The 57,517-nt window shown below is 67.3% G+C and carries 54 protein-coding genes (1 of these 54 cut by a window edge); 22 read left to right on the forward strand and 32 right to left on the reverse strand.

Annotated elements, in window-relative coordinates:
* A partial coding sequence (locus tag ASE50_RS19385; protein WP_056396484.1) for a hypothetical protein occupies window positions 1–220 on the forward strand: 220 nt, incomplete at its 5' end.
* Between the two features lie 57 nt (window positions 221–277).
* Here the strand turns inward: ASE50_RS19385 and ASE50_RS04950 are convergent.
* From ASE50_RS04950 to ASE50_RS04960, 3 genes are read right to left on the reverse strand one after another with little or no spacing between them, the layout of a single operon-like run.
* Entirely contained in the window at window positions 278–1,048 is a 771-nt protein-coding gene (locus ASE50_RS04950) for an SDR family NAD(P)-dependent oxidoreductase (RefSeq protein WP_200909485.1), read from the reverse strand.
* Entirely contained in the window at window positions 1,048–2,250 is a 1,203-nt protein-coding gene (locus ASE50_RS04955; RefSeq protein WP_056396490.1) for a zinc-dependent alcohol dehydrogenase, read from the reverse strand. Before ASE50_RS04955 ends, ASE50_RS04950 begins: the two co-directional genes overlap by 1 nt.
* Window positions 2,251–2,265: 15 nt before the next feature.
* Window positions 2,266–2,838 (reverse strand): SRPBCC family protein, encoded by a 573-nt coding sequence (locus ASE50_RS04960; RefSeq protein WP_235512193.1) that lies wholly within the window; start codon window positions 2,836–2,838, stop codon window positions 2,266–2,268.
* A 190-nt stretch (window positions 2,839–3,028) separates the two neighbouring features.
* Here ASE50_RS04960 and cysS point away from each other — a divergent pair, with 190 nt between their 5' ends.
* From cysS to ASE50_RS04990, 6 genes are all read left to right on the forward strand, one after another.
* Entirely contained in the window at window positions 3,029–4,468 is a 1,440-nt protein-coding gene (gene cysS / locus ASE50_RS04965) for a cysteine--tRNA ligase (RefSeq protein ID WP_056396803.1), read from the forward strand.
* A 172-nt stretch (window positions 4,469–4,640) separates the two neighbouring features.
* A complete protein-coding gene (locus ASE50_RS04970) occupies window positions 4,641–5,081 on the forward strand; it encodes a TM2 domain-containing protein (RefSeq protein WP_056396493.1) in 441 nt (146 codons plus the stop codon).
* A gap of 98 nt (window positions 5,082–5,179) precedes the next feature.
* Complete coding sequence (locus ASE50_RS04975) at window positions 5,180–6,553, forward strand: class II 3-deoxy-7-phosphoheptulonate synthase (RefSeq protein ID WP_056396496.1); 1,374 nt, start codon at window positions 5,180–5,182, stop codon at window positions 6,551–6,553.
* Between the two features lie 437 nt (window positions 6,554–6,990).
* Entirely contained in the window at window positions 6,991–8,010 is a 1,020-nt protein-coding gene (locus ASE50_RS04980; protein ID WP_056396499.1) for a ferritin-like domain-containing protein, read from the forward strand.
* A gap of 20 nt (window positions 8,011–8,030) precedes the next feature.
* A complete protein-coding gene (locus tag ASE50_RS04985) occupies window positions 8,031–9,032 on the forward strand; it encodes a ferritin-like domain-containing protein (RefSeq protein WP_056396502.1) in 1,002 nt (333 codons plus the stop codon).
* 26 nt (window positions 9,033–9,058) lie between these two features.
* Entirely contained in the window at window positions 9,059–10,393 is a 1,335-nt protein-coding gene (locus ASE50_RS04990; protein ID WP_056396505.1) for an Nramp family divalent metal transporter, read from the forward strand.
* Between the two features lie 7 nt (window positions 10,394–10,400).
* Here the strand turns inward: ASE50_RS04990 and ASE50_RS04995 are convergent, their stop codons facing one another.
* Window positions 10,401–10,796 carry a hypothetical protein gene (locus ASE50_RS04995; protein ID WP_056396508.1) on the reverse strand — a complete coding sequence of 132 codons (396 nt, stop codon included), beginning with the start codon at window positions 10,794–10,796 and terminating at the stop codon, window positions 10,401–10,403.
* A 307-nt stretch (window positions 10,797–11,103) separates the two neighbouring features.
* Here ASE50_RS04995 and ASE50_RS05000 point away from each other — a divergent pair, with 307 nt between their 5' ends.
* The gene (locus ASE50_RS05000) at window positions 11,104–12,048 is read left to right on the forward strand and encodes an NAD(P)H-dependent flavin oxidoreductase (RefSeq protein WP_056396510.1); all 945 of its coding nucleotides are present in this window, start codon (window positions 11,104–11,106) and stop codon (window positions 12,046–12,048) included.
* Here the strand turns inward: ASE50_RS05000 and ASE50_RS05005 are convergent.
* Window positions 12,043–12,501, reverse strand: coding sequence for a DUF1465 family protein (locus tag ASE50_RS05005; RefSeq protein ID WP_056396513.1), 459 nt, complete (start codon window positions 12,499–12,501; stop codon window positions 12,043–12,045). The genes ASE50_RS05000 and ASE50_RS05005 overlap by 6 nt on opposite strands.
* Before the next feature lie 83 nt (window positions 12,502–12,584).
* Window positions 12,585–12,782 carry a YdcH family protein gene (locus ASE50_RS05010; protein WP_056396517.1) on the reverse strand — a complete coding sequence of 66 codons (198 nt, stop codon included), beginning with the start codon at window positions 12,780–12,782 and terminating at the stop codon, window positions 12,585–12,587.
* 150 nt (window positions 12,783–12,932) lie between these two features.
* On the opposite strand from ASE50_RS05010, the gene ASE50_RS18135 reads away from it, so the two are divergent.
* On the forward strand, window positions 12,933–13,088 hold the full coding sequence (locus ASE50_RS18135) for a YdcH family protein (RefSeq protein WP_082438805.1): 156 nt from the start codon (window positions 12,933–12,935) through the stop codon (window positions 13,086–13,088).
* A 46-nt stretch (window positions 13,089–13,134) separates the two neighbouring features.
* Here the strand turns inward: ASE50_RS18135 and dksA are convergent, their stop codons facing one another.
* The 3 genes from dksA to ASE50_RS05025 all read right to left on the reverse strand — a co-directional run bounded on the left by dksA (window position 13,135) and on the right by ASE50_RS05025 (window position 15,444).
* Window positions 13,135–13,593 carry an RNA polymerase-binding protein DksA gene (gene dksA / locus ASE50_RS05015; RefSeq protein WP_055994371.1) on the reverse strand — a complete coding sequence of 153 codons (459 nt, stop codon included), beginning with the start codon at window positions 13,591–13,593 and terminating at the stop codon, window positions 13,135–13,137.
* 260 nt (window positions 13,594–13,853) lie between these two features.
* On the reverse strand, window positions 13,854–14,972 hold the full coding sequence (locus ASE50_RS19135; protein ID WP_200909483.1) for a hypothetical protein: 1,119 nt from the start codon (window positions 14,970–14,972) through the stop codon (window positions 13,854–13,856).
* Window positions 14,973–14,991: 19 nt separating this feature from the next.
* Window positions 14,992–15,444 (reverse strand): host attachment family protein, encoded by a 453-nt coding sequence (locus ASE50_RS05025; RefSeq protein WP_055994377.1) that lies wholly within the window; start codon window positions 15,442–15,444, stop codon window positions 14,992–14,994.
* 95 nt (window positions 15,445–15,539) lie between these two features.
* Here ASE50_RS05025 and serS point away from each other — a divergent pair, with 95 nt between their 5' ends.
* The 5 genes from serS (at window position 15,540) to ASE50_RS05050 (ending at window position 21,821) form a co-directional block, all read left to right on the forward strand.
* Window positions 15,540–16,817, forward strand: coding sequence for a serine--tRNA ligase (serS, locus tag ASE50_RS05030; protein WP_056396526.1), 1,278 nt, complete (start codon window positions 15,540–15,542; stop codon window positions 16,815–16,817).
* Between the two features lie 19 nt (window positions 16,818–16,836).
* Window positions 16,837–17,913, forward strand: a complete 1,077-nt coding sequence (locus ASE50_RS19390) for a peptidoglycan DD-metalloendopeptidase family protein (protein ID WP_235512172.1) — start codon at window positions 16,837–16,839, stop codon at window positions 17,911–17,913.
* Window positions 17,910–18,920, forward strand: a complete 1,011-nt coding sequence (locus ASE50_RS19395; protein WP_056396532.1) for a potassium channel family protein — start codon at window positions 17,910–17,912, stop codon at window positions 18,918–18,920. Before ASE50_RS19390 ends, ASE50_RS19395 begins: the two co-directional genes overlap by 4 nt.
* Before the next feature lie 127 nt (window positions 18,921–19,047).
* Complete coding sequence (gene rimO, locus ASE50_RS05045; RefSeq protein WP_056396535.1) at window positions 19,048–20,379, forward strand: 30S ribosomal protein S12 methylthiotransferase RimO; 1,332 nt, start codon at window positions 19,048–19,050, stop codon at window positions 20,377–20,379.
* Between the two features lie 50 nt (window positions 20,380–20,429).
* Entirely contained in the window at window positions 20,430–21,821 is a 1,392-nt protein-coding gene (locus tag ASE50_RS05050) for a leucyl aminopeptidase family protein (RefSeq protein WP_414881812.1), read from the forward strand.
* Window positions 21,822–21,950: 129 nt separating this feature from the next.
* Here the strand turns inward: ASE50_RS05050 and ASE50_RS05055 are convergent, their stop codons facing one another.
* Window positions 21,951–23,402, reverse strand: a complete 1,452-nt coding sequence (locus ASE50_RS05055; RefSeq protein WP_056396545.1) for an ATP-binding protein — start codon at window positions 23,400–23,402, stop codon at window positions 21,951–21,953.
* A 93-nt stretch (window positions 23,403–23,495) separates the two neighbouring features.
* Between ASE50_RS05055 and ASE50_RS05060 the strand changes: the two genes are divergently transcribed.
* Window positions 23,496–23,921: a DUF2809 domain-containing protein gene (locus ASE50_RS05060; protein WP_082438807.1), complete on the forward strand. Its 426-nt coding sequence runs from the start codon at window positions 23,496–23,498 to the stop codon at window positions 23,919–23,921.
* Here the strand turns inward: ASE50_RS05060 and ASE50_RS05065 are convergent.
* Genes ASE50_RS05065 through ASE50_RS05075 form a run of 3 tightly spaced genes read right to left on the reverse strand, consistent with a single transcriptional unit; the run spans window position 23,846 to window position 26,387 of the window.
* Complete coding sequence (locus ASE50_RS05065) at window positions 23,846–24,172, reverse strand: 2Fe-2S iron-sulfur cluster-binding protein (protein ID WP_056396551.1); 327 nt, start codon at window positions 24,170–24,172, stop codon at window positions 23,846–23,848. The genes ASE50_RS05060 and ASE50_RS05065 overlap by 76 nt on opposite strands.
* Entirely contained in the window at window positions 24,169–25,290 is a 1,122-nt protein-coding gene (locus tag ASE50_RS05070) for a cysteine desulfurase family protein (protein WP_235512176.1), read from the reverse strand. Before ASE50_RS05070 ends, ASE50_RS05065 begins: the two co-directional genes overlap by 4 nt.
* Complete coding sequence (locus ASE50_RS05075) at window positions 25,272–26,387, reverse strand: cysteine desulfurase family protein (protein WP_056396554.1); 1,116 nt, start codon at window positions 26,385–26,387, stop codon at window positions 25,272–25,274. The genes ASE50_RS05070 and ASE50_RS05075 overlap by 19 nt, the downstream gene beginning before the upstream one ends.
* A 41-nt stretch (window positions 26,388–26,428) precedes the next feature.
* Here ASE50_RS05075 and ASE50_RS05080 point away from each other — a divergent pair, with 41 nt between their 5' ends.
* Entirely contained in the window at window positions 26,429–27,085 is a 657-nt protein-coding gene (locus ASE50_RS05080) for an alpha/beta hydrolase (protein ID WP_056396558.1), read from the forward strand.
* A 172-nt stretch (window positions 27,086–27,257) separates the two neighbouring features.
* Window positions 27,258–27,485, forward strand: a complete 228-nt coding sequence (locus ASE50_RS18460) for a hypothetical protein (RefSeq protein WP_056504277.1) — start codon at window positions 27,258–27,260, stop codon at window positions 27,483–27,485.
* Window positions 27,486–27,488: 3 nt separating this feature from the next.
* Here the strand turns inward: ASE50_RS18460 and ASE50_RS18465 are convergent, their stop codons facing one another.
* Window positions 27,489–27,656: a hypothetical protein gene (locus tag ASE50_RS18465; protein WP_156347301.1), complete on the reverse strand. Its 168-nt coding sequence runs from the start codon at window positions 27,654–27,656 to the stop codon at window positions 27,489–27,491.
* The gene (locus ASE50_RS05085) at window positions 27,653–28,615 is read right to left on the reverse strand and encodes a threonine/serine dehydratase (RefSeq protein WP_056396561.1); all 963 of its coding nucleotides are present in this window, start codon (window positions 28,613–28,615) and stop codon (window positions 27,653–27,655) included. The genes ASE50_RS18465 and ASE50_RS05085 overlap by 4 nt, the downstream gene beginning before the upstream one ends.
* Window positions 28,616–28,754: 139 nt before the next feature.
* Here ASE50_RS05085 and ASE50_RS05090 point away from each other — a divergent pair, with 139 nt between their 5' ends.
* Together ASE50_RS05090 and ASE50_RS05095 are read left to right on the forward strand one after the other, a co-directional pair.
* Entirely contained in the window at window positions 28,755–29,996 is a 1,242-nt protein-coding gene (locus ASE50_RS05090) for a type III PLP-dependent enzyme (protein ID WP_235512178.1), read from the forward strand.
* Window positions 29,997–30,182: 186 nt separating this feature from the next.
* Window positions 30,183–31,235: a 1,9-bis(guanidino)-5-aza-nonane synthase gene (locus tag ASE50_RS05095; protein WP_056396567.1), complete on the forward strand. Its 1,053-nt coding sequence runs from the start codon at window positions 30,183–30,185 to the stop codon at window positions 31,233–31,235.
* A gap of 78 nt (window positions 31,236–31,313) precedes the next feature.
* Here ASE50_RS05095 and ASE50_RS05100 read toward each other — a convergent pair whose 3' ends face one another.
* From ASE50_RS05100 to ASE50_RS05160, 13 genes are all read right to left on the reverse strand, one after another.
* The gene (locus tag ASE50_RS05100; protein ID WP_321163362.1) at window positions 31,314–34,121 is read right to left on the reverse strand and encodes a DUF3857 domain-containing protein; all 2,808 of its coding nucleotides are present in this window, start codon (window positions 34,119–34,121) and stop codon (window positions 31,314–31,316) included.
* A gap of 96 nt (window positions 34,122–34,217) precedes the next feature.
* The gene (locus ASE50_RS05105; RefSeq protein ID WP_056396575.1) at window positions 34,218–36,104 is read right to left on the reverse strand and encodes an XrtA/PEP-CTERM system amidotransferase; all 1,887 of its coding nucleotides are present in this window, start codon (window positions 36,102–36,104) and stop codon (window positions 34,218–34,220) included.
* Window positions 36,105–36,106: 2 nt separating this feature from the next.
* Window positions 36,107–37,627, reverse strand: a complete 1,521-nt coding sequence (gene xrtA / locus ASE50_RS05110; RefSeq protein WP_056396577.1) for an exosortase A — start codon at window positions 37,625–37,627, stop codon at window positions 36,107–36,109.
* On the reverse strand, window positions 37,624–38,760 hold the full coding sequence (locus tag ASE50_RS05115) for a TIGR03087 family PEP-CTERM/XrtA system glycosyltransferase (protein ID WP_056396580.1): 1,137 nt from the start codon (window positions 38,758–38,760) through the stop codon (window positions 37,624–37,626). Before ASE50_RS05115 ends, xrtA begins: the two co-directional genes overlap by 4 nt.
* On the reverse strand, window positions 38,757–39,749 hold the full coding sequence (locus tag ASE50_RS05120; RefSeq protein ID WP_082438824.1) for a FemAB family XrtA/PEP-CTERM system-associated protein: 993 nt from the start codon (window positions 39,747–39,749) through the stop codon (window positions 38,757–38,759). Before ASE50_RS05120 ends, ASE50_RS05115 begins: the two co-directional genes overlap by 4 nt.
* A 53-nt stretch (window positions 39,750–39,802) precedes the next feature.
* Window positions 39,803–40,642, reverse strand: a complete 840-nt coding sequence (locus ASE50_RS05125; protein ID WP_056396588.1) for an XrtA system polysaccharide deacetylase — start codon at window positions 40,640–40,642, stop codon at window positions 39,803–39,805.
* Window positions 40,643–40,651: 9 nt separating this feature from the next.
* Window positions 40,652–41,773 (reverse strand): ExeA family protein, encoded by a 1,122-nt coding sequence (locus ASE50_RS05130; protein ID WP_056396808.1) that lies wholly within the window; start codon window positions 41,771–41,773, stop codon window positions 40,652–40,654.
* A 433-nt stretch (window positions 41,774–42,206) separates the two neighbouring features.
* On the reverse strand, window positions 42,207–43,808 hold the full coding sequence (locus tag ASE50_RS05135; protein ID WP_056396591.1) for a hypothetical protein: 1,602 nt from the start codon (window positions 43,806–43,808) through the stop codon (window positions 42,207–42,209).
* Window positions 43,808–44,704 carry an AAA family ATPase gene (locus ASE50_RS05140; RefSeq protein ID WP_056396594.1) on the reverse strand — a complete coding sequence of 299 codons (897 nt, stop codon included), beginning with the start codon at window positions 44,702–44,704 and terminating at the stop codon, window positions 43,808–43,810. The genes ASE50_RS05135 and ASE50_RS05140 overlap by 1 nt, the downstream gene beginning before the upstream one ends.
* A gap of 15 nt (window positions 44,705–44,719) precedes the next feature.
* On the reverse strand, window positions 44,720–46,243 hold the full coding sequence (locus ASE50_RS05145; RefSeq protein WP_056396598.1) for an XrtA system polysaccharide chain length determinant: 1,524 nt from the start codon (window positions 46,241–46,243) through the stop codon (window positions 44,720–44,722).
* A gap of 1 nt (window position 46,244) precedes the next feature.
* On the reverse strand, window positions 46,245–46,877 hold the full coding sequence (locus tag ASE50_RS05150) for an XrtA/PEP-CTERM system exopolysaccharide export protein (RefSeq protein ID WP_056396601.1): 633 nt from the start codon (window positions 46,875–46,877) through the stop codon (window positions 46,245–46,247).
* A gap of 133 nt (window positions 46,878–47,010) precedes the next feature.
* Window positions 47,011–48,243: a pyridoxal-dependent decarboxylase, exosortase A system-associated gene (locus tag ASE50_RS05155; RefSeq protein ID WP_056396603.1), complete on the reverse strand. Its 1,233-nt coding sequence runs from the start codon at window positions 48,241–48,243 to the stop codon at window positions 47,011–47,013.
* Window positions 48,240–49,742, reverse strand: coding sequence for an AMP-binding protein (locus ASE50_RS05160; protein WP_056396606.1), 1,503 nt, complete (start codon window positions 49,740–49,742; stop codon window positions 48,240–48,242). Before ASE50_RS05160 ends, ASE50_RS05155 begins: the two co-directional genes overlap by 4 nt.
* Window positions 49,743–50,274: 532 nt before the next feature.
* Between ASE50_RS05160 and ASE50_RS05165 the strand changes: the two genes are divergently transcribed.
* From ASE50_RS05165 to ASE50_RS05175, 3 genes are read left to right on the forward strand one after another with little or no spacing between them, the layout of a single operon-like run.
* Window positions 50,275–50,547 carry an acyl carrier protein gene (locus ASE50_RS05165; RefSeq protein WP_056396609.1) on the forward strand — a complete coding sequence of 91 codons (273 nt, stop codon included), beginning with the start codon at window positions 50,275–50,277 and terminating at the stop codon, window positions 50,545–50,547.
* Complete coding sequence (locus ASE50_RS05170; protein ID WP_056396612.1) at window positions 50,544–51,200, forward strand: hypothetical protein; 657 nt, start codon at window positions 50,544–50,546, stop codon at window positions 51,198–51,200. Before ASE50_RS05165 ends, ASE50_RS05170 begins: the two co-directional genes overlap by 4 nt.
* Window positions 51,185–52,009, forward strand: coding sequence for a hydrolase 1, exosortase A system-associated (locus tag ASE50_RS05175; protein ID WP_056396809.1), 825 nt, complete (start codon window positions 51,185–51,187; stop codon window positions 52,007–52,009). The genes ASE50_RS05170 and ASE50_RS05175 overlap by 16 nt, the downstream gene beginning before the upstream one ends.
* Here the strand turns inward: ASE50_RS05175 and metH are convergent.
* From metH to ASE50_RS05195, 4 genes are all read right to left on the reverse strand, one after another.
* Window positions 51,963–54,653 (reverse strand): methionine synthase, encoded by a 2,691-nt coding sequence (gene metH / locus ASE50_RS05180; protein ID WP_056396615.1) that lies wholly within the window; start codon window positions 54,651–54,653, stop codon window positions 51,963–51,965. The two genes, ASE50_RS05175 and metH, sit on opposite strands and share 47 nt — an antisense overlap.
* A 116-nt stretch (window positions 54,654–54,769) precedes the next feature.
* Window positions 54,770–55,819 carry a homocysteine S-methyltransferase family protein gene (locus ASE50_RS05185; protein WP_056396617.1) on the reverse strand — a complete coding sequence of 350 codons (1,050 nt, stop codon included), beginning with the start codon at window positions 55,817–55,819 and terminating at the stop codon, window positions 54,770–54,772.
* A 23-nt stretch (window positions 55,820–55,842) separates the two neighbouring features.
* Window positions 55,843–56,784: a methylenetetrahydrofolate reductase gene (gene metF, locus ASE50_RS05190; RefSeq protein WP_056396622.1), complete on the reverse strand. Its 942-nt coding sequence runs from the start codon at window positions 56,782–56,784 to the stop codon at window positions 55,843–55,845.
* A protein-coding gene (locus ASE50_RS05195; protein ID WP_056396624.1) for an ArsR/SmtB family transcription factor crosses the window boundary here: on the reverse strand, window positions 56,781–57,517 show its 3' portion. It continues 217 nt past the right edge of the window; 737 of the gene's 954 nt are visible here — the last part of the coding sequence; its start codon lies beyond the right edge, outside the window; the stop codon is at window positions 56,781–56,783. Before ASE50_RS05195 ends, metF begins: the two co-directional genes overlap by 4 nt.

Consider the following 57,517-nt stretch of genomic DNA (forward strand, 5'->3'; position numbering starts at 1 on the left):
GGGCAATCTCGATCCGCTCGTCAAGGCTGAGCTGCCTGTAATCTCGTCCCATCGCGCTGCCACCTTATCGATGGTGCACTTCTTTCGTGAACTCAGCGAGTCCATAGACGCCAGCGTCGCGGATCCAGCCAAACCGTCGGCGTCTATGGATTCCCGCCTGCGCGGGAATGACGAAATTTCGCGGATATCGCTGAATGTCTATCGGTCCTACGATGCGTAACCGCGCACCACGAACGGACCCGTCCCAACCCCTCCCTTGAGCAGGAAGGGGCCGAAATCACTCCCCGTCCGGCTTCGCCATGTTCGTGTGCATCTTCGCCAGTACGCTGTCGGGCGTGACATGGCTGATCGCCGCTTGCAGCTTGTTCTTCGCCCCCGACACGACATGCGCCGATCCGGCCATCACCGCGTCCCAGCCATTGCGCGCGGTCTTCGCCGGATCTTCCTTCGAATCGTCCTTGCCGACCGGCGTGTCCAGCATGCCGGCACGTTCGAAGAAGCGCGTATCGGTCGGCCCCGGCATCAGCACGGTGATCGTCACGCCGCTGTCCTTCAACTCCTCGCGCAGCGCATAGGCGAAGCTGTCGAGATACGCCTTGGTCGCGTTATACACCGCCTGATAGCTGCCGGGGATCAGCCCGGCGATCGATCCGGTAATCAGGATGCGCCCCTCGCCCCGCGCTGCCATCTCCCGCGCGACCTTCTGCAACAGGTACGTCGTGCCGGTCACGTTGGTGTCGATCACCCGTCGCCATGCCGACACCTCCTGTTCGATGAACGCATGGCCCAGACCACGCCCGGCATTGGCGATCAGCAGGTCGATCGGCCGCCCGGCCACCTCGTCGAGCAACCGGTCGTTGCCCTCGAACGTCGCAAGATCGGCCTCGACAGCCCGCACCGCGCCTGCGCCGAAATCATCGGCGGCAACAGTGATCTGCGGTTCGTCGGCGACGACGATCAGGTCATAGCCTTCGGCCCCCGCGATCTTTGCCAGTTCATAGCCGATCCCGGTCGACGCGCCGGTGATGACCGCCAGCTTGTTCGCCATCATGCTTCTCCCGCCGCATCGGCCTTTGCCCAATCGGGCTTCAGCACGACCTTGGTGCAGACATTCTGTTCGTCATGGAATTTCCGGTATCCCTTGGGCGCATCCTCCAGCGCCATCCGGTCGGAGATCAGGAAGGTCGTATCGATCTTGTCCTCCATGATCGCGGTCAGCAGCGCCGGCAGGTACCGCTGGACATGCGTCTGCCCGGTCTTGAGCGTCAGCCCCTTCTCCATCAGCGCGCCGAACGGGAACTTGTCGATCATCCCGCCATAGACGCCGGGCACCGACACGCGACCGCCCTTGCGGCACGCCACGATCGCCTGTCGCAGCGCGTGCGGCCGATCGGTACCGAGGAAGGTCGATGCCTTGATCTGGTCGACGATATTGTCGACGAACAGGCCGTGGCTTTCGAGGCCGACGCTGTCGATCACCGCATCGGGACCGATCCCGCCGGTCATCGTCATCAGCGCATCATAGATATCGGTCTCCTCGAAATTGAGGACCTCCGCCCCCAGCCCCTTGGCGAGTTGCAGCCGGTGCGGAAAATGGTCGATCGCGATCACTCGGTGCGCGCCCATCAGCAATGCCGACTGGATTGCGAACAGCCCGACCGGACCACAGCCCCAGACCGCAACGATATCACCGTCCTCGATATCGGCATTTTCAGCCGCCATCCATCCGGTCGGCAGGATGTCGGACAAGAACAATACCTTGTCGTCCTCGATCCCGTCGGGGATGACGATCGGCCCGACATCGCTAAACGGCACGCGGACATATTCTGCCTGACCGCCGGGATAGCCGCCGGTCATGTGGCTGTAGCCGAACAGGCCGGGGGCGACCTGTCCCCACAGTTCCTGCGCGATATCCTGATTGTCGGCCGGGTTGCCGTTGTCGCAGCCCGAATATTGCTGTTTCGAACAATGATAGCAGCTGCCACAGGCGATCACGAAGGGCACGACGACGCGCTGCCCCTTCTGCAAGGTCGATTTGGGTCCCGTCTCGACCACCTCACCCATGAACTCATGGCCGAGGATATCGCCCGCCTGCATCGTCGGGATGTAACCGTCATACAAATGCAGGTCGGACCCGCAAATCGCGGTCGACGTGATCTTGATGATCGCGTCGCGCGGGTTGATGATCTCGGGATCGGGGACGGTATCGACGCGAACGTCGTGCTTGCCGTGCCAGGTAAGTGCGCGCATCGCCGGCTCCTTGCTTTACGATTTGGGTTCGCGGTTGGGTGGCGTGGTCGTCGCGATCTCGCCGGTTTCCATCAGTTGCTTGAAGCGGCGCAGATCGCGCCGTGCCTGGATTGCCGGCTCCTGCTGCGTCACCTTGGCGACCAGCTTGCCCAGAATGCCGGCGGGTGGGGAGTAGGCGATCATCGCCGTCACCACCGTGCCGCGCCCCGGTGCCGCCTCATGAAACGATACCCAGCCGCTGTTCGGCACGTCGCTATTCTCCGCGCGCCAACCGATGCGTTCGTTCGCGACATCCTCCGTCACGACCGCGTCCCAGGCATAGCTGCCGTTCGGCCCGGCAGCGGTCCAGTGCGACCGCCGGTCGTCCTGCACCTCGATCGCCTCGACGTTCAGCATGAAGGTCGCGAGGTTCCCGAAGTCGCGCCAATAGGCATAGAGTTCGCTTGCCGGCCGGTTGATCGTCACGGCGACCCCCGATATCGACGACTCACCGTTCGGCGCGGCTTCCGCGCGTTTCGATTTGTCCTTGGCGGTAAAAGCGGGTGCGTCGTCCCGCATGATATCGCCGGGCTGTGGGCTGTCGACCATGGCCATGCTCTCCCGTCCGCCGGACCATCGGGTCCGGCCAGTTGATCCATGTTATGTTATTGATCGAATTACGCTTTTCGATCACGAAGCCACCAACCGCCATCGTCCGGCACTGTTCCGGTCGCCTGTGCTATTTCCCGTTCAACGGTACGGATTTGCAGACGGAGCGCACCGCGCTATGCGCTCGGCCATGCACGGTGCCCCGCTCACGCTTCACAATTCGCTGACCCGCAACCTCCAGCGGTTCGAACCGCTCAACCCGGCAAAGGGGGTGCGCGTCTATTCGTGCGGCCCGACCGTCTACAACTATGCCCATATCGGCAATCTGCGCGCCTATGTCTTCACCGACACGCTGAGCCGGGTGCTCCGGTGGAAGGGCTATCCGCTCACCCATGTCATCAACATCACCGATGTCGGCCATCTGACCTCCGACGCGGATGCCGGCGACGACAAGATGGAGGCGGCGGCGAAAGCCCGCGCCCAGTCGATCTGGGACATCGCCGCGCACTATACGCAAGCGTTCAAGGTCAATCTGCGCGACCTCAACATCGACGACCCGACCCGCTGGTCGGTGGCGACCGATCACATCGCCGAGATGATCGCCTTCGCCGAGCGGATCGCGCCCGAGCATTGCTACGAACTCGACAGCGGCCTCTATTTCGACAGCAGCACCGTGCCGAACTATGGCGCGCTGGCCGGTGGGCATGACGATGCCGGCGAAGGTCGCATCGATCCCGTGGCGGGCAAGCGCCACCCGCAGGACTTCGCCATCTGGCGCAAGACCCCGCCGGGCGAGACGCGCCAGATGGAATGGGACTCTCCCTGGGGCAAAGGCGCACCGGGCTGGCATCTCGAATGCTCGGTGATGAGCCTGAAATATCTGGGCGCACCGTTCGACATCCACACCGGCGGCATCGACCACCGCGAGATCCACCACCCGAACGAGATCGCGCAGAACCAGGCCTATTGCGGGTGCGCCGACAGCGGTGCCGCCTTCTGGATGCACAACAACTTCCTCGTCGAACGTTCGGGGAAAATGTCGAAGTCGAAGGGTGTGTTCACCACGCTCCAGACGCTGATCGACGGTGGTGTCCACCCGCTCGCCTATCGGATGATGTGCCTGTCGGCGCAGTATCGTTCCGAACTGGAATTCTCGGCCGACAATCTGGTCGCGGCGCTGACCCGGTTGAAGCGGCTGGCGATGACCGTCGTCGCCCTGCGCACCCGCGCCTCGGGTACGGGCGACGCGACGAAGGCCGGTGCCTATCGCGAGCGGCTCGACGCGGCAGTATCCGACGACCTGAACACGCCGCGTGCGCTGCCGGTGCTCGACGAACTGCTCGCCGACAAGAAACTGACGCCCGCCGACCGGCTGGCGGCGCTCGCGGATTTCGACGCGGTGCTGGGCCTCGGTCTCGCAACCCTCGAACGCGCCGACCTGCGCGTCCGTCCCGCCAGCGCGACCATCGACGCCGACGCGATCGAAGTCCGCCTGTCCGACCGTCGCGAAGCCCGCGCCGCGAAGGATTTCGCGAAAGGCGACGCCATCCGCGACGAACTGACCGCCGCGGGCGTGGAGGTCATGGACGGCGACCCGCTGGGCTGGGACTGGCGACCGACGCTGGCGTAACGGCGCCCCAAACGTCATCCCAGCGAAGGCTGGGATCTCCCGGTTACGAAGCGCCGCTCCTCGCCGCAGGAGGCCCCAGCCTTCGCCGGGGCGGCGAAATGGCGTGCGCTAAGCCCTTGCTCCCGGCCCCGCTTCGCCTTCATACCCGGCCCGCGAATCATCGGGGGACGATATGCGGGGACAGGTGCTGGGCGTCGATCGGAACGGACGCGAGGGGCGGATCGCCGGCGACGACGGACAGCGTTACTGGTTCGAGCCCGACGACTGGAGCGACCGCGTCGGCCCGGCGGTGGGCGCGCAGGTCGATTTCGAGGTATCGAACGGCCGCGCGCTGCGGATCTATCACGTGCCCGGCACCGTCGCGCCGGTCCCGGCGAACGACGATCGCCGCCGCCGCCCGCGCAAGGACAAGATCGCCGCCGTGCTGTTCGCGTTCTTCCTCGGCACGCTCGGCATCCATCGCTTCTACCTTGGCAAGACCGGGTCGGGCATCGTCATGCTGCTGCTGACCTGCACCGTCGTCGGCCTGGTCGTCACCGGCATCTGGGCGCTGATCGACGCGATCCGCTACCTCGTCATGGACCATGACGAGTTCCACCACCGCTACGGCTGATCGAAGCGGTCGATCGGACCCGCCAACCTTTCCTTCATTGCGCGGCCGACCGGTTTCGCGCATGGGAATTGCCCGAACCGACTTGATGGATACCGCATATGGCCGCCACCTGGGCCCCCGATAGCTGGACGACCGCCGAAGCGCGCCAGCTTCCCAACTACCCCGATGCGCAGGCGCTCGACGCGGCGACGGCACAGCTCGCCAACTATCCGCCGCTCGTCTTCGCCGGCGAAGCGCGCAGCCTGACCGCCGAGCTCGCCGAAGTGGCCGAAGGCCGCGCGTTCCTGTTGCAGGGCGGCGATTGCGCGGAAAGCTTTGCGGAATTCCATCCCAACTATATCCGCGACACGTTCCGCGTCATCCTCCAGATGGCGGTGGTCCTCACCTTCGCATCGAAGCTGCCGACGGTGAAGCTCGGTCGCATGGCCGGTCAGTTCGCCAAGCCGCGCTCGGCCGATACCGAGGTCGTCGACGGCGTCGAACTGCCCAGCTATCGCGGCGACAACATCAACGACATCGCCTTCACCCCCGAAGGCCGCATTCCCGATCCGCAGCGGATGATCCGGGCCTATTCGCAAGCGGCGGCGACGCTCAACCTGCTGCGCGCGTTTGCGACCGGCGGCTATGCCAACCTGCATCAAGTGCACCGCTGGACCCACGACTTCATGGGCCGCAGCCCGTGGGCGAAGAAATATGCCGACGTCGCCGACCGCATCGGCGAGGCACTCGACTTCATGGCCGCCTGCGGCATCGACGCCGACAGCGTGCCGCAATTGAAGGCGACCAGCTTCTACACCAGCCACGAAGCGCTGCTGCTCCCGTACGAACAGGCGCTGACCCGGCAGGATTCGCTGACCGGCGACTGGTACGACACGTCGGCCCACTTCCTGTGGATCGGTGACCGCACCCGTTTCGACGGGTCGGCGCATGTCGAATTCCTGCGCGGTATCGGCAATCCGATCGGCATCAAATGCGGCCCCACCCTTGAGCCCGATGCGCTGCTGCGGATGCTCGACACGCTCAACCCGAACCGGGTTGCCGGCCGCATGACGCTCATCACCCGCTATGGCCATGACAAGATCGAGGCGGGCCTGCCCAAGCTGATCCGCGCCGTTCAGCGCGAAGGGCATCCGGTGGTGTGGTCGTGCGATCCGATGCACGGCAACACGATCAAGGCGACGACGGGGTACAAGACGCGGCCGTTCGACCGGATCCTCGCCGAAGTGCGCGGCTTCTTCGCCGTACACCGGGCGGAGGGCAGCCATGCCGGCGGCATCCACGCCGAAATGACCGGGCAGAACGTTACCGAATGCACCGGCGGCGCGATCGCGGTCACCGAACAGAGCCTCGCCGATCGCTACCACACCCATTGCGATCCGCGCCTGAACGCCGGGCAGAGCCTCGAACTCGCGTTCCTGCTTGCCGAGATGCTGAACGAGGAACTGTCCGAACGCCGCCGCGTCGCGGCGTAAGGCTCCCTGCCCGGTACTGCCCCGACCCGTCGCGCCGGACTTGATCGAAATTCCGAAAAAGTAGCAATCCTAGCCGCAAACTAGTCGTACCCCCGCGCAGGCGGGGGTCCAGAGCCAAGCAAACAACGGCTTGCGCTTGGAACCCTGGACCCCCGCCTGCGCGGGGGTACGGCAGGTGGCAAAAATCAGCGCGTTCGCAGAAGTCGGTCAAGCCCGGGGTGACGACGATTTGTGCCAGATCGCCGGGCAGCCACGCAAACCGCTCGCTGCCCCCAATTCCCTCACAACCACCCCCTAGCCTCTTGCGCCCACACGCAATACAGCACGTCGGCAACGGGCACGCGCGCCGCCACCATGGCGCGCACGTCACACGACTGGCCCGGGTCGTTCCGCGATTCCGTGCGGGACGGGGCCGAACGCGTTAAGGGAACCGGTAGATGACCGACGAGACACAGATGGTAGAGGCGCTGGACGCACGGACGCGCCGGCGTGAGGAACGCCGCGACTTCTTCCGCGCGTTCGGTGCCGCCGCGGCGATCGGCGGCGGCCTCGCGCTGACCTCGTGCGATAGCGGCGATAATTCGCCGACGCCGACGCCCACCGGAACCGCGACGCCTACGCCGACGCCGACCCCTTCCGCATCGGGAACCGCCGGTGCGTCCGACATCGACGTGCTGAACTTCGCGTTGAACCTCGAATATCTCGAAGCGCAATTCTATGCCTTCGCCGCCAACGGCACCGGCCTTGCCGCCAATCTGCTGACTGGCCCGACCGGCACGACGCCGGGCGCGGTGACCGGCGGACGCAAGGCGACGCTGAACGACCCGGTCATCGCCAATTTCGCCCGCGAAATCGCACAGGACGAAATCGCCCACGTTGAATTCATCCGCAACGCGCTCGGCAACTCGGCCGTCGCCATGCCCGCGCTCGACATCGGCGCGACCGCGACCAGCGCGTTTTCGAACGCCGCGCGTGCCGCCGGGCTGATCGGGGCCGGCGAGAGCTTCGATCCGTACGCCAGCGACGATAATTTCCTGCTGGCCGCCTATCTGTTCGAGGATGTCGGGGTCACCGCCTATCGCGGTGCGCTGCCGATCATCGCCAACACGCTGATCCGACAGGCCGCTGCCGGCATCCTCGCCGCCGAAGCCTATCACGCGTCGATGATCCGTTCGGCGCTGTATGTCCGCGGGCTGGCCGCACCGTCGCTCATCAATGCGACCGAATCGATTTCCGCCGCGCGCGACAGCCTCGACGGCGCGACCGACATCGATCAGGGCATCCGCCCGATCGGCGACCAGTCGAACATCATGCCGTTCGATACCAACGGCCTGCCCTATGGCCGCACCACCGGACAGGTGCTCAACATCGCCTATCTGAACCGCAATGCCGTCGCGACGGGCGGGTTCTTCCCCGCCGGCGTCAACGGCAACATCAAGACCAGCGCGGCGAACTGAGCCTTTCGGGAGCGAGACCAATGACCAACGAATCGATCCTGATGGACCGCAATGCGGGCGACAGCCGCCGCGACTTCCTGCGCGCCGCCGGTGGCGTCTCCGCCGCCGTCGCCGGGGCCGGGCTGCTCGCCGCCTGCGGTGGCAACAACGGCAATCCTGCGCCGACGCCGACGCCCACCCCCACGCCGACCGCATCGGGCACGCCGACACCGGTGCCGAGCCCGGCTACGGATGCCGACATTCTCAACTTCACGCTGAACTTCGCGTATCTACAGGCGCAATATTACAGCGTCGCCACGACCGGCACCGGCCTCGACGCCAGCCTGCTCAGCGGCAGCGGCACCGCCGGTGCGGCGACCGGCGGGCGGCAGCACGTTTTCGAGGACGCGACGATTGGCCGCTATGCCCGCGAACTCGCCGCCGATACCCGCGCCCATGTCGCCTTTCTGCGCGGCGTGATCGGGTCGACCGTGATCGCGCAGCCGGCGATCGACCTCGGCGTTACCGCCACCAGCGCGTTTTCGAACCTTGCCCGCACCGCCGCGCTCATCACCACCGCGACGGCGGCGTATGACGTGTATGAAAGCGACGATCGATTCCTGCTCGGCGCGTTCGTGTTCGAGGATGTGGTCGTCACCGCCTATCGCGGGATCATCGGCTCGCTCGCCGGTGCCGCGTTCCTCGATGCCGCCGCCGGGATGCAGGGTGCCAAATCTTATCATGCCGGCCTGATCCGCTCGGCGCTCTATCGTCGCGGCATCGCCACCCCCGCACTGATCGACGCGACCGAAGCGTTGTCGACCGCCCGTGACGGGTTCGACGGCGCGGCCGATATCGATCAGGGCGTGCGCCCCGCCAACAACGCGTCGAACATCGTGCCGACCGACGGCAGCGGCATCACCTATGCCCGCGCGCCGGCCCAGGTGCTGAACGTCGCGTATCAGACGCGTAGCTCGGTCGCGCTCGGCGGGTTCTTCCCCGCGGGCGTCAACGGGCTGCTGAAAACCAGCGCCGCGATTTGACACGTTTCCGGGGAACGCGACCGACCATGGCACCACCACCGTCCGCCGCCGAACCCGCCCCGGAACGTCGACCCAGCCTTCCCGGATCGTTCCGCACCGTGCCCGTTCCGGCCGGTGCGGGACAATTCTGGCGAAAGCTCGGGGCCTTTGCCGGCCCCGGCTATATGGTCGCGGTCGGCTATATGGACCCCGGCAACTGGGCGACCGATATCGCCGGCGGATCGGCATTCGGCTATACGCTGTTGTCGGTCGTCCTGCTGTCGAACGTCATGGCGATGGTGCTGCAATCGCTGTCGGCCAAGCTCGGCATCGTCACCGGCCTCGACCTCGCCCAGGCGTGTCGTGAATATTATCCGGCACCGGTCCGCTGGGTATTGTGGGGCTTATGCGAACTGGCGATCATCGCCTGCGATCTGGCGGAGGTGATCGGCACCGCCATCGCGTTGCAACTCCTGTTCGGCATCCCCCTTGTCTGGGGCGTGTGCATCACCGCGGTCGACGTGATGCTGATCCTGCTGCTGCAGCAATATGGGTTTCGCAAGCTGGAGGCGTTCATCGTCGCCCTGCTGATCGTGATCGCCGGCTGCTTCGCGGTCGAGCTGGCGCTGGCCCAACCCTCGCTCGCCGCGATCGCCAACGGGTTGATCCCGCGGACGGAAATCGTCACCAACCCGGCGATGCTGTATATCGCGATCGGCATCCTCGGCGCGACGGTGATGCCGCATAACCTCTACCTGCACAGCTCGATCGTGCAGACGCGCAGCTTCGATCGGTCAGTCGAGGGCCGGCGCGAGGCGGTGAAGCTCGCCACGATCGACAGCTCGATTGCGCTGATGCTGGCGCTGTTCATCAACGGATCGATCCTGATCCTCGCCGCCGCTACCTTCCACACCGCCGGTCGGACCGACGTGGCGGAAATTCAGGACGCCTATCAGTTGCTGACGCCGATGCTCGGTGCCGGTGCCGCCAGCATCCTGTTCGCCGTCGCGTTGCTGGCATCGGGGCAGAATTCGACGATCACCGGGACGCTCGCCGGACAGATCGTGATGGAAGGGTTCCTGAACATCCGGCTGCCGTCATGGCTGCGGCGGATCGTCACCCGGCTGATCGCGATCGTGCCGGCGGTGGTCGTCGCCAGCCTGTATGGCGAGAGCGGCACCGCGCAACTGCTGATCGCCAGCCAGGTGGTGTTGAGCCTGCAACTGCCCTTCGCCGTCTACCCGCTGGTCCGCTTCACCGGCGATCGCGGGCGGATGGGCCAGTTCGCCAACCGCCCGGTCCTCGCCATCGCGGCGTGGACGATCTGTGCGGCAGTGATCGTGCTCAATTCGGTGCTGTTGTATCAGGTCGTGACCGGCTGACGTGTATCTAGGCTTGATCGCCCGCGCCGCGCACGAACTTGCTCGACACCCGCGCGCGCACCAGACAGGTCGCGTCGCCCTCGACACAAAGCAGCAGCAGCGCATCGTCGCCGACCCGGTACCAATGCTCGTCGCCCTTCCCGGCATTCAGGCCGAGATCGGTCAGCCCGGTCAGCCGATACGCGGTGGCGACGCAGGGCGCTAGCACCCGGGCGGTCGGCTTCCCGCCGGCATAGTCGCACCCGGCCGGCATCGCGAACGCCGCCGCCACCACCGGCTGGCTCGGATAATGGTGGATGTCGAGCACCCCCTTCGCCGCAAGGCCGAACGCCAGCAACAGCAACAGCGCCGCCGCACCGACCTCGAACAGCACCAGACTACGCTTGCGCGCGACTTCGACCATCGATCATTCCTATCTTTGTCGCGGTCGACGATAGGACAGCCCGGTTAACAACGCGTTGGCCATGGGTGGCGGCCAAACTTTCCTACATCGCCGGCCCGTGCGACGGTGCGACTGTTCTTTGAAAGCGCCGTTCCGATTTCGGGTTCGCGGTGCAACCGGTGTAAACTTCGGCGCGACGCGAACCGTTCTAACCACTTGCCATTGCTGTATTTAAACGCCAACTGCCCAACACGCCGACATCGACATCGTGTCAACTTCGCCAACTTCCGCCACTGGACAGCGATTATCGTTGCGCTATGAAACTGATATGGCGCTCCCTCCCCTGTTCGACACGCTCGCCCTCCCTGTGATCGGTTCGCCGCTCTTCATCATCTCCGGCCCCGATCTGGTCATCGCGCAGTGCAAGGCGGGGATCGTCGGCTCCTTCCCGGCGCTGAACGCCCGTCCGCAGGCGCAGCTCGACGAATGGTTGCACCGCATTACCGACGAACTGGCCGCGCACGACCGCGCCCATCCCGACCGTCCCGCCGCGCCGTTCGCGGTGAACCAGATCGTCCACCGTTCGAACGATCGGCTAGAGGCCGACCTCACTACCTGCGCCAAATGGAAGGTGCCGATCATCATCACCTCGCTCGGCGCGCGCGAGGATCTCAATACCGCCGTCCATGGCTGGGGCGGCATTACCCTGCACGACGTCATCGACGACCGCTTCGCGCACAAGGCGGTGGAAAAGGGTGCCGACGGGCTGATCCTCGTCTGCACCGGGGCCGGCGGTCATGCCGGTCGACTCAACCCGTTCGCCTTCACGCAGGAGGTGCGGCAATGGTTCGACGGCCCGCTCGCGCTGTCGGGCGCGATCGCCAATGGCGGCGCGGTCCTGGCGGCGCAGGCCGCGGGTGCCGACCTCGCCTATGTCGGCTCGCCCTTCATCGCGACCGCCGAAGCCAATGCCGTCCCGGCCTATAAGCAGGCGGTGGTAGACTGTCGCGCGGACGATATCGTCTACAGCAACCTGTTCACCGGTGTGCACGGCAACTATCTACGCGGCTCGATCGTCGCCGCGGGCCTAGACCCCGACGCCCTTCCCGAAAGCGATCATTCGGCGATGAATTTCGGTTCGGCGGCCAAGGCATGGAAGGATATCTGGGGGGCCGGTCAGGGCATCGGCGCAGTCGACGCGGTCGTCCCCGCCGCCGATCGCATCGCCCGGATGGCCGCCGAATATCACGCCGCGCGTGCCCGGTTGCTATAGCCGCGTCGCCAACCGTTCGAACATCGCGCGCGCCGGGCTCGCCGCCGGCGGAGCGCTCCGCGACCGCTCCATCCGTTCCGCCCGGCGATACAGGTCGACGCTCGCGCGGATCAGCGTCTGCGTACCCACCGGCATCGTCGCCAGCGTGTCTTCGTCCGTCACCGGACCGTCGGGCAGCGTGCGCAGCGGATCGTTCCCCATTTCCGCCGCCATCTCGCCCGCGTCGATCGCCTTTTGCGTCAACAGCCACGCGATGACGTGCATCAACCGGGTCGTGATCTTGAGCGACTCGCACGACAGCACGACCCGCGCCATCGGATCGAGCGTCGCCCGCTCGGCCATCCCGACCTGATCGAAATAGGCCCGCGCCTCATCGGCGAGCAGCATCGCTTCGACATACATCGAATCGATCAGTCGGCGATGCACCATCGCACCGTTTTCGGCTACGTCCATGGCAGCAGAATGCCACGCCCGCCCGACCCGCGAAAGAGGCGGCCGGATCGACGGTCTGCGCCGCGCGTCCCCGAATCTGACGATCAGGCGATGATATCGGGGATCAGCTGGTCCTCGATCGCCGCCATTTCGTCGCGGAGGCGCAATTTGCGGCGTTTCAGCCGAGCCATCTGCAACTGGTCGAGGTGAGTCGCGGTCGCCAGCGCCGCAATCGCGTCGTCCAGATCGCGGTGCTCGATCCGCAACAGTCCCAGCCGCTGCTCAAGGTCCGATTCGTCCATCGGCTGCTACTGTCACCCGCCGTCCCGGCGCTGGCAACGGTCCGTCGGCGATTTTCACACGTCGTGTCGAAAATCCTATCGGATATGGCGACATTCGCCCGATCCTGTGTTTTACTCATTCCCCCAACAGCCAAGCAGGAGGATGCAACGATGCAGTCTGCCCACCTCACCGCACTCGAAGCGAAACACGCGACGCTCGATCGACAGATTTCGGCCGAGACCCATCGCCCCGCGCCGGACCAGTCGCTGCTGTCGTCGCTCAAGAAACGCAAGTTGCAGGTGAAGCAGGAGATATCATCGCTGTGACGCACTGCGCGGGGTCGGCCACCGGCCCCGCGCTTCGCATCGGCATCTATTCCTCGCGCGATACCTTTTCCTGCCGTTCGTGACGGCTTTGCGCCTCGACCGTCATCGTCGCGATCGGGCGGGCTTCCAGCCGACCCAGCGCGATCGGCTCGCCGGTCACTTCACAATAGCCATATTCACCGTCATCGATGCGACGCACCGCCGCCTCGATCTTGGAGATCAGCTTGCGCTGCCGGTCACGGGTCCGCAGTTCGATCGACCAGTCGGTCTCGCTCGACGCACGGTCGGTCAGGTCGGCCTCACGCAGCGATTCGTTCTGCAGGTGCGCCAGCGTATCCTGCGATTCGCGAAGGATCGCTTCCTTCCATGCCAGCAGCTTGGCGCGAAAATATGCCTGTTGCCGCGGATTCATGAACGGTTCGTCCGCATGCGGACGATACCCGTCGTCATTTGCCGGCGGCGGTATGTCGAGAGGTCGTGTCGTATCGCTCAAAACCGTGGCCATCCCAATCTCCACCCCGGAGCTTCCCCTGACGAAGTCCGCGGGGTGCCGCCTCTCGTTTGTCCGCGCGCCTATATCGGGCGGAGGGCAGCACCACAAGCGTCCAGGGCCAGCCGCCGAAAGCGCGGCGGTTCAAAAGGGTTAACCGGATCGGTTCGCTTGTGAACCCACGTCCCTTTACGGTACGTTAACCACCCTCGCCGGCTGGCGTGTCGTGCCGTTCCCGAATAAGGCGGGAAAACGAACCCGGCATGGGTTGAGTTTTACGCTTTGTTTCGTCTTGGTGGGGCAGGTTGATCCCGAGCATCGCGGCGACGCGGTGATCGGTGGTACTTACAGGAAGAATGGTGCGGCATGTCGGTAAAGATGGCCCTGGCGAAACTGTGCGCATGTGCCTGCGGCGGTGCCGTCCTTGGCGGCGGTGCCGTGCATGTCGCCGAATCCGCGCAGAATCGTGAGATCACGAAGCGCGCGATCACCAAACGCGCCATCACCAAACGGGCCGCGCCCCGTCCGGCACCGCGACGGGTCGTCACCCGCGTCGTCACCCGGACAAAGACGGTGTGCCCGCCGACCGTGGTAACCGTCGCCAGCCAGGGAGCACCGGTTCCCCTGCCCCCCGCTTTCACCGGTGCGGACATGTCGCCGATGCAGGGCGGCGGGGGCTTTGGCGGCGGACCGGTACTGGTCGGTGGCACCGGCGGTGGCGGGATCGGTGGCGGCTTCTTTGCCGGCGGCTTCTTCGGCGGCGGCGGTTCTGGCGGTGGGTCGAGCGGGATCATCGTATCCTCGACGTCGAGCACCAGTGGCGGTTCGACCTCTACTTCGTCGGGCGGATCGGGCGGATCGTCTTCCTCGACCTCGTCCGGTGCGTCGTCGACCTCTACCGGCGGGTCTTCGACATCGTCGGGGGCATCGTCGACCTCGACATCGTCGGGCGGATCGTCGACCAGCACCGGCGGCGTATCGAGCACCAGCAGCACCTCGTCCGCCTCGGGCGGCAGCAGCGGCAATGTCTCCTCGTCGTCGAGCGGGAATGTGTCGTCGTCGGCGTCGTCCAGCGGCGACGTCTCGTCCTCCACCTCGTCGTCGTCGAGCGGCAACGTCTCGACCAGCACGTCCTCGGCATCGTCGGGGTCAACCAGCACTTCGACCTCATCCTCATCGAACGGCTCGTCAAGCAAGGGCTGGAGCTCGAACGGCGGGTGGAGTTCGAACGGCAGTTCGAACGGCAAGCCGCCTCCGGGAAATCCGGACGGCCCGACGCCGGTCCCCGCCCCGCCGATGCTGCTGCTGTTCGGCGGCGCGGCGGCGGCGCTGGTCCTGCGCAAGCGGTTGGCGCGCAAGACCGCCGTCGCCGAATAACGGACCGCGCGCGGCAACGCGCGGTCCGCAGGTCTATCAGGCGGCCGAAATCAGCTTTTCGATCTGGTCGACCGGATGGCCGGTCAGGTCCTTGTCGAGTTCGCCGGTCAGGCGCTCGCTGACGGTCTTGTGATAATGCTTGCGCATCTCGCCCAGCGTCTTGGGCGGGGCGACGACGATCAGCGCCTCGAACTCGTTGGCCAGCGCGCGCTTGCGGAGCAGTTCGGCTGCTTCGGCGGCGAAGCGATCCTCGGCCTGCTGATGATAGTCGGTCTCGCCCATGCTGCCGCCGCCCTGTGCGAAATTGCCGCCACGGATCGACTGCGCCTGCCCGGCGGCGTCGGTCTTTTGATGACGATCGGCGGGGTTGGCCTGCATCGCCTGATCCTCGACCACCAGGTTCGGCGTATTCGCGTCGCCTTCGTTACGGAAAAACAGCATTTTGCGGCCATCCGCGACCAACACACAGGCGTCATGGGGAATCCGCATTCCATCTCTCCTCTGATTGTACCGACCGCCCAACGCACCGGCGGCGGCGGCGGTTGCGGCTTGCATGGCCGACCGGCGCTCGCCATAGCCCGGCCATGCACGATATCCGCCTGATCCGCGACGATCCCGCCGCCTTCGATGCCGCCCTTGCCCGCCGCGGGATGGAGCCCCTGTCGGCAGCGATCGTCGATCTCGACGAACGCCGTCGCGCGCTGCTGACCGAAGTGCAGGTTGCACAGGCGCGCCGCAACGAAGCGTCGAAAGCGATCGGTGCGGCCAAGGCGAGCCGCGACGAAGCGACCGCCACCGCGCTGATGGCCGAAGTCGCAACGCTCAAGGAGCGGATGCCCGCGATCGAGGAGGAAGAGGCGATGCTCGGCGAGGAACTGACCGCCCGTCTGGCCGCGATCCCCAACCTGCCGCTCGCCGACGTTCCGCAGGGCGCGGGTGAAGACGAGAATGTCGTCGAAAAGACGGTCGGCGATCCCACCGCCTTCGCCTTCCCGCCCGCCGAGCACGACGCGATCGGGCCGGCGATCGGCCTCGATTTCGAAACCGGGGCCAAACTGTCGGGCGCGCGCTTCACGCTGGTGCGCGGAGCCGCCGCCAGACTGCATCGTGCGCTCGGCCAGTTCATGCTCGATACGCTGACCGGCATCCATGGCTATGAAGAGGTCGTGCCACCGGTGCTGGTGCGTGGCGAGGCGCTGTACGGCACCGGTCAGTTGCCGAAATTCGCCGAGGATCTGTTCCGCACGACCGGCGATCACTGGCTGATCCCGACCGCCGAGGTATCGCTGACCAACATCGTCGCCGGGCAGATCCTGCCCGAGCGCGAACTGCCGCTGCGCTTCACCGCGCTGACCATGTGTTTCCGGTCGGAAGCGGGCGCCGCCGGGCGCGACACGCGCGGCTTCATCCGCCAGCATCAGTTCGAGAAGGCGGAGATGGTGTCGATCACCACCCCCGACCAGTCGGACGTCGAGCATGAGCGGATGACGCAGGCGGCGGAGGATATCCTCAACCGCCTCGTCCTGCCGTTCCGTCGCATGAAACTGTGTACCGGCGACATGGGCTTTGCGGCGGCGCGGACCTATGATCTCGAAGTATGGCTGCCGGGCCAGAACCGGTACCGCGAGATTTCGAGCTGTTCGACCTGCACCGATTTTCAGGCACGTCGCATGAACGCGCGCTATCGCCCGGAAGGGGAGAAGGCGACGCGCTTCGTCCATAGCCTCAACGGGTCCGGCCTTGCGGTCGGGCGCACGCTGGTGGCAGTGCTGGAGAATTATCAGCAGGCCGACGGCTCGGTCGTCGTGCCCGACGTGCTGCGCCGCTATGTCGGGCAGGACGTCCTGACCCCGGCGGGTTAGGCAACGAACGGGGGCGGTGATGCGGTTCGCGACACGGAGTGCGGTAGCGGCGGCGCTGATGATCGGCGCGAGTGGCTGTATCCCGTCCAATCCGGGCCGCATCGCGTCACGGCCGACCGTCGAACCGGCACCGACCGCCGCCCCCGGCACCCCGCCCGCCACCGAACCGCAAGGCGACGGCGTCACGGCCCTGCCCTCGCCGCCGCCCGCATGGGAAGCGAAGCGGGTCGTGCCCGACGCGCGGAGCGTCGCGCCCAGCAGCTATGTCGTCCGCCCCGGCGACACGCTGCGCGGCATCGCCAACCTGACCGGTGCCGGGACCGAGGCGATCGCGCGCGCCAACAACCTGCCGCCGCCGTTCATGATCCGCGCCGGCCAGCGCCTGACCATCCCCGGCGGCCGCTACCACATGGTCGGCAAGGGCGAGAGCGGCATCGCCATCGCCCGCGCGTACGGCGTCGACTGGTCGCGCATCGCCACGGCCAATGCGCTGACCGAACCGTTCATCCTGCGGGCCGGGCAGCGCATTCTGATCCCGGTCGATGCCGTGCCGCGCTCGGCCGCCGAACGCGCCGCCGCGTTCCAGCTCGACATCGACGATATTCTGACCGGCGGCGAACCGGCGATCGAACCGGACGCACGCCCTGCCCCCGCCGTCACCTCGCCCCGCCGGGTCCTGCCGTCGACCGCTGCCGTCGCCCCGCCCAGCGCCGATCCGGGCACGCTGATCTGGCCGGTCGATGGCCGGGTGTTCAAACGCTTCGGCGCGGGCGACAGCGGGGAGCGCAACAACGGCATCAAGATCGCGGTCCCGATCGACACGCCGATCGCCGCTGCCGCCGCCGGTACGGTCGCCTATGTCGGCACCGGCGTGCCGGGCCTCGGCGGCGTGGTCATCATCCGCCACGGCAGCGGCCTGACCACCGTGTACGGCCATGCCAGCCAGTTGCTGGTGCAGCGCGGGCAGGCGGTGAAGAAGGGGCAGAAGATCGCATTGTCGGGCGACACCGGCTATGCCGAACGCCCGGCGGTCCATTTCGAGGTGCGGTCGGGCCGCACCCCGGTCGATCCGCTGTCGCGACTGCCGCGCCGGTGAAACCGCCGTCCCGCCGCGCCGTCCTGCGGCAATCGTCGCCGCTGCCGGTCTGGGCGTCGATCCTGTGGCGGGTGGTCGCGGTCCTGACGCTGGTCGGCATCGCGGTGGCGGTGCACTGGTTCGATCGCGAGGGTCTGCGCGACAATTACGATGGGCAGGTCAGCTTCGCCGACGTGATCTATTTCACGATGATCTCGATCACGACCACCGGCTATGGCGATATCGCCCCGGTGACCGAACGCGCGCGCCTGTTCGATGCGTTGATCGTCACGCCGATCCGGGTATTCGTCGTGCTGCTGTTCATCGGCACGACCTATCAATTCGTCCTTCGGCGCAATTGGGAGCGTTGGCGCATGGCGCTGTTGCAAGACAAACTGACCGGTCACATCGTCGTCGCCGGCTTTGGCAAGACCGGGTCCGAAGCAGTCGACGAACTGGTCGCGCGGGGCGAAGACCCACGTCGTATCGTCGTGATCGATCCCGTTCAGGCGCATCTCGACACCGCGCAGAAACTGGGCTGTATCGTGCTGCTGGCCGATGCCACCCGCGACGCGACGCTGAACGACGTCTGCATCGCGCGCGCCCGCGCCCTGATCGTCGCGACGGGACGCGACGACACGTCGGTGCTGGTGACGCTGACCGCCCGCCATCTTGCACCCGATCTGACGATCAGCGTGATCGTGAAGGCGGAGGACAATGAATTTCCGGCGCGTGCTGCCGGGGCGACGACGGTCATCAATCCGGTCAGCTTCGCCGGGCTGCTGCTCGCCGGATCGTGTCGCGGGCCGCATATCGCCGATTACATGCTCGATCTGGCGTCGATCGACGGCGCGGTCGCGCTGTCCGAACGCCCGGTCGCGGCGCACGAGGTGGGCCAGCCGCTGTCGGCGATCACCACTGGCCTTGGTCTGCGCATCTATCGGCAGGGCGGCAAGATCACGTTCGACAGCCCCGAAGCCCGCAACCTGCAACCCGGCGACATGATCGTCGAAGTGGTCACCCGGTAACGCCGGATGCCGCGCGGTTCGGGCCGATCGCTTTCCGCAGCCTCGCGACCTTCGCCGGACGCGGCAAACCGCACCACAGCACCGCCCCTATCATTTTTTGCCGAAATCGCTATGTGACCGGGCAATCATGGCAACTCGTCTTCCTTCGCCTCCCCGTGTCGGGATGGTTTCCCTCGGCTGTCCCAAGAACCTTGTCGACAGCGAACGCATCCTGACCAAATTGCGCAGCGACGGCTATCAGATGTCGCCCGACTATGCCGGGGCCGATGTCGTGCTGGTCAACACTTGCGGTTTCCTCGACTCCGCCAAGGAAGAGTCGCTCGAAGCGATCGGCGAGGCGATCGCCGAAAACGGGCGCGTGATCGTCACCGGTTGCATGGGGCAGGAGGCGGAGACGATCCGCGCCCGCTTCCCGCAGGTGCTGGCCGTCACTGGTGCGCATCAGTACGAACAGGTGGTCGAGGCGGTCCACGAAGCCGCGCCGCCGATCCCGTCGCCGTTCGTCGATCTGGTCCCCGAAAGCGGCCTCAAACTGACGCCGCGCCATTACAGCTATCTGAAGATTTCGGAGGGCTGCAACCACCGCTGCTCGTTCTGCATCATCCCGTCGATCCGCGGCGATCTGGTCAGCCGCCGTCCCGATGCGATCCTGCGCGAGGCGGAAAAGCTGGTCGCGGCGGGGACGAAGGAACTGCTGGTCATCAGCCAGGATACGTCGGCCTATGGCATCGATATCCGCCGCGAACCGCGCGCGTGGAAGGGGCGCGAGGTCGTGCCGCACATGACCGATCTGGCCCGCGAACTCGGGCAGATCGCGCCATGGGTACGGCTCCACTATGTCTATCCCTATCCGCATGTCGACGCGGTCGTGCCGCTGATGGCCGAGGGGCTGGTGCTGCCGTATCTCGACATTCCGTTCCAGCATGCCTCGCCCAATGTTCTGAAGGCGATGAAGCGTCCGGCGAACGATGCCAAGGTGCTTGAACGCCTGCGCGGCTGGCGCGAGGTGTGCCCCGACATCGCGATCCGTTCGTCGTTCGTCGTCGGTTTCCCCGGCGAGACCGAAGCCGATTTCCAGTATCTGCTCGACTGGCTGGACGAAGCGCAGCTCGACCGAGTCGGCGCGTTCCGCTTCGAACCCGTCGAGGGTGCCGCCGCCAACGCGCTGCCCGATCCGGTGCCGGAGGCGGTGAAGGAACAACGCTACGCGCGGATCATGGAAAAGACCGCGGCCATTTCGGCCGCCAAGCTGGCCGCCAAGATCGGGCGCACGATCGACGTCATCATCGATGAAGTCGGCGAGGAAGGCGGCGCGACCGGCCGCAGCACCGCCGACGCGCCGGGCATCGACGGCGAGGTTTTCCTGCGCGACGCCGGCCATCTGGCACAGGGCGACATCGTTAGGGTCGAGGTCGAGGACGCCGACGAACACGACCTGTACGGCGTGCCGGTAGCCTGAAATCCTCCCCGGCACGGGGAGGATTGCGCTTTGCGCCCCCCGCCCCCTACATCTCGGCCATGACTCCGACGATCACCGCCGACCGCGGGCAGGATGCCCGTACCATCCACCTGATCCCGCTCGCCGCGTTCGATGCGTGGCTTGGCCAGCAACCCCCGCGCATTCGCGCCGCCGCGACGGCGCAGCGGCTGGTCGCCAAGGCCGGCAAGACCGCGACGCTGCCCGGCGAACGCCCCGAGGAATGGTCGGTCGCCACCGTCGTCGCCGACCCGGCGAACCTGTCGTCATGGGAGCTGGCGCATTTGCCCGCGCAGCTTCCTGCCGGCAGCTATCGCCTCGCCAGCGGTGCCCCCGGCGCTGCGAAGCTCGGCTGGGCGACCGCGCAATATCGCTTCACCCGCTATCGCAAGGGCGATGACGACGCCCCCCGCGTCCTGCTTTCCAACGAACCAGCCCGGATCGACGAAGCGCTGCGACAGGCGGCCGCTACCGCGCGGGTCCGCGATCTGGTCAACACCGCCGCCGCCGACCTCGGCCCTGCCGAACTCGCCATTGCCGTCCGTACCATCGGCGACGCGCATGGCGCGACCGTTACCGTCACCACCGGCCGCGATCTTGAGACCGGCTATCCGATGATCCATGCGGTCGGAAAGGCCGCCGGCAAGGGGCGCGAACCGCGGTTGATCGAACTGGTCTGGGGCAACCCGGCGCATCCTCGCGTCGCACTGGTGGGCAAGGGCGTATGCTTCGACAGTGGCGGGCTCGATATCAAGCCGTCTTCGGGCATGCGTCTGATGAAGAAGGATATGGGCGGCGCGGCGCACGCGCTGGCACTCGCCGGGCTGGTGATGGAAACGCATCTGCCGGTCCGGCTCCATCTGCTGATCCCGGCGGTCGAGAACAGCGTATCGGCCGACAGCTTCCGTCCCGGCGACGTGCTGACGACGCGCAAGGGGCTGACGGTCGAGAACACCAATACCGATGCCGAAGGGCGGCTTGTGCTGGGCGATGCGCTGACTCGGGCGTGCGAGGATCACCCCGACCTGCTGATCGACTTCGCGACCCTGACCGGGGCCGCCCGCGTGGCGCTCGGCCCCGATCTGCCGGCGACCTTCGCCAATGACGATACGCTCGCCGCCGACCTGCTCGCGGCAGGCACGGCGGAAGAGGACCCGTTGTGGCGGATGCCGCTATGGGATGGCTATGACGACCTGCTGAAGTCCGACATCGCCGACATAGTCAACGCTCCCGATGGCGGCATGGCCGGCGCGGTCACCGCCGCGCTGTTCCTGCGGCGGTTCGTGACGCCGGGCACCGCATGGGCGCATCTCGACACCTTCGCCTGGCGCACCGCCGCCAAACCCGGCCGCGCCAAAGGTGGCGAAGCCTATGGCCTGCGCGCGACGTGGCGGCTGCTGAAGGATCGGTACGCCAAACCCTGAATCCTCCCCGGCACGGGGAGGGGGACCAGCCACAGGCTGGTGGAGGGGGATCTCCAAGGGCGATCCGTTCGTGGAAGCTCCCCTCCACCACCGCTTCGCGGCGGTCCCCCTCCCCGTGCCGGGGAGGATTTACGCTGCCTCCGCCGCCTCGGTCGTCCAACCGAGATGCGGCAACGCGATCGACCGCTTGCCCGCCAGATCGATCCGGCACACCAGCAGATCGCGCCCCTCGATATAGGCGAGCAACCGTTTCACCCGCCCCAGCGAACTCGTCCCATAGGTTCGCGCGATCGCCGCGTCGCTCGGACACGGCCGCCCTTCGCGTGCCGCCCGCGCGATGAGCATGAACGCGCCGAGCATGTCGTCGGGCAGCACATCGGCAATCGCCAGCGCCTGCGCCCATTCCTCGTCGGGCGCTTGGAAAATGCCGGCCCGCGCGCACGCCAGCCGGCGCGTGAAGGCCGGCAGGTCGAGCGGCGGGCGCGGCAGGCCGACCATGCGGCAGCGCACGTCGAAATCCTGATACAGCACCGCCGCCGCGCGCGGCTGGTCGCCCTCGTCCTCGACCAGCGCCCGCAGCACCTCAGCGACGATCATATCGGTTTCGTCCGCCGACCGTTCGGGCAGGTCGGGCGCGTTGCTGGGCCGCACCGGCGCGGCGATCGCCGCCTCCACCGCTTCGGGTGGCGCGACGTGCCGGATCGGCGGCCCAAGCGGCAGCATCGCCTCGACCGGGGCGAGCAACAAACCCTTGATATCGGCCACCGGTGCGCTCGGCAGCGGCGTCAGCTTGGGACTGCCGCTGCGCGCCGACGTCTGCACCGGACCGATCTTGATCGACAGCGGCCGCCGCGACACCGCCGGTCCCAGCGCGAGGAAATGCCCGCGCTGCAGATCGCGGATCGCCTCGGCCTGCCGCCGCTCCATGCCCAGCAGATCGGCTGCCCGCGCCATGTCGATGTCGAGGAAGGTGCGCCCCATCAGAAAGTTCGACGCCTCGGCCGCGACGTTCTTGGCGAGCTTCGCCAGACGCTGGGTCGCGATCACGCCGGCAAGGCCGCGCTTGCGCCCGCGACACATCAGGTTGGTCATCGCCGACAGCGACGCACGCCGCACTTCCTCGACGACCTCGCCGCCGCCCGCCGGTGCGAACAACTGCGCTTCGTCCACCACCACCAGCGCCGGATACCAATGCTCGCGCGGCGCATCGAACAGCGCGTTCAGGAACGCGGCGGCGCACTTCAACTGCCCCTCCGCCTCCAGCCCCTCTAGGCTGAGCACCACCGAGGCGCGATGCTCGCGCGCGCGCGTCGCGAACCTCGCGACCTCGCGCTCGCTATGATCGGCCGCCTCGATCACGACATGGCCATAGGCTCCTGCCAGCGTCACGAAATCCCCTTCGGGATCGATCACCACCTGCTGGACATGGCCCGCGCTGCGTTCGAGCAGGCGGCGGAGAAGATGCGACTTTCCCGACCCCGAATTGCCCTGCACCAGCAATCGGGTCGCCAACAATTCTTCGAGATCAAGGGGAACGGTCTTGCCCGCCGGGTCCGTCCCCATATCGACGTTCACGGTCATCGCGGGTCTTTAGGCGGTGGTGCCGCGTCGGGGCAAGCGGTTGCGTCGACGCCCGTCGCACGCCATGTCGATCGCACCGTTCGGGGAGCGACCATGCGACTGCACAAGGGCTATGCCGCGCTGACCATCGCGTTGCTGGCGATCGACCTGGCCATCGCACTGTTCCTGCACGATCCGATCGTCCGGCCCTATGTCGGCGATGCGCTGGCGGTGATGCTGGTCTATACCGCCTTGCGCGCCGTCACCCGTGCGGGCGTCCTGCCGGCGACGCTGATCGCGTTCGCCATCGCCGTCGTGATCGAGTTCGGCCAGTATTTCCGCGTGCTTGCCTCCATCGGCCTCGATCACGATCGCGTCGCCCGGATGATCCTCGGCAGCGGCTTCGATCCGAAAGACTTCATCGCCTATGCCAGCGGCGCGGTCGCGGTGCTGCTGGTCGAGCGTTACCGCCGCGCGTCGCGTGCCGCAGGGGGCATCCGCACCGTCAGCCCGTCGAGCGACTCGTCGAGCACGATCTGACAGGCCAGCCGGCTGGTCGCGACCGCGCCTTCGGCAAAATCGAGCATGTCCTCCTCATCCTCGCCCGGCGGCGGCAGGCGTGGCGCGTCGGCCGGATCGACGATGACATGGCAGGTCGAACACGCCATCTGCCCGCCGCACGTCCCTTCGAGCGGCAGGTCATAGGCCTGCGCCAGATCGAGCAGCCGGTCGCCGGCCGCCCCGCGCGCTTCCTCGACGCTGCCATCGGCCCGGACGAAGCGGACGATCATCGTTGCCCCCGCGCCGCGCGATCGATCGTCTGCAATGCCGCCACCAGTTCCTCCTGCGTCGTGTAGCGCCCGAACCCGATCCGGATCGCATTCTTCGCCTGCGCATCGCTTAGCCCGATCGCGCGCAGCACATGGCTGGTCCGCCCCGATTCGCTGGCACAGGCCGATCCGGCCGAAAAGGCGATGTCGCGGCATTCGCTCATCAGCCGCGCCACATCCAGCCCGTCCATCCGCACGTTGAGATTGCCATGCCAGCGCGCCCCGGCATCCCCGTTCAACACCCAGTCGGGTGCCGACAACACCGCCCGCGCCGCATCCCACAAGGTCTCGACATGCGACGGATCGTCCTGCGTCAGCAACGCCGCTGACACGCCGAACCCGGCGCACAAGGCGGGACTGAGCGTGCCCGATCGCAACTCGCCTTCCTGCCCGCCGCCGTACAGGAGGGCGGCCGGTTCGGTTCCGGCGCGCACCCACAGCGCGCCGATCCCCTTCGGCCCATAGATTTTGTGCGCCGACACCGCGATCAGGTCGCAGGCCGAAACCGGCAGCGCGACCCGCCCCCAGCCCTGCACCGCATCGCAGACCATCACCGCCCCGACCGACCGGGCCAGTTCGCCGAGCCATGCGATCGGCTGCACCACGCCGATCTCGTTATTGACCAGCATCGCGGCGACCAGCGCGGTTCGTTCATCGATCGCCGCCACCGCCGCGTCGCGATCGACCAGCCCGTCCGCGCCGACCGGCAGCACCACGACCTCCGCCCCCCGCGCCGCCAACGCCCGCACGGTATCGAGCACGCAGCTATGCTCGGTCGCGATCGTCACCACCTTCGGCCGGGCAGCCCCCGACCGTTCGAACGTCCCGGCAATCGCCCAGTTCGCCGCCTCGGTCGCGCCGCTGGTAAAGAATAGCCGCCCCTCCGCGCCCGGGGCCAGCGCGGCCAGCACCTGATCGCGCGCGACCTCCACCGTCGCCTTTGCCCGCCGCCCCTCACGATGCGGCGAATGCGGGTTGGCATGATGGTCGCGCAGCCACGGCACCATCGCCGCGAACGCCTCCGGGGCCAGTGGCGTCGTCGCCTGATAATCCAGATAGGTCACGCCATCGCCTTCCATGCCTCGGCGAATCGCTCGACCTCGTCGGCGGTCGTCGTCCAGCCGAAACTGACGCGGATCACTTCGCTCGCCGCCTTGGCATCAATGCCCATCGCCGTCAGGACGTGACTGGTCTTGAGCGTTCCCGAGGAACACGCGCTCCCGGCCGACACGGCGAACCCGGCCGAGTCCAGCCGCATCAGCTGCGCCGCCGCCGACCGCCCCGGCAGTCGATAGGCGGCGATGGTCGGAATCCGGGGCGACGCATCGGCGATCACCTCGCCACCATGCGCCCGCACGATGCGGTCCAGTTCCGTGCGAAGCAGTGCCACCCGGTCGAACCAGTCGCCCGATGCCTCCAAAGCGGCGGCAAAGCCCAGCGCGGCGGGCAGGTTTTCCGTGCCCCCGCGATAGCCTTGTTCCTGTCCGCCGGTCGGGCGCAACAACGACAGGTCCCGGACGAGCAACGCGCCGATCCCCGGCGGTCCGCCCAGCTTGTGCGCCGACACGACGATCAGGTCGGCAGGCGGCAGCGGCAGCTTGCCGGCGCTTTGCGAACAGTCCGCGACCAGCGTGATCGGCCGCCCGATCCACGCCTCCCGCCGCAGCGCATCGATCCGGTCGAGCGGCTGCAACACACCCGTCTCGCTGTTGGCGGACTGGATCGCGAACCGCTCGGTCGCTTCGCGGGGATCAAGGGCAGCGAGCAACGACGAACGATCGTCGAGGTCGACCAATCCATCCGTACCCACCGGCAACCGGATGTCGCTTTCCGCCGCACGCAGGACCGCGTCATGCTCGACCGCGCTCACGACCGTTTCGTACCGGCCCGCACCGCACAGCGCGATCGCCAGCGCCTCGCTCGCACCGCCAGTCAGGATCACCTCGCCATCCCAGCCCACCGCCGCGGCGATGCGCGCGCGCGCATCCTCCAGCGCCCGCCGGGCGGCGCGCCCCTCGGCATGCGGGCTCGACGGATTGGCCCAGCGCGCCATGCCGTCGATGACCGCGGCTGCCGCTTCGGGCCGGATCGGGGTGGTCGCGGCGTGGTCGAGATAGATGCGGGTCGTCAAAACACTTCCGTTCCGATTGCACGGGCCTATATAGCCGCGATCCATCTTCGCGCCATCGCCGCGCCCGAAACGTAACAGGACGTCCCATGCCCGAAGTCATCTTCCCCGGTCCCGAAGGTCGACTGGAGGGCCGTTTCGCCCCCGCTCCCCGCCCCCGCGCGCCGGTCGCGATGATCCTGCACCCGCATCCGTCGTCGGGCGGCACGATGAACAACGGCATCGTGCAGGAACTCTACAAGACGTTCCAGCGCCGCGGCTTCGCGACGCTCCGCTTCAACTTCCGCGGCGTCGGCAAGAGCCAGGGCACGTTCGACAACGGCGTCGGCGAACTGTCGGACGCCGCCTCGGCGCTCGACTGGGTACAGAGCTTCCACCCAGAGGCGCAGACGACGTGGATCGCGGGGGTCAGCTTCGGCGCATGGATCGGCATGCAGCTGCTGATGCGCCGCCCGGAGATCCGCGGTTTCATCTCGATCGCACCCCCTGCGAACATGTACGACTTCACCTTCCTGGCGCCATGCCCCTCCTCCGGCATCATCATCCAGGGCGACGCCGACGAAGTCGTGACGCCGGTGGCGACGCAGAAGCTGGTCGACAAGCTGCGTACCCAGCGTCACATCACCATCCATCACGATGTGATCCCGGGTGCCAACCACTTCTTCCAGAACGAAATGCCGCAATTGATGGGCAGCGTGGACAAGTATCTGGACATGCGGCTGGACCCGAACTCGCCGATTAAATGAGCCCGGCGCTGCGGGTCGCAACGCCGACCCGCACCTTCGCGGCGCGCCCGGCCGGCGGTGCCAATCGGCACCGACCGACGACGCGGCTTTGCCGCGGCGAGCGTTTGATGCTTGCCATATTCAACAGTCGCCATAGGATGCCGGTGCCATTCCGGTACAGGACATCCTGCCCATGCTGACCATCTTGCTACTAGCGGCGGCAACGCAAGCCACTGCCGCCCCGACGCCACCGAAACCCGAAAAGAAAGTCTGCCGCCGCGAAATGACGACCGGCTCGATCATGGCCCGCCCGGTCTGCCACACCAGAACCGAATGGACGCAGATCGACGCGCAGAATGCCGCCAATGCCGCTCAGGCGCTGGACCAGCGGAGCTACCGCATGCCGTCGCAGCGCGACTGACGCCTACATCGTCCAGATCGCGACGTTCCCGACCATCACCAGCGCACACACGATCATCAGGCTGCCGTTGCGCCGTTCGCCACGCGCAATCATCCGGACGCCGAAGACGATCAGCAGGATCGCGACGAGCATCAATATCGCGAGCAGCGTCCCCGCCGGCCCCTGCGTCACGCCGCCAGCACCGCGCCATAGGCGACGGGATCGACATTGCCGCCCGACACCAGCACCAGCGTACCCGGCTTTACCGTCACCCGTTTCGACAGGATCGCCGCCAGCGCCACCGCGCCGCCCGGTTCGACGACCGCCCGCAAGTGCTGCGCGGCCCAGCGTTGCGCGTGGGCAATCTCCGCCTCGCTGACCGCCACCCCGGTGGCACCACGGCGTGAGAGCACGTCTAAGGTTCGCTCGGCCACCCGCAGCGTCTGGAGCGCGTCACAGGCGGTCGGCGGTGGCGCATCGCCGACGGGTTCGATCCATCCCGCCTCGAGGCTGCGGCGCATATCGTCCCAACCCTCCGGCTCGACCGTCACGATCTCGGCATCGGGCAGCGCCAGCGCGATGCCGGCGGCCAGTCCGCCACCCCCGCACGGCACGACGACCTGCGACGGCACCGGAAGCCCGGCTGCCACCATCTGCTCCGCCGCCTCGATCCCGGCGGACCCCTGCCCCTCGATCACCCACGCATCGTCGAAGCTCGGCACCAACGTCGCGCCGCGCGCATGCGCCAGATGCGCGGCGATCTTCTCGCGGCTTTCGGTCGCCCGGTCGTAGCGGACGACCTCCGCGCCCAGCGCCATCGTCGCCCGCAGCTTCGTCTCGGGGGCGTCGGCGGGCATCACGATCGTGGCGGCGATTCCCAGTCGCCTGGCCGCCCACGCGACCCCCTGCGCATGATTGCCCGACGAGAAAGCGACGACGCCACGCGCCCGCGATTCGTCGCTGAGCGCCGTCAAACGGTGCCACGCGCCGCGCAGTTTGAACGCCCCGATCGGCTGCAGCGATTCCATCTTCAACGCGACCCGCAAGCCATTGATTTCCCTCATCATCAATGGGGACGGCGGCAGGATACTCGCCATCTTGGCCGCTGCGTCGCGGACCCCTGCTCGCGTCGGCTGTCGCAAAATCGTCATAAAATGCCCGTTCCGTCGCAGAACCACTTTACATCGTGGGTTAGGGACCATAGATCGCGCCTCCGCTGCCCCATGGGACTTCCAACCGCAAGGCAGCTTTTGTCACCGTATGCCGAAAGGCAATTGGAGGTCCCTTGAATTGGCCAAGCACTATAGCGCGCTGGGGCTAGCTGCCCCCTTTATCGCCCGTGACTCCTCGTTCGAGTGCGGGATCGACATCGCAGAGCGCCGACCGGTCGAACCGGTCACGCTCGTTCGCCCGCACGCCGCAGCGCGCGCAGCCCGATTCTTCGTCGAGAAGTTTCCGGGCCGCTCGATGTATGCGGTGAAGGCGAATCCGTCGCCCGACCTGCTCCGTGTCCTGTGGGACAACGGGATAGCGCACTATGACACCGCCTCGATCGGCGAAGTGCGTCTGGTGAAGTCGACGCTGCCCGAAGCGACCTGTCACTTCATGCACCCGATCAAGGCCCCGGAAGCGATTGCCGAGGCCTATTTCGACCATGGCGTGCGGACCTTCTCGCTCGACAGCATGGACGAGCTGGAAAAGATCGTGGCCGCCACCGATGGCGCGACCGATCTGACCCTGTGCGTGCGGATGCGCGTGTCGTCCGAATATGCGAAGCTGTCGCTGGGGTCGAAGTTCGGCGTCGGGCCGGGCGAAGCAAAGCAGCTGCTGATCGCGACCCGTCAGGTCGCCGATGCGCTGGGCATCTGCTTCCATGTCGGCAGCCAGACCATGTCGCCCGACGCCTACAGCAACGCGATGGAACGCGTTCGTGGTGCAATCGTCGATGCCGGTGTCACCGTCGACGTCATCGACGTCGGTGGCGGCTTCCCGTCCTGCTACCCCGGCATGACCCCGCCGCCGCTGGAGCGTTTCTTCGAAACGATCCACCGCGCGTTCGAAAGCCTGCCGATCAGCTATTCGGCAGAATTGTGGGCCGAACCGGGTCGCTCGCTGTGTGCCGAATATGCATCGGTCGTCGTCCGCGTCGAACATCGCCGTGGCGCGGAACTGTTCATCAACGACGGTGCCTATGGCTCGTTGTTCGATGCGGCGCACATCGGCTGGAAGTATCCGGTGCAGCTGCTCCGTCAGCCGGAATCGGATGCGCGCGACATGGACTTCAGCTTCTGGGGTCCGACCTGCGACGATATCGACCAGATGCAGGGACCGTTCCCGCTGCCGGCCGATACCCGCAGCGGCGATTATTTCGAGATCGGCATGCTCGGTGCCTATGGCTCGGCCATGCGCACCGCGTTCAACGGCTTCGGCAATGGCGAGACCGTCGTGACCGACGACGAGCCGATGGAGTCGATGTATATCGAACTCGATCCCGTGCCGGCGTTCGTTTCGAACAACGTCGTCAAGCTGTAACGCCACTATCCTAACCAGCCACCTCCCCCTTCCCGCACCTGTGCGGGAGGGGCCGGGGGTGGGCTTTGCATGGCCTTTGCGCTATGCGACCGCCATCGGCTCCTCCCCACTTTTTCGGGCAGGAGGCCATACCGGGTTTCCGCGTCCCCATAACGACGACGGCTTATCGATGATGATGGGACCATCATGACCGACACGACGATCAACGACACCCGCAAGGCGGAACTGCTTTCGACCACCGTCGAGCATGTCGACATCACCAAGTTCGACGCCCGCCCGATCATCGACGCGATGGGCAAGATGAGCTTCACCAGCCGCGACCTCGCGCGCGCCACCCGCATCTACAACCAGATGCTGGAGGACAAGGACTGCTCGATCTTCCTCGTGATCGCCGGTTCGACCTCGGCCGGCGGCTGCATGGATCTGTACGCCGAGCTGTTGCGCTCGAACATGATCGACGGCGTCGTCGCGACCGGCGCGTCGATCGTCGACATGGACTTCTTCGAAGGGCTTGGCCACAAGCATTATCAGGCGCTTGAAATCCCCGACGATAACGTGCTGCGCTCGCTCTACATCGACCGCATCTACGACACCTATATCGACGAAGAGCAGCTGCAGGATTGCGATCACACCATCGGTGAAATCGCCAACTCGCTCGAGCCGAAGGCCTATTCGTCGCGCGCCTTCATCCGCGAGATGGGCAAGTATCTGTCGGAGCATGGCAAGAAGGAAAACAGCCTCGTCAAGCTGGCGTACGAGCATGACGTGCCGATCTTCTGCCCGGCCTTCGTCGACAGCTCGGCCGGCTTCGGTCTGGTCAAGCACCAGGTCGACCGCGCAAAGGAGGGCAAGCCGTACATGGTGCTCGACGCCATCGCCGACTTCCGCGAACTGACCGATATCAAGATCAAGGCGGGCACCACCGGCCTGCTGATGATCGGCGGCGGCGTGCCGAAGAACTTCATCCAGGACACCGTCGTCTGCGCCGAAATCCTCGGCTATGACGATGTCGAGATGCACAAATACGCCGTGCAGATCACCGTCGCCGACGTCCGCGACGGCGCGTGTTCGTCCTCGACGCTGAAGGAAGCGGCCAGCTGGGGCAAGGTCGACACCGCGCTCGAACAGATGGTCTTCGCCGAAGCCGGCTCGGTCATGCCGCTCCTTGCCTCGGACGCCTATCACCGCGGCGCGTGGAAGGATCGCACGAAGCGCGCCTTCGGCAAGATGTTCGACTGATCCTCGAACCATCGCCAAAAACGTAAACGGCGGGGGAGCAATCCCCCGCCGTTCTCGTATCTGCGGTTCGGCGAACGCCTACATCTTGAAACCGAACCGGGCATATTGCCGATCGATCTGCGGCGCGACCCGCCGGGCCATCGTCAGGTCGGCAAGCGCATCGGCATCGCGCTTCATCGCCTTCATCACCACGGCGCGCAGATAGCGGCTGCTCGCCATGTCGGGTTCCGCCGCCAGCACGGCGTCGAGATCGGCCAGCGCCTCGGGATACCGGCCCATCCGGTACCAGACCATCGCCCGGCTATCGAGCGCGGCGAGCGTGCTGTCGCTCAATTCGATCGCGCTGGTGCAATCCTTGAGCGCGGTGTCGAGCATCACCGACCGCGTGCCCTTGATCCAGCAGCGACCGTTCAGCAGGTTCGGCGAACCCGGCTTTTCGGCGATCATCGCATCGTACAGCTTCACCGCTTCCGCCGCGTCGCCGAACTCCCCGATCAGCGCCGCCTTGTCCTGCCGCGCCGCGCGCTTCTGTTCACCGCCCAGCGCGATCCGCTGGTCGAGCAGCGCAACGCCACCGGGCAGGTCGCCATTCTCCGCCTTCAGCCACGCCAGCCGCATCGTCGCGCTCTGGTTCGACGGGTCGAGCCGCCGCGCGCTTTCGGCATCGGCCAGCGCCTTTGTCCGGTCGCCGAGCATGTCGTGGACATAGGCGCGTTGCAGGTACAGATCGATGTCCGGTTCCTTGGCGATCACCCGGTCGAGATCGGGCAGCGCCGCGCGGTAATTACCGACCCCGCTCTCGAAACTGGCGCGGCTCTGATACCCGCTGATTTCGTCGGGATCGGCGGCGATCGCCTTGGCATAGACCGCGCGGATCGCCTTGATCTGGCTCGACTGCGCCATCCCCGCGCTGTCCAGCGTCCAGCGGCGCGGCGTGTCGGCGGGCGCGACCAGATGCGGAATATTGGCGGTCGCCGTCGCCACCGCATCGCGTTCGGCGGCGATCTGCGCCGCCGGCACCTCCACGCCCAGTGCGTCGACCCGTTCGTCCATCGTCAGCAGGCCGTTCGTCAGGCGCGTCGTCCGCTTGACGACATGGCCCGCCAGTCGCTGATCGGCGTCCGCCGTTCCATCCAGCGTGAACCCGCGTCCGCCATCGGGCAGCCTGATCCGCAATCGGCGCTCGAACCCCAGCGGCGGCGGCGCGGCGACCGGGATCGCCGTCCAGTCGGGACGGCTGCGATCGGGGGAAAAGGTCAGATCGCTCAACGGACCGTTCAACGACCGTTTGCGCCGCCGGTCCTCCATGCCCCAGCTGGTGCCGACCACGCCCTTCGCACGGATGACGACGTCGCCGCTCACCGGATCGGGCGTGATCGTCCCGTCCGCGAATTGCCCCTCCCCTGCGGCCTTTTGCAGGACGTTCGAAATCAGCTCGCGCTGTTCCTTCGGTCCCAGCTGGCTCTTCGCCGCGCGCAGCTGTGCCGCGACCACGCCGTGCGCCACGAACGTCACGTCGACCGCACTGGGCAGATCGACCGCGCTGCTTTCGTCGGCGTCGATCGTCACGATGCCCATCGGCAGCGCATTGGCGTGGGTCGAGACCATCACCGGCACCGCCCCAGCCGCCCGCAGCGGCAGGACATAGCCGATGCCCGGCGTATCCCGGACATCGGCGATCCGCGCATTGCTACCCGTCCCGTCGAGCCACAGCGTTTCGCCAGCGACCGTCGCCCGCACGAACACATGGTTGAACGCAGCGGCGCTCGGCAGCCGTTCGGGCACGAAGTCGCCCATGCCAACGCTGGCGATCACCGGCTCCGCCTCGATGCCCATGGCGTGCAGCATGGCGAGCAGCAACAGCGTCTTGGCCTTGCAATCGCCATAGCGGACTTCCCACGTCTTCGCAGGAGCTTGCGGGACATAGTTCCCGCCGTCCATCCCGACCGCCAGATAGCGGACCTTGTCCTGCACCACCTCCAGCGCGCGTTGCGCCCGGCCGAGCGGCGTCGCGTCCGCCTTCATGATCGCCGCGACTTCGCCGGCGATCGGACCGCCCGTCGCGACCAGCCCGTCGGTCTTGTACAGCGTCGCAAAGGTCTTCGACACATCGGCCCAGTCGGCGAAGCTCGCCACCTCCATCAACGGCGGATGGCGGAACCGCGACGGCGCATCCTCGGGCATCTCCTTGGGCTTGGCGAGCGGCAGCGCGAAGCTCAGCTCGGTAAACTCGCCCTTCGTGACCGGCGTCGCCTGCACCCCGTCAGCGATTACCTTCCACTTCGGCTGGGTTCCCTTCGGCCAGCTGTAGCGGACCCGCCCCGCCCCGATCCGCATCGGGGCCGCGACCAGCGGAATGACATCCTGCACCCGCCCGCCCAGCGCCGTATCGCGTCCGGTGACCGAAAACCGCATGTCGAGGATGTCGCCGACCTCCAGCCCCTCGACCGCCATCGTCGCGGTCAGGATGCCGGTCAGTTCGCGCTGTTCGAGCGACTGTTCGCGCCGCAGCACGACGAACTTCTGCCCCTTCGCCAACAGGTCGATCCGCCGATCGCCGCGCAGGATGGTGAGACCATGGACGATCAGGTCGCCCTTGTCCGGTGCCCAGGGCAGGGTCAGCGTCGCTGCCTGCGACAGCATCTCGCTGCTGGCGATCCGCGTCTGCTGATGGACATAGGACCATAGCCGGTCGCCCTCGATCCGCTTCTGGAAATCGAGCAGCACGATCGGCGGCAATTCCTCCGCCGCGTTCGTCGGAACCGGGGGCGGCGCGATCACCCATGCCGGGGCGGGCTGATAGAGCGGCGTATCGCTGGCAAACGCCAGTGCCGGAACACACACTGCCGCCAATATGGCAGCCCGAGCCATGACCAAACGCTTCACGCAATCCCCCTCGTTCGCCGGCCCCCGCCGGTCGTCAAAGGTCTATCGCAGCGCCGTGCTTTGTCGAGTGGCGATTGCGTGCAGAAACGAAGCAGATCAGCCGAACAGCCGCGTGGCGCTCCGCTCCAGCATCACCAGCTGCCACAGCGTCCGGCCATGCTCCGCCCGGCCTGCGCGGTGATCGGCGACGATCCGCTCGATCGCATGCAGGTCGAACCAGTTTGCCAGCACCGGCGATCGCACCAGCGCCGCCGCCTCGTCGGCCAGTGCCCCACGAAACCATGCGCTGACCGGCGTCACGAACCCCATTTTCGGCCGATAAAGGATGTCGCGCGGCAGCCACGGCTCCAGCGCCTTCTTCATCAACCATTTCCCCTCGCCCCGCCGCAGCCGCAGCCCGGGCGGCAGGGTCGCGCAGAATTCGATCAGCCGATGGTCGAGCAACGGCTCGCGTGCCTCCAGCCCGACGGCCATGCTGGTCCGGTCGACCTTGGTCAGGATATCGCCGGGTAACCAGTGGCGGAAATCAGCATATTGTGCCCGGTCGAGCGCATGGCGACCCGGTGCCTGCCGCATTGCCGCGACATAGCGATCTTCGCCGCGATGCCCGCCCAGTTGCCGCACCATCGCCGGCGTATACAGCGCCTGCCGCACGCCGGGCGTCGTCACCCCGACCGCGCCGGCATAGGCTTCGTTGCCGTCCTGCGCCAATGCCAGCAGCGTCGTCTTGGCCCGGAACGGACGCGGTGCCCAGTCGGCCTTGGGATAGACGTCGCCCAGCGCCCCGAACACCGGCTCGCGAAATCCGGGCGGCAGCAGTCCACGCACCCGCTCCTCGGCGGCATGGAATTTGTACCGGCGATATCCCGCCAGCGCCTCGTCCGCGCCGTCACCCGACAGCGCGACGGTCACCCGCTCGCGCGCCAGTGCGCAGACGCGATAGGTCGCGAGCGCAGAGGCATCGGCGAAGGGTTCGTCGAACGCCGCGACCAGCGTGTCGATCAGCCCGAAATCGTCCGACTGCACCGTCCGCACCGCATGGTCGGTGGCAAAGCGCGTGGCGACGGCGGCGGCAGGGCCGCGTTCGTCATGCCCCGCCTCGTCGAACCCGATCGTGCAGGTCTGGACCGGCGCGCGGCTCGCCTCCGCCATCAGCGCGACGACCGCCGACGAATCGACCCCGCCCGACAGGAACGCGCCCAGCGGCACGTCGGCGACCATCCGCGACCGGACGCCCTCGCGCATCCGCTCGACCAGTTCGACCTCCAGATCGCGGGTGCTGCCTTTTGCGCGCGTCGAAAAGTCGATGTCCCACCACCGCACCGGCGGCGGCACCGCCCGCCCGCGCTGCATCAGCAGGAATTGGCCCGCCGGCAGCTTGCGTACCCCCGCGACGATACAGGCGTCGTCGGGCACATAGCCCAGCGCCATATAATCCTCGATCGCGCGCAGGTCGGGCGTCCGCCGTACCAGCGGGTGGGCCAGCAACCCCTTCAGTTCGGATGCGAACGCCACCGCGCCATCCGCCAGTTCGACATAGTATAGCGGCTTCACCCCCATCCGGTCGCGCGCGAGAAACAGCGACTGGCGATCGGCATCATGGATCGCGAAGGCGAACATGCCGTTCAGCCGCGCCAGCATGTCCGGCCCCCATGCCGCCCATGCGTGCAGCAGCACTTCGGTATCGCCCTGCGTGCGAAACATCGCGCCCCGCGCGATCAGTTCGGCGCGCAACTCGGCGAAGTTGTAGATTTCGCCATTATAGGTAACGACGAGTCCCTCGCCCGGCAGCGCCATCGGCTGCGGACTGCCCGCCACGTCGATGATCGACAACCGTCGATGGCCGAGCCCGACGCCGAGCGCGGTCCACACCCCCGACCCGTCCGGCCCGCGATGCGCCTGCGCATCAGTCATCGCGACGATCCGCGCCGGATCGACCGGCTTGGGGCTGGCGGGATGGAAGAGGCCGGCGATACCGCACATGGTCAGCGTCCTCCCGCGGCGCGATCGGCGATGGCGTCGACCGGTCCTGCTGCGCGCAGGAATTCAATGATGGTCCCGCGCGGATCGCCCGTGCCCTTTTCCGCCGACATCAATACCGCCACGCCGCGCTGCGCCCCGCCCAGCAGGCGCGTCTTCAGCGTCTCCAGCTTCACCCGATCCTCGCTGCCGGTGGTCGTCGATCCGATCCGATACCAGGTCGCGACCTCGCGCTCGACCGGGCCGGGCGCAGCCATGCGCAGCGTGGTGCCACCGGCGATCGACGGCGTGTCGGCGATCCGCACCCATCGGTCGTTCTCGCGGATCGGCCCCTGACCGAACCCGACCAGTTCATGCCCCTCGCCCTGTGCGGCATAGACCGCGATCGCGAGGTCGACGCTGCGCCCGCGGGCATCGCCATAGCGGCCGATCAGGAAATGGTCCGCGCCCGGATAGTGCGGCACCCATGGCTCGCCAGTGATGGCGATCCGCTGCCACCCCGGCACGCTCGGCAGGCCGATCCGGTCGGGCAGCGGATCGGCGCGGCTGTCGATCACCCACCCCCATGCGGCAAAGGCGACGGCGATGCCCAGCACCGCGCCCGCCGCCATCGACCGGTCGGCGACGTGCATCGGCATCGCCTGCACCCGCACGACGTCGAACCACGGCGCATCGGGATCGCGATCGAACCAGCGCCATCCGATCGCCAGCACCCCCGCCATGGTCAGCGCGAAGAAGACCCAACCATAGACGATGTGATCGAACCCCGTCGCCGCCGCGACCGACGTCAGATGCGCGGCATAGATCGTGCCCGCCGCCCGCACGCCATTGGCCAGCACCGGCATCACCAGCGCCATCACCATGAACGCCGCCCGGCGCGGCCATGCGACGTAACAGACGTTGGCGACCAGCGCGCCGTACGCGATCATCGCGATCACGAACTTCGCGCCCGAACACGCCTCCGCGACTTCGAAATAGCCGCCCGGAATGGTGATGAGCACGCCGTCAACGCTCGCCGATACGCCCAGCGCGTGCAGGATCGGCATGGTCAGCGCGACCGTCACCGATTGCAGCCACGGCTCCATGAAATCGCCGAACGGCACCAGAAACACCATATAGGCCAGCGGAAACAGCAGACCCCGCGCGACGCGCGGCCCCAGCAACGTGACCACCGCCCCCTGCAACAGCATCACCAGCCCGACATGCCGGAACAGCGCCACCGCCGCCGCTTCGCCCACCAGCCAGCCCGCGCCACCGCCCACGACGATCGCCAGTCCCGGCCACCACGCGCCCGGCTGCAACGCAAGCACCTCACGCCGCCGCTGCCATACCAGCCAACCGATGATCGGCGGCACGAACAGGCAATGGCCATAGGTGGTCGAATTCCACCAGATATCGACCACATCGCCGACATCGCGGCGAAAGATCAGCAGCAATGGCGCCCAGATCCCGCCCAGCGCGATCAACGACCGCCGCCACTCGGCCGTCAGCACGTCCACCGGCCGGTCGAGTGCCAGGCTGCTCACAGTCCCATCAGCCCGGCAAGCGGCACCAGTCGCGCATCCCAGCCATAGCGCGCGATCGTCCGCGCCCGCGCCGCCCGTCCGAGCGTATCGGCCGCGACGGGATCGTCCAGCAACGCCCTGATCTCATCCACGAAAGCAGCCGCATCCCCCGCAACCCGGATCGAACCGTCATGATCGATGCCCTCCGCGGCCGCGGTCGAGGCAACGACCGGCCGCGCCATCGCCATCGCCTCCAGCACCTTGTTCTGCACGCCGCGCGCCAGCAGCAAGGGGGCTACGACCACGTCCGCCGCCGTGATCCAGCCGCGCACATCGGCAACCTCGCCGGTCACGATCACCCGCTCGCCCGCCAGCGCGCGGACCGCCGCCGTCGGATTGCGCCCGACGATCGCGAACCGGCCCGGCACCCCCGGCAGCACCTCGCGCACGAACCAGCGCACCGCGTCGATGTTCGGGCGATAGTCCATCTGCCCGGTAAACACGATCAGCGGCCCCGCCTCCGCTACCGGCGTCACGGCCGCCGGATCAAAAAAGCCGGTGTCGATGCCATTCTCGACCGCCTGCGCCGGCCCGCCGAACAACGCCGCCTCCGCTGCGCTCACGAACAGGGTCGCCTGCGCTCGATCCGCCACCCTGCGCTCGAAAGCGCCCAGCAACCGCGTCTCGCGCCGCAGCATCCAGCGCATCGGCCCGCGTGCATCCTCGGCATAGGCGGCGAACTTCGCCGAATCGAGGTCGACGAAATCCATGACGAACCGCGCATCGTCCGGCAGATACTGCGCCATCTGCCCCGAATAGACATAGATCGCGTCATAGCGCCGCTCGTCCAGCAACCGCGCCACCGCCGCGCGCATCGCGGCATGATCGAACGCCGCCAGCGACACCGCCCGGCCGCTCGCCACCGCCTCGACCGCCGCCCGCTTATTGCCCTTGGTCCGTGGCACCACCACCGCGCTCGCGCACCATCGCTTCAGCGCCGCATCATGGCCCAGATCGCGCGGATCGTCGGCAAAGGTAGCCAGATGCACCCGTCCCAGCGTCGCCAGATGCCGCATCACGTGGTGGCTGCGCACCTTGTCGCCGCGATCGGGGGGATAGGGCACCCGGTGGGCGAGGAACAGGATGTCGCTCACCCCAGCCCCTTCGCGATCCACGGCCCGATCCGGTTCGATACCGTCAGCGGCAGCTTCTGCCACGCCGCGATCTTCAGCCGGTATCTGGGGTTGAGCGGACTGGCATCGCGCGGCGCGGCCCCATCGGCGGTCCAGGTCGGATAGCCGAGCGGTTCGCCGACGAACCCCCAATTCTTCTTGTACGCCGCCGGTCCGGTCCCGACTTTCGACCGCCCGAAATCGAACCGGTCGCAGCCGCGCCCCCGCGCATGGCGCATCAGTTCGAAATACATCCGCTCATTGGCGCGCAACCCCCGCGCCTCTGCCGTCCCGCCGCCCCAATAGGGATAGACCGTGCCCCGCCAATAGAGCGACAGCACGCTCGCCACCGCCCGTCCCTTGTGGCGGATGGTCAGCACATCGGCATCCTCGCCGAACGCCGCGACGACCTCGCGGAACAGCGCCTTCGGAAAGACCGGTGTGCCGAGATTGCGCACCGACGTCCCATAAATCCGGAAATGCTCGCCCAGCGCCGCGCGGTCACGCCCGATCGCCACCTCGAACGGTGCCGCCAGCGCCTTGCGCACATCGGCGCGCTGCTTGCGCGGGATCGCCCGCAATTCCGCCTCGTCATCGCCGGCAAGCGACCGCACGAACCCCAGATAGCGGCTGTCGTCGAACGTCCAGCCCGGCGCGTCGATCGCCGCCCCGCCGCGCATCTCGATCGTCGGACAGTCAAGCTCGCGCGCCACCCCGACCGCCGCCTCGGCCAGCACCCGCGCCGCCGCGCCATCGCCCAGCACACCGCCGCCAACCCCGAACCCGGTCGATACCAAAGCCGCGCCGAACAGCGGCGACCGCACCTGCGTCAGCGGCACCAGCCCGACCAGCACCCCCGCATCCTCGGCGAGCAGCATCCGATAGGCCTGCCCGCACCCCGCCGCCGTCGCCTCACCCCAGATCGGCAGGTGGAACGGCGTCGCCTCGGCCCGCCCCTCGACGAACGCCATGATCCGCGCGCGTTCGCCGACATCGCCCAGATCCGCCCGCCGAACGCGCAGGCTCACAGCGCGACCGCACGCTCGGCGACGATCGCATCGGCCCGGCCCCACTCATGCCGCGCCATCAACCGCTCCAGCTTCCCCGCCATCGCCGAAAGCCGCGAATAATGGCGCAGCTTCGACCGGAACGGCGCGTTCGCCACGCGCGGCTGGCCGGGATCGATCTCCCATGGATGGAAATAGAACATTGCCGGATGTGCGTCCGCCCGGTTGCTGCGCACCACCGCATCCTCGACGACCCGGTTCGGCAGCAACCGGAAAAATCCGCCCCCCGCCGACACATCGCGACCCAGCACCCTCGCCAGCGTGATCGGCCATTCGACCAGCGCATTGCCGGTAACCGGCCGGTACAGCCCGCGCGGCGCACCGGCCCAGCCATAATGGTCATGGGCCAGCGGCGCGACCGACGAGGAATAGTGATAGCCGGCATCGGCCAGCACGCCATGCGCCCATGGGGTGCGGGCATCGATCGAAAAACTCGGCGCGCGATAGCCGGTCACCGGCTGTCCGCCGGCATCCTCCAATACCGTCCGCGCCCGCGCCAGATCGTCGCGAAACTGCGCCGCCGTCATCGTGAACACCCGCCGATGGTCCCACCCATGGCTCGCCAGTTCATGCCCGCCGCCCACGATCCGCTGCATCAGCGCCGGGAACCGCTCCGCCACCCAGCCGAGCGTGAAGAACGTCGCCGTCACCCCGGCGGCGGCGAACAGGTCGAGCACCGCGTCGGTATTCGCCTCGACCCGGTGTTCCAGCGCGTCCCAGTCGCGCCGGTCGATGACCGTTTCGAACGCGCCGACCTGAAACCAGTCCTCGACGTCGACCGACATCGCGTTGCGCATCGGGGTGACTCAGCCCACGACGCGGACGGACGTCAGGTCGGGCCGGCGCTGTTCGCCCTCGACCCAGTCGACCAGCAGCGTCAGCACCCGGCGCAGCGCCAGATCCTGCTGCTCCAGCCGTGCTTCGAGCGACTCGATCCGCGCCAGCAACGCCTCGGTATCGGCAACCGGTGCCGGCGGGCGCTGACCACTCTCGACCACCGACAAATGGATCGGGCGCGGCGGCATCGGCGGCGGCGGCGGGGTCATCGGGCGCGGATCGGCGTCGGCGAACGACGCCGGTTCCTCGGCCTCGGCATCCCCCGCCCGGCTGCCCAGCCCGTCGCGGTCGAGATCGGAAATGACGTTCTCGACGTCGAGCGCGCCGAACCGGTCGATCCCCTCGATCGCGCCGAACAGCAGCACCCGGCTGGCCAACTGGTTCAACCGCCGCGGAATCCCCCCCGACCAGCGGTGCAGCGACTCCAGTGCATCGGGCGAGAAACTCGGGCTGCCGGTCCATCCGACCACCCGCAACCGGTGTTCCAGATACGGTCCGACTTCCTCGACCTCCATCGGGTCGAGGTGATGCATCGCGATCACCCGCTGACGCAGCTGCTCCAGCCGGTCCGACCCGTGCAGCCGCTGCCGGAATTCGGGCTGGCCGAGCAGGAAGATCTGCAACAGCGCATAGCCGCCCGCTTGGAAATTCGACAGCATCCGCAATTCTTCGATCGACCCGACCGGCAGCGACTGCGCCTCGTCGATCACCAGCAGCGTCCGCCGGCCCGACCGCGCGACATTGTGCAGCCCGCGTTCGATCCCGCCCAGCAACTGCGCCTTGGTCAGCCCGGCGGGATCGACGTCCAGCCCCGACGCGACCAGCCGCAACAGGTCGTCCGCCTCGATCTGCGTCGTCACGATCCGGATGACGTTCAGTCGCGCGGCATCGATCGTCCGCATCAAATGGCCGAGCAGCGTCGTCTTGCCGGTACCCGGATCGCCGGTGATGACGATGAAGCCCTCGCCCTGGCTCAGCCCATAGCCGAGATACGCCATCGCCTTGCGATGCGTCGCGGTATCGAACCAGAACGCCGGGTCGGGCGTCAGCTGGAACGGGCGACCGGTCAGGCCATAGTGATCGTCGTACATCAGCATCTCCGTTGGGAGCTGTATAACCCCCGATCGGTTTATTCTTCTTAAAATTTCGCGCCGCGACCTATGTGCAGGTCACGACCGTGCGGCAAGCCGCTGACGATGGCATGATATTCTCTCGTCACCTCCGCGAAGGCGGCGGTCAATCGACGCGGCGTCGCCGAATCCGGACGACCGTCCGCGGATAACGATTCCCGCCTGCGCAGGAAGGACGCGAAGTGCGGGGAAGCGCGAGGCGCTATCACTTCATCCGAGGGCGATCGACATTCAGTAGGGTGTCGACTTCTCCCCTCCCTGACAAGGGAGGGGTCGGGGGTGGGTTGGCCCGCGAGGGAGCGGACTCTCCAGCCCCAGACCGACCCACCCCCAGCCCCTCCCTTGTCAGGGAGGGCAGCAGTTCGCTGGCCTGACAGCTGAAGATCGATCGCCCCTAGAACCGGTACCCGACTCCCAGCAGCGCCTGCGCGATCACATCGGCGTCGGCCCCCTCGACGTCGAAGCCGTACAGCCCGGCCGTCAAACTGCCATAGGCCCGCCCGAACCGCCGGTAATAGCCGCCCTGCGCCCCGCCGCCCCATGCGTCGAGACCGCCTTCGATCCCGCTGGTGAAATAGTTGCCGTACACATCGACGCTGAACGACGACCGGCCGTCGATCGCCCATTGGCCAAAGCCCTGCACATAATAGCTTTCGTCGCGCGACGAATAGACGACCGCCCCCGGCACCGGCGGGATATAGAAGCGCCGGCTGGCATAGCCCGCACCCAGCCCCAGCCGCGTCGGCCCGCGCGTAATCGAATAGACCGCATCGATCCCGCGCGCGCGGAACGTCGCCGCGCTGATCGACTGGAACACCGGCGTCAGGCACGCGCCCGCGTTCGACTGTCCCTCGGGCGTCACCCCGCCACCGAACACGCACCCGCCATAGCGCGCGCCGAACGGGTCCTGCCCGTCGATATAGTTGATCGGCAGTTGCGCCAGCGATCCGGTCAGCTGCCGGCCGAAGGTGGTGACGCTGTCATAGACCCCGACCTGCACCGCCGCGCCCGGTCCGGTCTGCCATTGCAGCGATGCGGTATAGCTCATCGAACCATAGCGCCGCCCCAGCCGCGCCTCCAGTGCGGTGCGCGGCGACGGCCGCCACAACACGCCCGCGTCCCAGATCAGCCCATCGATATCATAGGCGATGCGCGGATCGGACGCCGGATCGGTCACGAACCGCCCCGCCCCGTCGAGTACCGGTCGACCCTGCGCATCGATCAGCGGATCGCGCTGCGTCACCTCGATCTTTTCATAACCGACCCCGCCGACCGCGGCGAGGGTGCGCGTGATCGGCAGCACCGCATCGATCCGGCCATAGGTGCCTTCGAATTTCTGGTCGAGTTGCCCGGCATCCTCGCGCAGCCACGCACCCGACACGGTCAGGCCGATCGGCAGGATCGTGCCCGCGCGCGTGCCCGCGCTCCCCATCACCAGATGGCTGGTCGCCTCGTCGAAATAATCGACCCGCCGTTGTCCGGGGGCCAGATCGATCGCGCCGGGTGCCTCGGCCTTCACATAGCCGAACTGGTACGTGCCGTTGACCGCGAACGGTCCGACCCGCGTCGCGATCGTCGGGCCGGCATACAGGCCATAGACCTGTGCGGTATTGACGTTGCTGGCGTTGACGAACGGTCCGAAACCGCCGCCGCGCTGGTCGCCCCGCGCCCGCGTCGCGATCACGCCGCCCTCCAAGTTCAGCCAGCGCGTGATCGCGACATTGGCGCGCGCCAGCCCCGAATGGATTTCACCGCCGCCAAAGCCGCTGCCCCAATCAAAAATCCGCTGATACTGGTAATTGGCCTGTACCTGCACGCGCTGCGTCGTGACCTGCGCATCGACCCCGGCAGTCACCTGCGTATAGGTGACGACGTCGCCGTCGGTCAGGTCGGCGGCGACCGCCTGCCCGACTTCGATATAGGGGCTGACATCGACGCGCTGCGCCTGTGCCGGCACGGCGGTCGCGATCAGCACCGGCAGGGCCACGCGATGCATCAATCCTGTTCCTGCCCGTAATAGCCGAAGCGCGGCCCGTCGGCGCGATAGGTCGTCGCGTTCAGCAGCAGCTGGATCTCGTCGCACCCGTCGAGCAGCGCGACCGCCTCGCGCAGGTCGGCTTCGCTGCTGCGATCGGCGCGCACCACCAGCACCGTCTGCCCGACCAGCGTCGCCAGCACCGCTGCCGGCGATGCCGCCAGCGCCGGCGGCGAATCGAACAGGATGATGCGATCGGGATCGGCCGCCAGCAACGTATCGAGCACCGCGCGCGCCCGGTCGCTGCGCAGCAATTCGGTATCGGCATGGGTCCGTGTCCCCGCCGGCAGGATCGACAGCTGCGGCACGTCGGTGGGGATCACCAGCGCCTCGGCATCGATGCTCGCATCGCCCAGCGCGTCGAGCAGTCCGCGTTCGGCCGTCATCCCCAACCGGTCGAGAATGTCGGGCTTGTTGACGTCGGCATCGACCAGCAGGACGTTCAGGTCACGCTCCGCCGCCAGCGACAGCGCAAGGTTGATCGCGCAGAACGTCTTGCCGTCGCCCGGTTGCGCCGAACAGATCAGGATCATGCGCGCCGCATCCTCGTCGCGCTTGGCGACATCGGCACCGGTCGCCAGCAACTGGCGCTTCACCAGCCGGAATTCCTCGGCCAGCGCGGTCACCGGCCCGCCGGGCACCAGCATGCCGCCGGCCGCCAGCGCATCGCGATCGATCCGCGCGGGATCGATCGCGGGAACGCGCGCTTCGGGCATCGGCTGTCCCGCCGGTGCGGTTTCCGGCACGGCCGGTTCGGCCACCGGCGGCAGGCCGGCTACCGGCTCCAGCCGCCAACGGTCCGCCGCCCGCTCGAGCAGGGATGCGCCACGCAGGCCACGGTGCGACTGATCGTTCACTTGGCCGTCCTCCCTTCAGGCCACCAGCCCGCGCTGTGCGAACTCTAGGCCCAGCAACAGCAAGAACGCGGCGAGCAGTGCCCCCGCCCCGCCCGCGAACAGCTTCAACCGCCGCTGCCGCTCGGCGCGTACCGTCTCGGTCACGACCTCGCCGATCGCGCCTAGCACCGGCATTCCGCTGATCTTTTCCAGCCGCGCCGCCGTGGCGAAGCTGGTCTTCAACCGGCTGAGCGCGAACGCCGCCCCCAGCCCCGCGCCGATCCCGACGACCAGCACGCCCATCAGCAGCAGCGGCCGGTTGGGCGCGGTGGGTGCGCGGGGCTGGGTCGGCGGGTCGATCACGCTGAATTTCACCGCATCGGTATCGGTCTGCACGCTGCTCTGGATACGCACCTGTTCGCGATCCTGGAACAACGAGTCATATTGCTGTTTCAGCGAAGCGATGTCGCGGTCGAGCTGCGACTGCTGCGCGGCCGCCTGCGGATCGGCGGCGATCTTCGCCTGCAATCCGTTCAGCTGGCCCTCGATCTGCTGCTTGCGCTGGGTCAGTTCGGCAACCGTCGCCTGCCGGTCGGCCTGCGCCGCACGCAATTGCAGATAGAAGGGATTGGGCGACGCCGCCGTCCCGCCGCTGACGCCACCGCCCTCGCCGCGCGCCGCCGCCCGTGCCGCCGCCAGCTGCCGGTTCAGCGCCACCATGTCGGGGTGCGCGTCGGTCCAGCCCCGGCTGCGTCCCTCGGCGATCTGCCCTTCGATCGCGTTCAGCCGTGCGCGTGCCGGCCCGACCATCGCCGTCCCCGCGGTGCCCGGCAGCGTCGCCGCCGTGCCCGCCATCTGCGCGTTCGCCGCCGACAGGCTCGACTGCGCCGCCGCCAGATCGCCATCGATCTGCGCCAGTTCCGACCGCGCATTCGACATACGATCGTCGAGCGAGCCCGTCCCCGGCAGCATCGCCATATATTGCGCCTGAAACGCCTGCCGCCGCGCCTCGGCATCGGCCAGTTGCGTCTGCCGCTGCGCCAGCTGCTGGTCGAGGAAGCGGAGCGACTGCACCGTCGCATCGCGGTCGCTCGCCAGATTGTCCTCGACGAAGATGTCGATCATCTTCTGCACGATCTCGCGCGCCAGCTTGGGATTGCCCGACGTCGCCGAAATCTCGAACAGATTGTCCTGCTGCGCGGTCAGCTTGATCGCGTTCTGCAACGACGCCACCCGGTCCGCCACGTCGCGGTCGTTGGCGATCGTCTCCGCCATCGACGTGCCGCGCACGACCTTTTCGAGGTTCACCGCCGACGTCAGCGTCTGGCGGATCCGGTCGATGTTGTTGGACTGCGCATTCTGCGCCACCGCCGCCTCGGCACCGGGCAGCACCTGCCGCATCTCGACCATCACCCGCGCGGTCGATTGATAGCTGTTGGAGATCTGGCTGACGACCAGCCACCCGCCCAGACACACCACCCACGCGATGCCCAGCGCGATCCAGCGCCGCTGCCAGATCGCATGGACGATCAGTTTCAGTTCCCCATACAGCCCGTCCATCTCAGAACATGCTTTCGGGAATGATGATGACGTCGCCGGGCTGCAATTTGACGTTCGCGCTCGAATCGCCGTTCTTCAACAGGCTGGAAATGCGCAGCCCGAATTCCTGCTGCTTGCCGGTCGTCCGGTCATAGCGGACCAGCCGCGCCCGGTTGCCCGACGCATATTGGTTCAGCCCGCCGACCGCGATCATCGCGTCGAGCAGCGTCATGTTCGCGCGGTACGGCAGCGAAGCGGGCTTTTCGGTCGCGCCCACCACCCGCACCTGCTGGCTGAACGTGCCCGAGAAATTCTCTACGATGACCGATACCAGCGGGTCCTTCACATATTCGCCCAGCGCCAGCTTCAGGTCGTCGGCCAGCATCGCCGGGGTCTTGCCGGTGGCGGGCATGTCGTTGATCAGCGGCGTGGTGATCCGCCCATCGGGACGCACCTGCACCTTCGCCGACAATTCGGGATTGCGCCACACGAAGATGCTCAGCTGGTCGAGCGGCCCGATGACATAGGCCTCACCCGGTGCCTCCTTTGCCTGCACGAACGGCGCGGGCGGCAGTTCGGGTCGCGTCGCGCCGCCGGCGCATCCGCCCAGCACCGCGCACAGCGCCACCCCGGCAACTCCACCCTTTGGACGCATAAAACTTCCTCGTTCGAACGCGCACGGCCACGACCGCGCAGGACTGTAGCCCGCTATGCCGGCCAAGGGGTAAATATCCGGTTGAGTACAGCAACAAGCGTCGACCCTGTCCCATTTTGCGACAATCGCCGGATCATGACGGTTCCCGAACCAGCAATTCGCGCGCCGGCGGATGCCCCAGAAACGCCGCCGGACTGGCCGTCGCGCCATACGCCCCCGCCTGAAACAGCACGATCGTATCGCCGACCGCCACCTGCGGCAGCGCCACCCGGTCCGCCAGCCGGTCGAGTGGGGTGCACAGGCATCCGACCACCGACGCCGTCGTCGTCGGTTCGGCATCGATCCGCTCGGCCACCGCCACCGGATAGTTGCGGCGCACCACCGTCCCGAAATTGCCGCTCGCCGCCAATTGATGATGCAGCCCGCCATCGACCACCACGAACGTCTCGCCGCCGCTGACCTTCACGTCGAGCACGCGCGTACAATACACTCCCGCCTCGCCCACCAGCCAGCGGCCCAGTTCGACCGCAAAGCCGGTCTCGCGCAGCACCGCACCGCGCGCGGCCAGCCGCTCACCCAGCGCGGCACCTACGCTCTCGACATCGACCGGCCGGTCGCCCGCGAAATAGGGGATGCCGAACCCGCCGCCCAGATTGACGGACGCCGGCACCGCCCCCGCTTCCTCCGCCAGCCGCTCGGCCAGCGTCACCGTCGCCGCCTGCGCCTCGATGATCGCCGCACTGTCGAGCGTCTGCGACCCGGCAAAGATATGGAACCCATGCCAGTCCGCACCGACCGCCACCAGCCGCCGCACCAGCGCCGGCACCCGCGCCGCATCGATCCCGAACGGAGAGGCGCGCCCGCCCATCCGCATCCCCGATCCGCGCAGTTCGAAATCAGGGTTCACCCGCACCGCGATCCGGGGACGAATGCCCAGCCGATCGCCAATCGCCAGCGCCCGGTCGGCTTCACCCTCCGATTCGACATGCAGCGTTGCGCCGGCCCCGATCGCCGCCGTCAGTTCATCGTCGCGCTTGCCCGGCCCGGCAAAGCTGATCGCCGTCGCCGGCTTTTCGTTCAGCGCCATCGCCAGTTCGCCGCCCGACGCCACGTCGAGCCCGTCGACCAGCGGCGCGATCATCGCCAGCAGGTCGCGGTGCGGATTGGCCTTGATCGCATAATGCACCCCGACCCCGTCGGGCAGCGCCGCCCGCAACCGTGCCACCCGCGCCGCAATTGCCCCGCCGTCATACACGAACGCCGGCGTATCCCCGGCACGCGCCAGCAACTCGGCGAAATCGACCCCACCTACGCTCAACCGCGACTGCCCGGCAAAGCCCGCCGGGATTGGCCCGATCGGCTTCATGCCACTGCGCCATGCGCCAATGCCCGCACCGCCACCCGGTCGAGCTTGCCATTGGCGTTGCGCGGCATCGCCTCGACCCAGACATAATGCGCCGGCTGCTGGAAACTCGGCAGGTCGCGCCGTAGTCGCGCACGCACCGCCGCCTCCGCACCCTCGACCGCCGCCCGCGCGACGACGACGATCGCCTGCCCTTGCCGTGGATCGGGCAGCCCGACCGCGACCGCCTCGGCCACCTCGCCGCCGGCCTCGACCGCTTCCTCGACCTCGGTCGGGCTGATCCGGTTGCCCGCCACCTTCATCATCTCGTCATCGCGTCCCACGAAGCGCAGCAATCCGTCCGCCCCTTCCGCCACCGTATCGCCCGACCATACCGCCATGCCGCCGCTCGCCATCCACGCCGGTGCCGGCCGGAACCGGAGCGCGGTCCGCTCGGCATCCTGCCAATACCCTTGCGCGACCAGCGGCCCGGCATGGACCAGTTCGCCCGGCTCGTCCGGCCCGGCCCGGCTGCCATCGGCGCGCACGACCGCCACCTCGGCAAACGGGATCGCCCGACCCATCGCATCGGGGTTCGCATCGATCAACGCCGGGTCCAGCCAGGTCGACCGGAACGCCTCGGTCAGCCCATACATCGCAACCACATCGGCACCCGCGAACCGCTCGCGCAACCCCCGCACCATCCGCGGCGTCAGTGCCCCGCCCGAATTGGTCAGCCGCTTGAGCCGCGCCGCCGTCCCCGCCGGCCACTCCGCCTCCAGCAACTGTGTCCACAACGGCGGCACGCCGGCCAGCGTCGTCGCCGCGAACCGGTCGACCGCCTTCACCACGTCGCGCGCGGTCAGGTAATCCAGCGGCACCGCCGCAGCCCCCGCAGCCCAGCTCGACAACAACTGGTTCTGCCCATAATCGAAACTCAGCGGCAGCACCGCCAGCACCCGGTCGTCGGGCGTCAGCGCCAGATAGTGCGCGACCGAAACTGCCCCCAGCCACAAATTGGCATGGCTCAGCATCACCCCCTTGGGCCGCCCGGTCGACCCCGAGGTATAGAGGATCGCCACCAGCGCCGCCGGATCGCCGTCGCTCGCGGCCATCGGCGCGCCATCGGGCATGTCGGGCATGTCGGTCGCGACCGCACATCCCGCGGGCACATCCCCCGCGGCCAACGCCACAAGCCGCGCGGCCTGCGTCACCAGCAGCGACGCCCCGCTATCGGCCAGAATATGCGCGACCTGCGCCCGCTTGAGCGCGGGATTGACCGGCACATGCACCAGCCCCGCCCGCGCCGCCGCCAGCGGCATGACGCACGCCAGCCGCGTCTTGGGCAACCACGTCGCCACCCGCGCGCCGGCGGGCAAACTCCGCAACCCACCGGCGACCCGCGCGACCAGCGTTTCGAGTTCGGCAAACGTCACTACGCCCTCACGGTCGATCAACGCCGCGGCATCAGCGTCCCCGCGCAACGGCAAGCGGTCGATCGTCTGCGGAACCGGATCAGGCATCCCCGCGCCTTAGCCCAGTTGCGGGACGGATTGAACCGGGGGCGCTGCGGACTTCGAAGTACGAAAGGTCAGGCAGCAACCCGACCGACCCAAAGTCCGACCGGCCTGGTCGTATCGACATTCGACGACCACCACGAAAGTTCGTCATTCCCGCGCAGGCGGGAATCCATAGACACTGACGTCTCGGCCGGATTCGCAACGCTGGCACATATGGACTCCCGCCTGCGCGGGAGTGACGAAAGGGGATGGAACACTATTCCTGCGCCCAGCGAACTGAATGTCGCTCTCGCCTCGGACGACCCGCCCATCTGCCGTGCCCCCGCGCAGGCGGGGGTCCAGAGCCAAGCAGAAGAACGCCCTGCGACTGGCCCCCTCGACCTGACTTTTTTTGCTCCAACGACCACAAGCGCGGGCCCGCCGAACGCAAGGCAGGAACGACGGCAACGCCCCCCAACCCGCCACCTTGGCATCCCGCGCCCCAACCCTTACACACCCGCGATCCGGCGACCATATCGCCGACAGGGGAAACGACGTGATCGCACAGGGTTCAGCATCGACCGAGGAAACCGTCCGCGCGGTGTTGCGCGACGTGCTGGGCCTGTCCGCCGAACGCGCCGCCGCCTTCGACGAAGCGACGCCGCTGTTCGGCGCGCTGCCCGAACTCGATTCGATGGCGGTCGCCGGCGTCCTGACCGAGATGGAGGACCGGCTCGGCATCCTGATCGAGGACGACGATATCGACGGCGAAACGATGGAAACCTTCGGCGCGCTGGTCCGCTTCGCGAGCGCCAAGGCCCCCGCTTGATCGACCGCTACGACTGGCCCGGTGGCAGCGAGGCGCTCTGGCGCTTCGGTCCCGCTACCGGTCCGGTCGTCCTGCTGCTGCTGCCCCCGTTCGAGGAAGCCAACCGCACCCGCACCTTCGCGGTCGGGCTGCTCCGCGCGCTCGCTGCCCGCGATATCGGTGCGATGCTGCCCGACCTGCCGGGACAGGGCGACAGCCTGCTCCCGACCGACGCGGTCACGCTGACCGACTGGCGCAGCGCCGTCGTCGCGCTGGTCGAGGCAACCGACCGGCCGGTCGTCACCGCCGCGATCCGTGCCAGCGCGTTGCTCGATCGTGACGCCGACGTCGCCGGTCGCTGGCACCTCGCCCCGCAAACGGGCGAGCGGCTGCTCCGCGAACTGTCCCGCATCGGCATCGATCGCGACGGCGACATGGCCGACGTCGCCGGCAACCGCCTGTCGGCGACGCTGCTCGCCGAACTCGAAACCGCGACGCCTGCTACCGTCCAGCCGCTCCGAACCGTCCGGCTCGGCACCGATCCCGGCCCGGCCGATCTTCGCATCGACGCGGCACCACTGTGGCGCAGGAGCGAACCGGGCAACGACCCGGACCTTGCCGCCGCCCTCGCCGACGACCTCGCCGCATGGAGCCGCGCTTGCGTCGGCTGGTGACGATCCCCTGTGCCGGCGAAACCATCGCCGCGACGCTCGATCCCGCCGAAGGGGACACCGCGCTGCTGATCGTCTCGGGCGGCAACGAACTGCGGATCGGCGCGCATCGCGGCATGGCGCTGCTGGCGGCGGCGGTGGCGGCGGCGGGCTTTCCGGTGCTGCGCTACGACCGGCGCGGCATCGGCGATTCGACCGGGACCAATGGCGGATTCCTGTCGGCCGCGCCGGACCTGATGTGCGCCACCGCATGGCTGCGTGCTGCGACCTGCGCGAAACGGATCGTGGCGTTCGGCAATTGCGACGCGGCGACAACCCTCGCGCTGTTCCACGGACCGGCCGGCATCGACCGCCTGCTGCTCGCCAATCCGTGGGTCGTCGAACCGACCAACGACCTGCCGCCCCCCGCCGCGATCCGCGCGACCTATGCGCAGCGGCTGGTTTCGCCCTCGGCATGGCGGCGACTATTGACCGGCCGTGTCAACTTCGGCCTCCTGACGCGCGGATTGGTCACCCTCGCCACCGATCGCCGCACCCCAACCGGCCTGACCAACCGCTTCGCGGAGGGGCTGGCCTCCGGCACCCCGACCGACATCCTGCTCGCGACCGACGATCACACCGCCCGCGCATTCCTCGATGCGTGGCACCTTCGCCACCTTTCGGACCTGCGCGCCCGCATCCCCGTGCACCACCACGCTTCGGCCAGCCACAGCTTCGCCCGCCCCGCCGACCGCGACTGGTTGCGCGCCCAGGTGCTGGTCGCGCTCAGTCGAGATTGGGCCGCAGCCACCGCTCCGCCTGCTCGACGCTGACCCCGCGCCGCGCGGCATAGTCCGCCAACTGATCCCGCCCGATCCGCGCCACCCCGAAATAGGCGCTGTCCGGGTGCCCGAAATAGAACCCCGACACCGCCGCCGTCGGCAGCATGGCAAAGCTGTCGGTCAGCGTGATTCCAGTGGCTTGCGTCGCACCCAGCATCTCGAACAGGATCGGTTTCTGGCTATGGTCGGGGCAGGCCGGATAGCCCGGTGCCGGGCGGATGCCGCGATACTGCTCGCGGATCATCGCCTCGTTGGTCAACTGCTCGTCGGGCGCATAGCCCCACAACACGGTGCGCACGTGATGGTGCAGCCGCTCGGCAAACGCTTCCGCAAACCGGTCGGCCAGCGCCTTCAGCAGGATGTCCTGATAATCGTCATTCTCGGCCTTGAACCGCGCGATATGCGGGTCGATCCCGTGGATGCCGACCGCGAACCCGCCCATCCAGTCCCCCGCCGGATCGACGAAATCGGTCAGGCACATATTTGCCCGGCCCTCACGCTTCTGCACCTGCTGGCGCAGGAACGGCATCCTGATCGCATGGGTCGCATGGCTATTCTGCAGCGGCGTCGCGAAATCGTGCGGCACCCCCGACAGCGGCGACACCCGCCCGGCCTCCAGCGCCGGTTCGAGCTGCTCCGCCGGCACGTCGACGATCACGTCGTCGCCCTGCGCGCGGCAATGCCAAAGTGCTGCAACCCCCTTCGCCGTCAGCCATTTCTCGGCGATGATCTGGTCGAGCATCGCCTGCGCATCTTCGTAGAGCGACGACGCGCTTTCACCCACGACCGCGTCGGTCAGGATCGCCGGGAAGTTCCCCGCAAGTTCCCATGCCCGGAAGAACGGCGTCCAGTCGATATAGTCGCGCAGATCCGCCAGATCCCAATCATCGAACACATGCCGTCCGGGCTGCGCGGGCGCTCCCGGCTTCTGGGCGAAATCCGCCTTGAAACCGTTGGTCCGCGCATCGGCGATCGGCGTCAATTCGCTCTGCCCCTTGCCCGCCCGCGCGATCCGCACCGCTTCGTAATCCGCGGCGATCTGCTCGACATAGGCGTCGCGCCCGGTCTCGCTGACCAACGTCGTCGCGACACCGACCGCACGGCTCGCATCGAGCACATGGACGATCGGCCCGTCATAGGCCGGCGAAATACGCAGCGCGGTATGGACCTTCGACGTGGTCGCCCCGCCGATCAGCAGCGGCATGGTCATGCCCGCCCGCTTCATCTCCTCGGCAACGGTGACCATCTCGTCCAGCGACGGCGTAATCAGCCCCGACAGGCCGATCATGTCGGCGTCGTTCTCGTTGGCGGACTCCAATATTCTGGTCCACGGCACCATCACACCCAGATCGACCACGTCGAAACCGTTGCACTGCAGCACGACGCCGACGATGTTCTTGCCGATATCATGAACGTCGCCCTTAACGGTCGCCATGATGATCTTGCCCTTGCCCTTCGCACCGGGCTCCTTCGCCGCCTCGATGAACGGCAGCAGGTGCGCGACCGCCTTCTTCATGACGCGCGCCGATTTCACGACCTGCGGCAGGAACATCTTGCCCGACCCGAACAGGTCGCCGACGACGTTCATCCCGTCCATCAGCGGCCCTTCGATCACCTCGATCGGACGTGCAAACTGCTGGCGGCACTCCTCGGTATCGTCGACGACATGCGCGTCGATGCCCTTGACTAGCGCATATTCCAGCCGCTTCACGACCGGCAGCGACCGCCATTCGGCAGCAGCCTTTTCCGCGACGGCGTCGGTCCCCTTATACTTCTCGGCCAGCGCGATCAGGCGATCGGTCGCGCCGGGATCGCGGTTGAGGATGACGTCCTCGCACGCCGTCCGGAGCTCGGCATCGATCGTGTCGTACACGTCGAGCTGGCCCGCATTGACGATGCCCATGTCCATGCCCGCCGGGATGGCGTGGTAGAGGAAGATCGAGTGCATCGCCCGCCGCACCGGCTCGTTACCGCGAAAGCTGAACGACAGGTTCGATAGCCCGCCAGAGATATGGCAATGCGGGCAGCGCGCCTTGATCTCACGGCACGCCTTGATGAAGTCGACGCCGTAGTTGTTGTGCTCCTCGATCCCGGTCGCCACCGCGAAGATATTGGGGTCGAAGATGATGTCCTCGGGCGGAAAGCCGATCCCCATCAGCAGGTCATAGGCGCGCGAACAAATCTCGACCTTGCGCGCCTGGGTATCGGCCTGCCCGACCTCGTCGAACGCCATCACGACGACCGCCGCGCCATAGTTCATGCAGATGCGCGCATGATGGAGGAACGCTTCCTCGCCTTCCTTCATGCTGATCGAATTGACGATCGGCTTGCCGCTTACGCACTTCAGCCCCGCCTCGATCACGTCCCATTTGGAACTGTCGACCATCACCGGGATGCGCGCGATGTCCGGCTCGGCCTGAATGAGCTTCAGGAAGGTCGTCATCGCGTGATGCGCGTCGAGCAGCCCCTCGTCCATGTTGACGTCGAGTACCTGCGCCCCGCTCTCGACCTGTTGCAGCGCGACCTCGACCGCGGCGGCATAGTCGCCCGCCATCACCAGCTTCTTGAAGCGGGCGGAGCCAGTCACGTTGGTGCGTTCGCCGATGTTGACGAAATTGGTCGAAGCGTTGGTCATGGCACTTTCTTCTCCCTCTCCCCTTCAGGGGAGAGGGCCGGGGAGAGGGGAAGTTGGAGAGGACGGTGGACTGCCCCTCCCAACCCTCTCCCCTGAAGGAGAGAGGGCTTTCGGGTTCAGGCCGCCATCGTGAACGGTTCCAGCCCGGCGAGGCGCGTCTGTACCGGCACCTTCGGCACCCGGCGTGGCGCGACGCCCCTCACCCGCTCGGCCATCGCCTTGATATGGGCGGGCGTCGATCCGCAGCAGCCGCCGAGGATATTGACCTGTCCATGATCGGCCCAGTCGCCGACCAACGCCGCCGTCGTCACCGGCGCCTCGTCATAGGCACCCAGTTCGTTGGGCAGCCCGGCATTGGGGTACACCATGATCAGCGTGTCGCAGATCTCGGACAGGGTCTTCACATGCGGGCGCAGCTGTTCCGCACCGAACGAACAGTTCAGCCCGATCGTCACCGGCTTCGCATGGCGGACCGCGTGCCAGAACGCCTCGACCGTATGGCCCGACAGGTTACGCCCCGACAGGTCGGTCAGCGTCATCGACAGCATGATCGGCAGATCGCGGCCCAGCGCCTGCCCTGCCTCGATCGCGGCCATCACCCCGGCCTTGGCGTTCAGCGTATCGAACACTGTCTCGATCAGCACGAAATCGATCCCGCCGCTGACAAGCGCATCGATCTGTTCACGATAGACGTTCTTCAGATGATCGAAATCGATCTCACGGTAGCCGGGATCGTTCACGTCTGGCGACAATGACAGCGTCTTGTTGGTCGGCCCGATCGCCCCGGCAACGAAGCGCGGCCGGCCGTCGCGTGCGGCATAGTCATCGGCCAACGACCGGGCGATCCGGGCGCTCTGGATGTTGATATCGGCCACCAGCGCCTCGGCACCATAATCCGCCTGGCTGATCAGGTTCGCGCTGAAGGTGTTGGTCGACACGATATCCGACCCGGCGTCCAGATAGGCGCGGGTGATCGTCTCCGGCACCTCCGGCTTGGTGATCGCCAGAATGTCGTTGTTGCCCTTCTGGTCATGCCCCAGCGTCAGGCTGCCGGCATAGTCGGACTCGGACAATTTCCAGTTCTGGATTTCGGTGCCGAACGCGCCGTCGGTGATGAGGACGCGTTTTGCGGCTTCGGCGTTCAGGCGTTCGCGAACGGAGGTCATGAGTCTTCCTTCGAACCTTCGGATCAGGCTGCCGCGGCGACCGGCGTCGCGCGCGGCCGCAGCCCCAGCAAATGACAAATGGCGTAGGACAATTCGGCACGGTTGAGCGTGTAGAAGTGGAAATCGCGCACGCCGCCGGCATATAGCTTGCGGCACATTTCCGCCGCGACCGTCGCCGCGACCAGCTGCCGCGCGCCCGGATGATCGTCCAACCCTTCGAACAGCCGGTCCATCCACGCCGGGATCGACGCACCGCACAGCCCGGCGAACTTTCGCACCTGCCCCACATTCGACACCGGCAGGATGCCCGGCACGATCTCCGCGCTGATCCCCGCCGCAGCGGCAGCATCGCGGAAGCGGAAGAACGCTTCGGGCGTAAAGAAGAACTGGGTGATCGCCCGCGTCGCGCCGGCGTCGATCTTTCGCTTCAGATTGTCGAGATCGGCCTGTTGATGCTCCGAGTCCGGATGGCATTCGGGATAGGCCGCGACCGAAATCTCGAAGGGATGCAGCTTCTGCAACCCGGCGACCAGATCGGCGGCATTGGCATAGCCATCGGCATGTGGGACGAACTTCTGCCCCATGGTCGGCGGATCACCGCGCAGTGCGACGATGTGACGCACGCCCGCCTGCCAATATTCCTCGGCGACCTGATCGATCTCGGCGCGGCTCGCCTCGACACAGGTCAGATGGGCAGCGGCGGGCATCGACGTCTCGCGGGCGATGCGCGCGACCGTCGCGTGGGTCCGCTCGCGCGTCGATCCACCCGCACCATAAGTCACCGACACGAATTTCGGTGCGAGGGGTTCGAGTGCGCGCACCGTTTCCCACAGTGCTGCCTCCATCTTGTCGCTCTTGGGCGGAAAAAATTCGAAGCTGACCGCACAGTCGCCCGCCAGATCGGCGAACAACGGTGCATCCAGTGCGCGCCGCGCTTCTTCGAGGTCGGAAATGGTAGGAGTCATGCTGCCTTCACCTCGCGCACGTCGAACGTCCGTCGTGCCATCCAGAGTTTCACCGTCAGTTCGCCGCCGCCCAATGTCCGAGTCGATACCGGGACAAGGCCCGCACCTGCGAACCAGCCCAGCATCTGTTCGTCCGAGAAACCCAGACGCGCATGGGCATCGCGCTGCCGCAATTCCTCGCGCTCGTGCGGCGCGAAATCGCAGATCAGCAGCCGGCCACCCGGTTGCAGGACGCGGGCAGCTTCTTCGATCGCCGCGCCCGGATGCTGTACGAAATGCAGCACGTGATGCAGCACCGCTGCGTCGGCAACCGCCGTATCCAGCGGCAATGCGTAAATATCCGCCTGCCGCAACTCGGCCTGATCGATGCCGCGCTCGGTCAGCTTCGCCCGCGCCAGCCGCAGCATTTCCGAAGACCGGTCGATCCCGATCGCCTGTGCGGCCTGCGGCCCGAACAGTTCGAGCATCCGTCCGGTACCGGTACCGATATCGACCAACAGTCCGATCGGTGCGGAACCCAGTGCCGCAATCATCGCCGCCTCGACCTGTTCCTCGGCGATATGCAGCGACCGGATCGCATCCCATTCGCCGGCATGTGCCTCGAACCACGAAGCGGCAGCGGCCGTGCGATCGGCGCGTACCGCTGCCAACCTGGCTCGATCGTCTGCGGTCGCGGCATCGTCCGCCGGCATCCACGCATCGAGCGCCGCCAGCAGCGGATCGACGACCGTCT

The sequence above is a fragment of the Sphingomonas sp. Leaf5 genome, assembly GCF_001421155.1.
GTDB lineage: Bacteria > Pseudomonadota > Alphaproteobacteria > Sphingomonadales > Sphingomonadaceae > Sphingomonas.

Bases quoted from the DNA above. Each gene is read 5' to 3' on its own strand.
- serS (WP_056396526.1), top strand. From the start codon at position 15,540: ATGCACGATATCCGCCTGATCCGCGACGATCCCGCCGCCTTCGATGCC.
- ASE50_RS05055 (WP_056396545.1), bottom strand. From the start codon at position 23,402: ATGACCGTGAACGTCGATATGGGGACGGACCCGGCGGGCAAGACCGTT.
- ASE50_RS04980 (WP_056396499.1), top strand. From the start codon at position 6,991: ATGACCGACGAGACACAGATGGTAGAGGCGCTGGACGCACGGACGCGC.
- ASE50_RS04995 (WP_056396508.1), bottom strand. From the start codon at position 10,796: ATGGTCGAAGTCGCGCGCAAGCGTAGTCTGGTGCTGTTCGAGGTCGGT.
- dksA (WP_055994371.1), bottom strand. From the start codon at position 13,593: ATGGCCACGGTTTTGAGCGATACGACACGACCTCTCGACATACCGCCG.
- ASE50_RS04990 (WP_056396505.1), top strand. From the start codon at position 9,059: ATGGCACCACCACCGTCCGCCGCCGAACCCGCCCCGGAACGTCGACCC.
- ASE50_RS05095 (WP_056396567.1), top strand. From the start codon at position 30,183: ATGACCGACACGACGATCAACGACACCCGCAAGGCGGAACTGCTTTCG.
- ASE50_RS05155 (WP_056396603.1), bottom strand. From the start codon at position 48,243: ATGAAGCCGATCGGGCCAATCCCGGCGGGCTTTGCCGGGCAGTCGCGG.
- ASE50_RS05010 (WP_056396517.1), bottom strand. From the start codon at position 12,782: ATGGACGAATCGGACCTTGAGCAGCGGCTGGGACTGTTGCGGATCGAG.
- metF (WP_056396622.1), bottom strand. From the start codon at position 56,784: ATGACTCCTACCATTTCCGACCTCGAAGAAGCGCGGCGCGCACTGGAT.
- ASE50_RS04975 (WP_056396496.1), top strand. From the start codon at position 5,180: ATGGCCGCCACCTGGGCCCCCGATAGCTGGACGACCGCCGAAGCGCGC.
- ASE50_RS05005 (WP_056396513.1), bottom strand. From the start codon at position 12,501: ATGGACGTAGCCGAAAACGGTGCGATGGTGCATCGCCGACTGATCGAT.
- ASE50_RS05160 (WP_056396606.1), bottom strand. From the start codon at position 49,742: ATGCCTGATCCGGTTCCGCAGACGATCGACCGCTTGCCGTTGCGCGGG.
- ASE50_RS05130 (WP_056396808.1), bottom strand. From the start codon at position 41,773: ATGTACGACGATCACTATGGCCTGACCGGTCGCCCGTTCCAGCTGACG.
- ASE50_RS05135 (WP_056396591.1), bottom strand. From the start codon at position 43,808: ATGCATCGCGTGGCCCTGCCGGTGCTGATCGCGACCGCCGTGCCGGCA.
- rimO (WP_056396535.1), top strand. From the start codon at position 19,048: ATGGCAACTCGTCTTCCTTCGCCTCCCCGTGTCGGGATGGTTTCCCTC.
- ASE50_RS05060 (WP_082438807.1), top strand. From the start codon at position 23,496: ATGCGACTGCACAAGGGCTATGCCGCGCTGACCATCGCGTTGCTGGCG.
- ASE50_RS19390 (WP_235512172.1), top strand. From the start codon at position 16,837: ATGCGGTTCGCGACACGGAGTGCGGTAGCGGCGGCGCTGATGATCGGC.
- cysS (WP_056396803.1), top strand. From the start codon at position 3,029: ATGCACGGTGCCCCGCTCACGCTTCACAATTCGCTGACCCGCAACCTC.
- ASE50_RS05085 (WP_056396561.1), bottom strand. From the start codon at position 28,615: ATGACGATTTTGCGACAGCCGACGCGAGCAGGGGTCCGCGACGCAGCG.
- ASE50_RS04950 (WP_200909485.1), bottom strand. From the start codon at position 1,048: ATGGCGAACAAGCTGGCGGTCATCACCGGCGCGTCGACCGGGATCGGC.
- ASE50_RS04955 (WP_056396490.1), bottom strand. From the start codon at position 2,250: ATGCGCGCACTTACCTGGCACGGCAAGCACGACGTTCGCGTCGATACC.
- ASE50_RS05125 (WP_056396588.1), bottom strand. From the start codon at position 40,642: ATGCGCAACGCGATGTCGGTCGACGTCGAGGACTGGTTTCAGGTCGGC.
- metH (WP_056396615.1), bottom strand. From the start codon at position 54,653: ATGACCAACGCTTCGACCAATTTCGTCAACATCGGCGAACGCACCAAC.
- ASE50_RS05075 (WP_056396554.1), bottom strand. From the start codon at position 26,387: ATGGATCGCGGCTATATAGGCCCGTGCAATCGGAACGGAAGTGTTTTG.
- ASE50_RS04970 (WP_056396493.1), top strand. From the start codon at position 4,641: ATGCGGGGACAGGTGCTGGGCGTCGATCGGAACGGACGCGAGGGGCGG.
- ASE50_RS05120 (WP_082438824.1), bottom strand. From the start codon at position 39,749: ATGGCGTTCGTCGAGGGGCGGGCCGAGGCGACGCCGTTCCACCTGCCG.
- ASE50_RS05070 (WP_235512176.1), bottom strand. From the start codon at position 25,290: ATGGAAGGCGATGGCGTGACCTATCTGGATTATCAGGCGACGACGCCA.
- ASE50_RS05080 (WP_056396558.1), top strand. From the start codon at position 26,429: ATGCCCGAAGTCATCTTCCCCGGTCCCGAAGGTCGACTGGAGGGCCGT.
- ASE50_RS04985 (WP_056396502.1), top strand. From the start codon at position 8,031: ATGACCAACGAATCGATCCTGATGGACCGCAATGCGGGCGACAGCCGC.
- ASE50_RS05150 (WP_056396601.1), bottom strand. From the start codon at position 46,877: ATGCGTCCAAAGGGTGGAGTTGCCGGGGTGGCGCTGTGCGCGGTGCTG.
- ASE50_RS18460 (WP_056504277.1), top strand. From the start codon at position 27,258: ATGCTGACCATCTTGCTACTAGCGGCGGCAACGCAAGCCACTGCCGCC.
- ASE50_RS05145 (WP_056396598.1), bottom strand. From the start codon at position 46,243: ATGGACGGGCTGTATGGGGAACTGAAACTGATCGTCCATGCGATCTGG.
- ASE50_RS05065 (WP_056396551.1), bottom strand. From the start codon at position 24,172: ATGATCGTCCGCTTCGTCCGGGCCGATGGCAGCGTCGAGGAAGCGCGC.
- ASE50_RS18135 (WP_082438805.1), top strand. From the start codon at position 12,933: ATGCAGTCTGCCCACCTCACCGCACTCGAAGCGAAACACGCGACGCTC.
- ASE50_RS04960 (WP_235512193.1), bottom strand. From the start codon at position 2,838: ATGGTCGACAGCCCACAGCCCGGCGATATCATGCGGGACGACGCACCC.
- ASE50_RS05000 (WP_056396510.1), top strand. From the start codon at position 11,104: ATGGCGCTCCCTCCCCTGTTCGACACGCTCGCCCTCCCTGTGATCGGT.
- ASE50_RS05025 (WP_055994377.1), bottom strand. From the start codon at position 15,444: ATGCGGATTCCCCATGACGCCTGTGTGTTGGTCGCGGATGGCCGCAAA.
- ASE50_RS05185 (WP_056396617.1), bottom strand. From the start codon at position 55,819: ATGACCTCCGTTCGCGAACGCCTGAACGCCGAAGCCGCAAAACGCGTC.
- ASE50_RS05105 (WP_056396575.1), bottom strand. From the start codon at position 36,104: ATGTGCGGTATCGCCGGCCTCTTCCATCCCGCCAGCCCCAAGCCGGTC.